Origin of the sequence: Pseudoalteromonas sp. 2CM37A, assembly GCF_023161885.1 — a bacterium.
Taxonomy (GTDB): domain Bacteria; phylum Pseudomonadota; class Gammaproteobacteria; order Enterobacterales; family Alteromonadaceae; genus Pseudoalteromonas; species Pseudoalteromonas atlantica.
The window spans coordinates 57,672-114,259 of the sequence record NZ_JALNTJ010000010.1; the positions used below are offsets into that span (position 1 = coordinate 57,672).

The 56,588-nt window shown below is 41.9% G+C and carries 62 protein-coding genes (2 of these 62 cut by a window edge); 25 read left to right on the plus strand and 37 right to left on the minus strand.

The window, feature by feature from the left end:
* Window positions 1-808 carry the 5' end (the start) of a M14 metallopeptidase family protein gene (locus tag MTF68_RS17060; protein WP_248463158.1) on the minus strand. The gene continues 1,748 nt to the left of window position 1, outside the view, so only the first 808 of its 2,556 coding nucleotides appear in the window; the start codon lies at window positions 806-808; its stop codon lies off the left edge, out of view.
* A gap of 146 nt (window positions 809-954) precedes the next feature.
* Here MTF68_RS17060 and nfuA point away from each other — a divergent pair, with 146 nt between their 5' ends.
* Both nfuA and MTF68_RS17070 read left to right on the plus strand, forming a co-directional pair.
* Window positions 955-1,530 carry a Fe-S biogenesis protein NfuA gene (gene nfuA / locus MTF68_RS17065; RefSeq protein ID WP_096042447.1) on the plus strand — a complete coding sequence of 192 codons (576 nt, stop codon included), beginning with the start codon at window positions 955-957 and terminating at the stop codon, window positions 1,528-1,530.
* A 6-nt stretch (window positions 1,531-1,536) separates the two neighbouring features.
* Window positions 1,537-1,806, plus strand: a complete 270-nt coding sequence (locus MTF68_RS17070; protein WP_029774191.1) for a hypothetical protein — start codon at window positions 1,537-1,539, stop codon at window positions 1,804-1,806.
* Between the two features lie 9 nt (window positions 1,807-1,815).
* Here the strand turns inward: MTF68_RS17070 and MTF68_RS17075 are convergent, their stop codons facing one another.
* Entirely contained in the window at window positions 1,816-3,087 is a 1,272-nt protein-coding gene (locus MTF68_RS17075) for an MATE family efflux transporter (RefSeq protein ID WP_054983329.1), read from the minus strand.
* Window positions 3,088-3,129: 42 nt separating this feature from the next.
* Between MTF68_RS17075 and MTF68_RS17080 the strand changes: the two genes are divergently transcribed.
* Window positions 3,130-4,155, plus strand: a complete 1,026-nt coding sequence (locus tag MTF68_RS17080) for a polysaccharide deacetylase family protein (RefSeq protein ID WP_248463140.1) — start codon at window positions 3,130-3,132, stop codon at window positions 4,153-4,155.
* Window positions 4,156-4,158: 3 nt separating this feature from the next.
* On the opposite strand, the gene MTF68_RS17085 is transcribed toward MTF68_RS17080, so the two are convergent.
* The 13 genes from MTF68_RS17085 to MTF68_RS17145 all read right to left on the minus strand — a co-directional run bounded on the left by MTF68_RS17085 (window position 4,159) and on the right by MTF68_RS17145 (window position 16,642).
* The gene (locus MTF68_RS17085; RefSeq protein WP_055255281.1) at window positions 4,159-5,190 is read right to left on the minus strand and encodes a chemotaxis response regulator protein-glutamate methylesterase; all 1,032 of its coding nucleotides are present in this window, start codon (window positions 5,188-5,190) and stop codon (window positions 4,159-4,161) included.
* 8 nt (window positions 5,191-5,198) lie between these two features.
* Window positions 5,199-5,822 (minus strand): chemoreceptor glutamine deamidase CheD, encoded by a 624-nt coding sequence (gene cheD / locus MTF68_RS17090; RefSeq protein ID WP_029774194.1) that lies wholly within the window; start codon window positions 5,820-5,822, stop codon window positions 5,199-5,201.
* Window positions 5,806-6,636, minus strand: coding sequence for a protein-glutamate O-methyltransferase CheR (locus MTF68_RS17095; protein WP_248463142.1), 831 nt, complete (start codon window positions 6,634-6,636; stop codon window positions 5,806-5,808). The genes cheD and MTF68_RS17095 overlap by 17 nt, the downstream gene beginning before the upstream one ends.
* Before the next feature lie 60 nt (window positions 6,637-6,696).
* On the minus strand, window positions 6,697-9,402 hold the full coding sequence (locus tag MTF68_RS17100) for a methyl-accepting chemotaxis protein (protein WP_248463143.1): 2,706 nt from the start codon (window positions 9,400-9,402) through the stop codon (window positions 6,697-6,699).
* 48 nt (window positions 9,403-9,450) lie between these two features.
* Window positions 9,451-9,936, minus strand: coding sequence for a chemotaxis protein CheW (locus MTF68_RS17105; protein ID WP_248463144.1), 486 nt, complete (start codon window positions 9,934-9,936; stop codon window positions 9,451-9,453).
* On the minus strand, window positions 9,933-12,020 hold the full coding sequence (locus MTF68_RS17110) for a chemotaxis protein CheA (RefSeq protein ID WP_248463145.1): 2,088 nt from the start codon (window positions 12,018-12,020) through the stop codon (window positions 9,933-9,935). Before MTF68_RS17110 ends, MTF68_RS17105 begins: the two co-directional genes overlap by 4 nt.
* 14 nt (window positions 12,021-12,034) lie before the next feature.
* On the minus strand, window positions 12,035-12,397 hold the full coding sequence (locus MTF68_RS17115; protein ID WP_248463146.1) for a response regulator: 363 nt from the start codon (window positions 12,395-12,397) through the stop codon (window positions 12,035-12,037).
* 8 nt (window positions 12,398-12,405) lie between these two features.
* Window positions 12,406-12,678 (minus strand): STAS domain-containing protein, encoded by a 273-nt coding sequence (locus tag MTF68_RS17120; RefSeq protein ID WP_004588224.1) that lies wholly within the window; start codon window positions 12,676-12,678, stop codon window positions 12,406-12,408.
* Between the two features lie 163 nt (window positions 12,679-12,841).
* A complete protein-coding gene (locus tag MTF68_RS17125; RefSeq protein ID WP_248443682.1) occupies window positions 12,842-13,459 on the minus strand; it encodes an SCO family protein in 618 nt (205 codons plus the stop codon).
* The gene (cyoE, locus tag MTF68_RS17130; protein ID WP_024033912.1) at window positions 13,456-14,385 is read right to left on the minus strand and encodes a heme o synthase; all 930 of its coding nucleotides are present in this window, start codon (window positions 14,383-14,385) and stop codon (window positions 13,456-13,458) included. Before cyoE ends, MTF68_RS17125 begins: the two co-directional genes overlap by 4 nt.
* Window positions 14,386-14,397: 12 nt before the next feature.
* Window positions 14,398-15,387, minus strand: a complete 990-nt coding sequence (locus MTF68_RS17135) for a COX15/CtaA family protein (protein ID WP_121638114.1) — start codon at window positions 15,385-15,387, stop codon at window positions 14,398-14,400.
* Window positions 15,388-15,417: 30 nt separating this feature from the next.
* The gene (locus tag MTF68_RS17140) at window positions 15,418-15,912 is read right to left on the minus strand and encodes a transmembrane cytochrome oxidase associated protein (protein ID WP_248463147.1); all 495 of its coding nucleotides are present in this window, start codon (window positions 15,910-15,912) and stop codon (window positions 15,418-15,420) included.
* Window positions 15,902-16,642 carry an SURF1 family protein gene (locus tag MTF68_RS17145; protein ID WP_248463148.1) on the minus strand — a complete coding sequence of 247 codons (741 nt, stop codon included), beginning with the start codon at window positions 16,640-16,642 and terminating at the stop codon, window positions 15,902-15,904. The genes MTF68_RS17140 and MTF68_RS17145 overlap by 11 nt, the downstream gene beginning before the upstream one ends.
* A gap of 14 nt (window positions 16,643-16,656) precedes the next feature.
* On the opposite strand from MTF68_RS17145, the gene MTF68_RS19775 reads away from it, so the two are divergent.
* Complete coding sequence (locus tag MTF68_RS19775) at window positions 16,657-16,968, plus strand: DUF2909 domain-containing protein (protein ID WP_085065488.1); 312 nt, start codon at window positions 16,657-16,659, stop codon at window positions 16,966-16,968.
* Here the strand turns inward: MTF68_RS19775 and MTF68_RS17155 are convergent.
* The 5 genes from MTF68_RS17155 to lexA form a co-directional block, all read right to left on the minus strand.
* Window positions 16,868-17,743: a cytochrome c oxidase subunit 3 gene (locus MTF68_RS17155; protein WP_004588217.1), complete on the minus strand. Its 876-nt coding sequence runs from the start codon at window positions 17,741-17,743 to the stop codon at window positions 16,868-16,870. The two genes, MTF68_RS19775 and MTF68_RS17155, sit on opposite strands and share 101 nt — an antisense overlap.
* A 35-nt stretch (window positions 17,744-17,778) precedes the next feature.
* Window positions 17,779-18,309, minus strand: coding sequence for a cytochrome c oxidase assembly protein (locus tag MTF68_RS17160; RefSeq protein ID WP_004588216.1), 531 nt, complete (start codon window positions 18,307-18,309; stop codon window positions 17,779-17,781).
* Entirely contained in the window at window positions 18,309-19,901 is a 1,593-nt protein-coding gene (gene ctaD, locus MTF68_RS17165) for a cytochrome c oxidase subunit I (RefSeq protein ID WP_248463149.1), read from the minus strand. Before ctaD ends, MTF68_RS17160 begins: the two co-directional genes overlap by 1 nt.
* Complete coding sequence (coxB, locus tag MTF68_RS17170; protein WP_004588214.1) at window positions 19,901-21,037, minus strand: cytochrome c oxidase subunit II; 1,137 nt, start codon at window positions 21,035-21,037, stop codon at window positions 19,901-19,903. Before coxB ends, ctaD begins: the two co-directional genes overlap by 1 nt.
* A gap of 462 nt (window positions 21,038-21,499) precedes the next feature.
* Window positions 21,500-22,117, minus strand: a complete 618-nt coding sequence (gene lexA / locus MTF68_RS17175; protein WP_004588213.1) for a transcriptional repressor LexA — start codon at window positions 22,115-22,117, stop codon at window positions 21,500-21,502.
* Window positions 22,118-22,294: 177 nt separating this feature from the next.
* Here lexA and MTF68_RS17180 point away from each other — a divergent pair, with 177 nt between their 5' ends.
* A complete protein-coding gene (locus MTF68_RS17180; RefSeq protein WP_248463150.1) occupies window positions 22,295-22,735 on the plus strand; it encodes a hotdog fold thioesterase in 441 nt (146 codons plus the stop codon).
* 10 nt (window positions 22,736-22,745) lie between these two features.
* Here MTF68_RS17180 and MTF68_RS17185 read toward each other — a convergent pair whose 3' ends face one another.
* Complete coding sequence (locus tag MTF68_RS17185) at window positions 22,746-23,126, minus strand: hypothetical protein (protein WP_004589368.1); 381 nt, start codon at window positions 23,124-23,126, stop codon at window positions 22,746-22,748.
* A gap of 226 nt (window positions 23,127-23,352) precedes the next feature.
* Here MTF68_RS17185 and MTF68_RS17190 point away from each other — a divergent pair, with 226 nt between their 5' ends.
* Both MTF68_RS17190 and MTF68_RS17195 read left to right on the plus strand, forming a co-directional pair.
* Complete coding sequence (locus MTF68_RS17190; RefSeq protein WP_024033916.1) at window positions 23,353-23,607, plus strand: Rho termination factor N-terminal domain-containing protein; 255 nt, start codon at window positions 23,353-23,355, stop codon at window positions 23,605-23,607.
* 148 nt (window positions 23,608-23,755) lie between these two features.
* Complete coding sequence (locus tag MTF68_RS17195) at window positions 23,756-24,472, plus strand: hypothetical protein (protein ID WP_248463151.1); 717 nt, start codon at window positions 23,756-23,758, stop codon at window positions 24,470-24,472.
* On the opposite strand, the gene MTF68_RS17200 is transcribed toward MTF68_RS17195, so the two are convergent.
* Entirely contained in the window at window positions 24,447-24,797 is a 351-nt protein-coding gene (locus MTF68_RS17200) for a VOC family protein (RefSeq protein ID WP_029773327.1), read from the minus strand. The genes MTF68_RS17195 and MTF68_RS17200 overlap by 26 nt on opposite strands.
* A 126-nt stretch (window positions 24,798-24,923) precedes the next feature.
* Between MTF68_RS17200 and MTF68_RS17205 the strand changes: the two genes are divergently transcribed.
* The 3 genes from MTF68_RS17205 to MTF68_RS17215 all read left to right on the plus strand — a co-directional run bounded on the left by MTF68_RS17205 (window position 24,924) and on the right by MTF68_RS17215 (window position 27,679).
* Window positions 24,924-25,583, plus strand: a complete 660-nt coding sequence (locus MTF68_RS17205) for an endonuclease (RefSeq protein WP_121638120.1) — start codon at window positions 24,924-24,926, stop codon at window positions 25,581-25,583.
* Window positions 25,584-25,691: 108 nt separating this feature from the next.
* Entirely contained in the window at window positions 25,692-27,311 is a 1,620-nt protein-coding gene (locus MTF68_RS17210; protein WP_121638121.1) for a S41 family peptidase, read from the plus strand.
* On the plus strand, window positions 27,311-27,679 hold the full coding sequence (locus tag MTF68_RS17215; protein WP_004589374.1) for a hypothetical protein: 369 nt from the start codon (window positions 27,311-27,313) through the stop codon (window positions 27,677-27,679). The genes MTF68_RS17210 and MTF68_RS17215 overlap by 1 nt, the downstream gene beginning before the upstream one ends.
* Window positions 27,680-27,739: 60 nt before the next feature.
* Here the strand turns inward: MTF68_RS17215 and hmpA are convergent, their stop codons facing one another.
* From hmpA to MTF68_RS17230, 3 genes are read right to left on the minus strand one after another with little or no spacing between them, the layout of a single operon-like run.
* Complete coding sequence (hmpA, locus tag MTF68_RS17220) at window positions 27,740-28,921, minus strand: NO-inducible flavohemoprotein (protein WP_121638122.1); 1,182 nt, start codon at window positions 28,919-28,921, stop codon at window positions 27,740-27,742.
* Window positions 28,922-28,941: 20 nt separating this feature from the next.
* Window positions 28,942-30,174: an NnrS family protein gene (locus MTF68_RS17225; RefSeq protein ID WP_121638123.1), complete on the minus strand. Its 1,233-nt coding sequence runs from the start codon at window positions 30,172-30,174 to the stop codon at window positions 28,942-28,944.
* Complete coding sequence (locus tag MTF68_RS17230) at window positions 30,174-30,443, minus strand: hypothetical protein (protein ID WP_024033924.1); 270 nt, start codon at window positions 30,441-30,443, stop codon at window positions 30,174-30,176. Before MTF68_RS17230 ends, MTF68_RS17225 begins: the two co-directional genes overlap by 1 nt.
* 160 nt (window positions 30,444-30,603) lie before the next feature.
* Here MTF68_RS17230 and norR point away from each other — a divergent pair, with 160 nt between their 5' ends.
* Entirely contained in the window at window positions 30,604-32,160 is a 1,557-nt protein-coding gene (gene norR / locus MTF68_RS17235) for a nitric oxide reductase transcriptional regulator NorR (RefSeq protein ID WP_248463153.1), read from the plus strand.
* Here norR and MTF68_RS17240 read toward each other — a convergent pair.
* The gene (locus MTF68_RS17240; protein WP_121638125.1) at window positions 32,153-33,052 is read right to left on the minus strand and encodes a LysR family transcriptional regulator; all 900 of its coding nucleotides are present in this window, start codon (window positions 33,050-33,052) and stop codon (window positions 32,153-32,155) included. The genes norR and MTF68_RS17240 overlap by 8 nt on opposite strands.
* 118 nt (window positions 33,053-33,170) lie before the next feature.
* On the opposite strand from MTF68_RS17240, the gene MTF68_RS17245 reads away from it, so the two are divergent.
* Window positions 33,171-33,737 (plus strand): NAD(P)H-dependent oxidoreductase, encoded by a 567-nt coding sequence (locus MTF68_RS17245; RefSeq protein WP_029773331.1) that lies wholly within the window; start codon window positions 33,171-33,173, stop codon window positions 33,735-33,737.
* A 3-nt stretch (window positions 33,738-33,740) separates the two neighbouring features.
* Here MTF68_RS17245 and MTF68_RS17250 read toward each other — a convergent pair whose 3' ends face one another.
* Entirely contained in the window at window positions 33,741-34,184 is a 444-nt protein-coding gene (locus tag MTF68_RS17250) for a TerB family tellurite resistance protein (protein ID WP_121638126.1), read from the minus strand.
* A gap of 98 nt (window positions 34,185-34,282) precedes the next feature.
* On the opposite strand from MTF68_RS17250, the gene MTF68_RS17255 reads away from it, so the two are divergent.
* Window positions 34,283-34,657, plus strand: coding sequence for a hypothetical protein (locus MTF68_RS17255; RefSeq protein ID WP_004589382.1), 375 nt, complete (start codon window positions 34,283-34,285; stop codon window positions 34,655-34,657).
* A 1-nt stretch (window position 34,658) separates the two neighbouring features.
* Here MTF68_RS17255 and MTF68_RS17260 read toward each other — a convergent pair whose 3' ends face one another.
* Complete coding sequence (locus MTF68_RS17260; protein WP_054983311.1) at window positions 34,659-35,252, minus strand: hypothetical protein; 594 nt, start codon at window positions 35,250-35,252, stop codon at window positions 34,659-34,661.
* A gap of 43 nt (window positions 35,253-35,295) precedes the next feature.
* Window positions 35,296-36,282: a hypothetical protein gene (locus tag MTF68_RS17265; RefSeq protein WP_096740301.1), complete on the minus strand. Its 987-nt coding sequence runs from the start codon at window positions 36,280-36,282 to the stop codon at window positions 35,296-35,298.
* A gap of 340 nt (window positions 36,283-36,622) precedes the next feature.
* On the opposite strand from MTF68_RS17265, the gene MTF68_RS17270 reads away from it, so the two are divergent.
* On the plus strand, window positions 36,623-38,134 hold the full coding sequence (locus MTF68_RS17270) for a DUF3360 family protein (RefSeq protein WP_096740302.1): 1,512 nt from the start codon (window positions 36,623-36,625) through the stop codon (window positions 38,132-38,134).
* An 83-nt stretch (window positions 38,135-38,217) separates the two neighbouring features.
* Here the strand turns inward: MTF68_RS17270 and leuD are convergent, their stop codons facing one another.
* The 5 genes from leuD to fabR form a co-directional block, all read right to left on the minus strand.
* The gene (leuD, locus tag MTF68_RS17275) at window positions 38,218-38,817 is read right to left on the minus strand and encodes a 3-isopropylmalate dehydratase small subunit (protein ID WP_004589386.1); all 600 of its coding nucleotides are present in this window, start codon (window positions 38,815-38,817) and stop codon (window positions 38,218-38,220) included.
* Window positions 38,817-40,217 carry a 3-isopropylmalate dehydratase large subunit gene (gene leuC, locus MTF68_RS17280; RefSeq protein ID WP_024033932.1) on the minus strand — a complete coding sequence of 467 codons (1,401 nt, stop codon included), beginning with the start codon at window positions 40,215-40,217 and terminating at the stop codon, window positions 38,817-38,819. Before leuC ends, leuD begins: the two co-directional genes overlap by 1 nt.
* 54 nt (window positions 40,218-40,271) lie before the next feature.
* On the minus strand, window positions 40,272-41,348 hold the full coding sequence (gene leuB, locus MTF68_RS17285) for a 3-isopropylmalate dehydrogenase (RefSeq protein WP_004589388.1): 1,077 nt from the start codon (window positions 41,346-41,348) through the stop codon (window positions 40,272-40,274).
* Window positions 41,345-42,898, minus strand: coding sequence for a 2-isopropylmalate synthase (gene leuA, locus MTF68_RS17290; RefSeq protein ID WP_004589389.1), 1,554 nt, complete (start codon window positions 42,896-42,898; stop codon window positions 41,345-41,347). Before leuA ends, leuB begins: the two co-directional genes overlap by 4 nt.
* Before the next feature lie 405 nt (window positions 42,899-43,303).
* On the minus strand, window positions 43,304-43,924 hold the full coding sequence (gene fabR / locus MTF68_RS17295) for an HTH-type transcriptional repressor FabR (RefSeq protein ID WP_004589390.1): 621 nt from the start codon (window positions 43,922-43,924) through the stop codon (window positions 43,304-43,306).
* Window positions 43,925-44,051: 127 nt separating this feature from the next.
* On the opposite strand from fabR, the gene MTF68_RS17300 reads away from it, so the two are divergent.
* Complete coding sequence (locus tag MTF68_RS17300) at window positions 44,052-45,185, plus strand: fatty acid desaturase (RefSeq protein WP_054983308.1); 1,134 nt, start codon at window positions 44,052-44,054, stop codon at window positions 45,183-45,185.
* Between the two features lie 13 nt (window positions 45,186-45,198).
* Window positions 45,199-46,629, plus strand: a complete 1,431-nt coding sequence (sthA, locus tag MTF68_RS17305; RefSeq protein WP_055255264.1) for a Si-specific NAD(P)(+) transhydrogenase — start codon at window positions 45,199-45,201, stop codon at window positions 46,627-46,629.
* Between the two features lie 68 nt (window positions 46,630-46,697).
* Here the strand turns inward: sthA and hemE are convergent, their stop codons facing one another.
* Window positions 46,698-47,762 carry a uroporphyrinogen decarboxylase gene (gene hemE, locus MTF68_RS17310; protein ID WP_024033935.1) on the minus strand — a complete coding sequence of 355 codons (1,065 nt, stop codon included), beginning with the start codon at window positions 47,760-47,762 and terminating at the stop codon, window positions 46,698-46,700.
* A gap of 524 nt (window positions 47,763-48,286) precedes the next feature.
* On the opposite strand from hemE, the gene MTF68_RS17315 reads away from it, so the two are divergent.
* Window positions 48,287-48,757 carry an Rsd/AlgQ family anti-sigma factor gene (locus MTF68_RS17315; protein ID WP_004589394.1) on the plus strand — a complete coding sequence of 157 codons (471 nt, stop codon included), beginning with the start codon at window positions 48,287-48,289 and terminating at the stop codon, window positions 48,755-48,757.
* Window positions 48,758-48,815: 58 nt separating this feature from the next.
* Here the strand turns inward: MTF68_RS17315 and fkpA are convergent, their stop codons facing one another.
* Complete coding sequence (gene fkpA / locus MTF68_RS17320) at window positions 48,816-49,568, minus strand: FKBP-type peptidyl-prolyl cis-trans isomerase (protein ID WP_248463155.1); 753 nt, start codon at window positions 49,566-49,568, stop codon at window positions 48,816-48,818.
* A gap of 204 nt (window positions 49,569-49,772) precedes the next feature.
* Here fkpA and MTF68_RS17325 point away from each other — a divergent pair, with 204 nt between their 5' ends.
* Complete coding sequence (locus tag MTF68_RS17325; RefSeq protein ID WP_024033936.1) at window positions 49,773-50,771, plus strand: hypothetical protein; 999 nt, start codon at window positions 49,773-49,775, stop codon at window positions 50,769-50,771.
* Window positions 50,758-50,970: a SlyX family protein gene (locus MTF68_RS17330; RefSeq protein WP_004589619.1), complete on the plus strand. Its 213-nt coding sequence runs from the start codon at window positions 50,758-50,760 to the stop codon at window positions 50,968-50,970. The genes MTF68_RS17325 and MTF68_RS17330 overlap by 14 nt, the downstream gene beginning before the upstream one ends.
* A 209-nt stretch (window positions 50,971-51,179) precedes the next feature.
* On the opposite strand, the gene MTF68_RS17335 is transcribed toward MTF68_RS17330, so the two are convergent.
* Entirely contained in the window at window positions 51,180-51,383 is a 204-nt protein-coding gene (locus tag MTF68_RS17335; protein ID WP_004589620.1) for a YheV family putative zinc ribbon protein, read from the minus strand.
* 132 nt (window positions 51,384-51,515) lie between these two features.
* Here MTF68_RS17335 and MTF68_RS17340 point away from each other — a divergent pair, with 132 nt between their 5' ends.
* The 6 genes from MTF68_RS17340 to MTF68_RS17365 all read left to right on the plus strand — a co-directional run.
* The gene (locus tag MTF68_RS17340) at window positions 51,516-53,438 is read left to right on the plus strand and encodes an ATP-binding cassette domain-containing protein (RefSeq protein ID WP_064384660.1); all 1,923 of its coding nucleotides are present in this window, start codon (window positions 51,516-51,518) and stop codon (window positions 53,436-53,438) included.
* Entirely contained in the window at window positions 53,422-53,844 is a 423-nt protein-coding gene (locus MTF68_RS17345; protein WP_248463156.1) for a TIGR02444 family protein, read from the plus strand. The genes MTF68_RS17340 and MTF68_RS17345 overlap by 17 nt, the downstream gene beginning before the upstream one ends.
* 883 nt (window positions 53,845-54,727) lie before the next feature.
* Window positions 54,728-54,874, plus strand: a complete 147-nt coding sequence (locus MTF68_RS17350; protein ID WP_004589623.1) for a hypothetical protein — start codon at window positions 54,728-54,730, stop codon at window positions 54,872-54,874.
* Window positions 54,875-54,985: 111 nt separating this feature from the next.
* Entirely contained in the window at window positions 54,986-55,978 is a 993-nt protein-coding gene (locus tag MTF68_RS17355; protein ID WP_024033940.1) for a hydrolase, read from the plus strand.
* A complete protein-coding gene (locus tag MTF68_RS17360) occupies window positions 55,975-56,229 on the plus strand; it encodes a YheU family protein (RefSeq protein ID WP_004589625.1) in 255 nt (84 codons plus the stop codon). The genes MTF68_RS17355 and MTF68_RS17360 overlap by 4 nt, the downstream gene beginning before the upstream one ends.
* 64 nt (window positions 56,230-56,293) lie before the next feature.
* A protein-coding gene (locus MTF68_RS17365; protein ID WP_029773025.1) for a dipeptidase crosses the window boundary here: on the plus strand, window positions 56,294-56,588 show its start. 902 nt of this gene lie beyond the right edge of the window; the window shows 295 of its 1,197 coding nt (coding positions 1-295); its start codon is at window positions 56,294-56,296; its stop codon lies beyond the right edge, outside the window.

Sequence of the window (56,588 nt, forward strand, 5' to 3'; positions counted from 1 at the left end):
TAATTGGGTGCTTGCGACTGGCAATGCCAGGTTGAAAAAAGTAGCTGCTGTTTGGGCCCATTTCATGAAAATCGGTAAGAATATTTGGCTTCCATTGATGAAACTTAGCAATGCGTGCACGCGACTCTGGGTGTTGTAGTAACAACCAATCGCGGTTTAAATCAAACCAATAGTGATTTGTACGGCTACTTGGCCAGCTTTCTACGTGTTCACGCGTTTTAGGGTCGCTTGATAAGTTCATCCCCCGATTACTATTAGCCCAATTAGCAAAGCGAGCCAAGCCATCAGGGTTAAGTGAAGGGTCGAGCAAAATAACGGTATTATTTAATAGTTTTTCTATTTCTGGGCCTTGCGCTGCAGCAAGGTAGTACGCAACCAATAAAGCGGCATTGCTGCCTGATGACTCATTGCCATGCACACTGTATCCCATCCAAACTACAGCAGGCTCATTTTGTGTGTTTTTAACTTGCTCACTGTTTGTTAAACGGGCTAAGTGCGCTTGGCGAATTTGCTCTAAGTTAGCTAGTTTTTCAGCGCTGCTAATACTTAGCATCACAAGCGGACGTTGCTCGTGTGTGCGCCCTATTACTTCAAAATTTATACGATTACTTTTTTGCGCTAGAATTTCCATATAACGCACCAGTTGATCGTGCCTTACATGCCACTCACCTACTTCGTAACCAAGTACGTCTTGTGGGGTGGGTATTGTTTTATCAAACTCTACACCTTGTTCAAAATAATACGAAAGTGGTTTTGCCATACTTGAAAAGCTAAGTATTGCCACCATTATAGTTACTATCCAGCGCATATAAATCACTCTAAAAATGTTTGTTATTTGCACGCTAGCATTGCTTAAAATAGATGCCAACTTTTTACGCTCAACACTAGCCGCAACACGATGAGCGGAGTATGATATGCAGTATCCGAGTAATTTAGTCAAGTATAGACGGTTTTATGATTTCTATTTCCGAAACAGCACAAGCGCATTTTGCTAAACTTTTAGCAGATCAAGCACAACAAACTAATATTCGTGTGTTTGTTGTAAACCCTGGTACATCACAAGCGGAATGTGGTGTTTCTTATTGCCCAGAAGACGCCGTAGAAGACAGCGATATTCGTCTTAACTTTAATGGTTTTGATGCAGTAGTAGATACAGAAAGCGCTCCTTTTTTAGAAGAAGCTGAAATTGATTTTGTTACCGACAAAATGGGCACTCAGTTAACTTTAAAAGCGCCTAATGCAAAGGCACGTAAACTAGGCGATAACGCATCGCTAAATGAGCGTGTTCAACACATGCTAGAAACCGAAGTAAACCCGCAGCTAGCTAACCACGGTGGCCAAGTAAGCCTAGTTGAAGTAACCGCTGAAGGTATTGCAGTACTTCAATTTGGTGGTGGCTGTAATGGCTGTTCTATGATCGATGTAACGCTTAAAGAAGGCATCGAGAAAGAAATGATTGCAAAGTTTGATGAAATCACCGGTGTTGCCGACATTACCGAGCACCAAGCGGGCGATCACTCTTATTACTAAGCAATAATGTTAAAGCCGCTTATTTATCGCTTAGGGAGTAACCCTAAGTTGAGTTTAACGCGCTTTTTTCGCGGCTTAGCACTGTTTGTGCTAGCCGTGATATTTATTGCCCTAGGCTACTACACCCACTTTAGCTTACAAATTATAGGTGTGGTTATTTTAATCCCGGCATTATTTTTTGCTGCATGGGGTTATAGCGGTATTTTTGCCAATCGTTTCTCGCAAGTTTTAAAAGATATGGGGCCAAAAGATCACGACCCCGACCTATGGAAATGACACGTTCGCTTAATCTAGCAGCTGATTAGTTGCTTTTAACTGCAAATACTTAATAATTAACGTAACGCCGCGCATAAGCATAAAGCAACTCATAGCCAGCCATAACGCATTATTTTGCCACTCTATAAACACCCAAAACACCCCAAAAAAGCCAACAGCAGCAGAAAGAATCATACTGTTACGCATATTTTTTGCCCGTGTAAGCCCTACAAATACGCCATCAAACAAAAAGCAGCTCATTGCTAACATAGGCAATACTATTACCCACGGTAAGTAATTTGTCGCAGCTTCTATTACCTCGGGTACATTGGTTAAAAGCTTAATAATAGCGCTGCCAAACACAGCAAAAAATACGCTGTATAACACGCCAAAAAGCATCCCCCAAAACACACTTATTTTTACCCACAATCTAATGTTATTAACGCTTCGCTGGCCTTTAGCTTGACCAACTTTGGCTTCGCTTGCATAGGCTATTCCATCAAGCGCAAAGCTTACTAACATTAAAAAGTTAAGTAACACGGCATTCGCTGCAAGCGTTGTTTCACCTATGCGGGCGCCATAAAAGGTCATGAAGCTAAAGCATAATTGCAAAATTAAAGAGCGAATAAATATATCTCTATTTAAACTAAGTAGCTCTGCCATTTTGCTAACACTGAGCCAGTTGGGCACGCTTAGCTCCACGCCTTGCTTTTTAGCGAGCTTAATCACTAGTAGCAACGCAAAAGCCAACGCGCTGTAATCTGCAATTAACGACGCCCACGCTGCTCCCGCTACTGCCCAGTCTAAATACACCACAAAATATATATCGAGCACTATGTTGGTAATATTGGTCACTAACAGCAAGTAAAAAGGCCCACGCCCATAATGTACGCCAAGCATCCAGCCAAGCAGCACTAAATTACAAAGTGCGGCAGGGGCACTAAATATACGAATACTAAAATACTGATATGCTTGAGCAAGAACCTCACTATTTGCGCCTGATAAAAATGCAATGGCTTGTTTTATCAAAGGCGATAAAGCTATAAGCGCTAACGCCACACACACGGCAAGCAATAAGCTGCGTTTTAAAAGCGCTGCCAACTGTGTTAAGTTATTTTGCCCGTATGCTTGGGCCACTAACCCTGTGGTGCTCATACGTAAAAAACCGGCGAGCCAAAATAAAATAGAAATAACAGCTGAGCCAAGTGCGATGCCCGCTAAGTAATGTGCGCTACCTAAGTGGCCAATAACAGCGGTATCAACAATTCCTAACAGTGGGACAGTAATATTTGATAATATCATTGGACCCGCTAGCAACAGCAAGCTTTTATGGTGTGCCTTATTATGTTTAAGAAATTGTTTCATTTAGTTTTAATTACTCTCATTTGTTTATCAGTACGTGCTCATGCGGCGGTTATTTTACAGTATCACCATGTAAGCGAAACCCTTCCGGCTGTGACCAGTGTAAGCGCAAATACGTTTACCAAGCATTTGAGCTACTTAAAAGAGCATAATTTTAATGTTATTGCACTAAATGAGCTAATAAGCGCTATACAACAAGGCAAAACCTTACCTGAGAAAACAGTCGCTATCACCTTTGACGATGGTTACAACAATAACTACGAACAAGCAGCGCCTATTTTAGAAAAATTTGGTTACCCCTATACTATTTTTGTAAACCCTACCCTTATTGATGAAGGTAAAGGCTACGTAATGGGGTGGGATAAATTAAAAGAGCTCGCAGGCAAAGGGGCGTTAATTGCCAATCACACTACCCAGCATGACTACCTGCATATTAAGCTAAAAAATGAGAGCGATGCACAGTGGCAAGCACGTATTAAACAAGATATTTTGCATTCTCAACAGCGTATTAAAGAAGAAATAGGCCACGATTATAAATACCTAGCGTACCCGTATGGTGAGTTTAATAACAAACTACAAGCGCTTGTAAAAGAGCTTGGCTTTGTTGGCATTGGTCAGCACTCAGGCGCTGTAAATAAAAACGCTAACTTTACCCGCTTACCGCGTTTTCCAGCCTCTGGCTTTTACAGTAAATTAGATACGTTAATTACAAAATTAAACTCTCGGGCGTTTAGTATTAAAAACCTAGATTACCAAGACAGTGTAACCTCACAAAACCCACCAACGCTCAGCATTGAGTTTGAAATGGGTGATTTTCATAAAAGTCAGTTTGCGTGTTATGTATCAAGTGTAGGGCAGGCTAAGTTAACTTGGATAAACGACACAACTGTAAAAATTGACTCGCCAAAGGCGCTAAATAAAGGCCGTTCACGCTTTAATTGTACCGCCCCTTCTATTGAGCACCCTGGTAGTTACTATTGGTTTTCGCAGCCGTGGGTTATTCAGTAGCAATTACACCTTTATAGCCTGATGCAATAAGCGTTGGGTTACTTTATCAAGCGCAACAATTTCGTGAGCGGCGCCTAAATCAACCGCCGCTTTGGGCATTCCCCACACCACAGAAGAAAACTCATCCTGTGCAATGGTGTAACCACCCGCTTGTTTAATGCTAAGTAAGCCCTTTGCTCCATCGCTCCCCATACCGGTTAGTAACGCTGCCACAATGTTTTTTGCGCCGCACTCAAGTAACGAGTTAAATAATACATCTACTGCCGGTTTATGGCGGTTAACAGGCTCAGAATCATCAAGCTCGCAATATAAACTTGCCCCTCTTTTTTTTATGCTTAAGTGCAAACCACCTGGGGCTATATAAGCCCATCCCGCAGTGAGCTTGTCGCCGTGCTGCGCTTCTTTTACGTTAATTGCACAGGTGCGGTCCATACGCTGGGCAAACGAGGTACTAAATACCGGAGGAATATGCTGGGTAATCACAATCGCAGGGCAATTGGTCGGCATTTTTATAAGCACTTCTTTTATTGCTTCTGTGCCCCCTGTTGAAGCCCCTATCGCTATTACCTTGTTTAATAAAAATTGTGCATTGCTAGGTAAAGGCTCGCTCACTGTGCTTACCTTTTTAAAACTTCTTACCCTTGCACCTGCCGCCACACGCACTTTTTGCTGCACAACATATGCATATTGACTCATTTGCTGCTTAACATTCACCGTTGGCTTGGCAATAAAATCCACGGCACCAAGCTCAAGTGCTTCTAAGGTGATAGGCGAGCCTTGCTGGGTTAGTGTAGAAATCATCACAACGGGCATAGGTCTTAAGCGCATTAGGTTTCTTAAAAAGCTAATGCCGTCCATTTTTGGCATTTCTACATCGAGGGTAAGCACATCCGGATTGAGCAATTTAATCATTTCTCGTGCTTGATAAGGGTCTTCAGCACAGCCAACAACCTCGATATCGCTAGCCTGAGATAATATTTCGCTCAGCAAACGCCTTATCAGTGGTGAATCATCTATTATCAGAACTTTAACCATTACGGCTCCTAAAACAGCTCTATGTTAGTCTCGGTGGCTTTATCTTGTTGCTTAAGGTTTTGCAGGTAGCGCACTTCGCGTTTTTCAATTGTATTGTTGTGCAAATTCTTCAGCTTTTTTACGTGGACTTTGCCCGTATGCGGATGAAAAAAAATTTTTCGAGGCCACGGCCCCCCCATATCTTGTGCGACAAGATTGAGCGACTCTTCCTGAATATACGCATTGGCAAAGCTAATATTACCTATCCCTATGTCGGTCATTGCGCTAATTATTTTGCCGCCACCAAAGAGTTTTATTTTTAAATTTTTTCGCGCAGCACCACCTTTGAGTACTTCGTTGATCAGGTATTCCATTGCCCAATTTCCGTAGCGGCAGCTCAAACTATGGGCACTGTTTAATTCTAGGCCTTTTTTTACCGGCAACATAAAATGATTTACGCCACCTATACCGGCTTTTTCATCGTAAACACACGCGGCTATGCACGACCCAAGCACTGTAGAAATAAGCTCATCATTTTTTGAGACATAAAATTCGCCAGGTAATATTTTTGCCACCACGCTTGTGCGCCCTGCATCCCAGTAACGTTTTATATGTTCAAACCCTGGGAGCACAGGCCTAAACTGTGCGTGCATTGTGTTGCTTTTGATACATGGTTTTCCCTAAATTTTTAAACTCAGAATGCTCTTTTCCCATACTCTCTGAGTGCCCCAAAAACAAATAACCGTCACGATTAAGTGCATTTGCATAACGTTTAAACAAGGTGTCTTTTGTTTCTTTATCAAAATAAATAACCACGTTACGACATAAAATTAAGTCAAACTGCCCTTTCATAGGCCATTCTTGTAAAAGGTTAAGGCGTTTAAAAAAAATGTGCTTATTTAACTGTGGTTTTACTTTATATGTTTGCCCATCTTTGCTTTTTAAAAACCACTTTTTAAGTACATTGTTTTCTAAGCCATTTACATTTGCCGCGGTATAAATACCCGCTTGTGCTTTGGCTAATACATTAGAATCTAAATCGGTTGCTAAAATTTTTACATCCCAAGAACTTGGGAATAAATCGGCAAGGGTTATTGCTAAGCTGTAAGGCTCTTCGCCTGTAGAGCAACCCGCTGACCATACGCGTACTCGTTTTGTTACTTTGTTACTGCTAAGTAACTGCGGCACTATGGTGTTTTTTAAAAACTCAAAGTGGTGGGGCTCTCTAAAAAAAGAGGTTAAGTTAGTGGTAATAGCATTAATAAATGCGTCAAACTCAGCCTCTTTATTATTGTGTAAGTACTCTAAGTATTGAGAAAAGTTTTTAAGTTTATGCTCTCTTACCCTTCTTGCTAAGCGGGAATACACCATTTCGCGTTTATGATCGCCAAGCACAATTCCGCACGCGTTATAAACTAAAGTGGCAATGTATTTAAAATCTTTATCGGTACATAAAAATTCTTTCATTGTCATACCATCCCTTGTAAAGCAGGCTTGCTAGGGTATTAACTAGCAAGCCAGTAATGACTAAAACTCTTCCCATTCATCTGCTGAGTCTATAAAGTTTTCGCCTTTGGGTTGGGTATTTTTTAAATAGCCACTAGGTTGGCGCGCAGGGGGCGCTGAGCGTTCAAAGTGTGTATTTGGCAATGTGTTCATGCCTTGCTGCCCGAGTGAAAAAAAGTGCAATAACTGACGCATCTCGTTTGCTTGCTCAGCCATTGACTCGCCCGCCGCAGACGCTTCTTCTACAAGGGCCGCATTTTGCTGGGTCATTTCATCCATCTGGGCAACCGCTTTATTAACTTGCTCAATACCTGCGCTTTGCTCTTCAGAGGCTTCGGTTATATCCGAAATCATTTGCGTAACACGTTGTACGCTTGAAACAATTTCTCTGAGTGTTTCGCCCGACTCATTTACAAGCACAGAGCCATCGGTAACTTTTGCAACGCTGTCTCTAATAAGCTCTTTAATTTCTTTGGCTGCTCCAGCTGAGCGCTGCGCTAAATTGCGCACCTCACCAGCAACAACGGCAAAGCCACGGCCTTGCTCACCCGCTCTAGCTGCTTCAACGGCGGCGTTAAGTGCCAGTAAATTAGTTTGAAAGGCAATTTCATCAATCACGCCAATAATGTCTGCAATTTTTTTACTCGACTCGTTAATGGCCGACATACTCGTTACAGCTCTATTAACTACTTCACCACCTTGAATTGCTTTCTCGCAGGTTTCTTCGGCTAAATCGTTAGCGACTTTTGCGTTATCTGCATTTTGTCTTACGGTACTGGTCATTTCTTCCATACTTGAGGCGGTTTCTTCAAGTGATGAAGCTTGTTCTTCGGTACGCTGGCTTAAATCGGCGTTGCCTTGCGAAATTTCCTCTGCGCCACTGGCTACTAACGTGGCCGATGAGTTAATTCGGTTAATCACATCAGTCAATTTATCTGCTGTGGTATTAGCATCTTGCTTGAGCTTATCGAACGAGCCTTGATACTCTTTTTCTATGCGTTTTGATAAGTCGCCATTGGCCATTGCATCAAGCATTTGCGCGGTATCACTAACGGCATCATCCACAATTTCAACTAAGCTGTTTAAGCCCTGCGCTAAGCGTAAGAAAAAGCCTTCTTTACCTTTTTCCTCTACTCGGGTTTCTAAATCGCCATTACCTGCATCGCTGACTAATTGTGCAATTTCTTTTTCTATTGCAACTTCGCCTGTTCTATCTTCCCACTCAACTACGGTGCCTATGCGTTCTTGTTCTGGTGTAAAAATAGGGTTTGCAACTAAACCAAAGGTGCGCCCGCCTACTTTTATTTCGGCTCGGTAAGTTGTTGTAAGCTTAGCTAGTAGGTTTTGTTGATGAGCCGGATTTTTATGGAATATATCAATGTTTTGCTGCATTAAATTGGTGCTATCAAAGTTTGGCAGCTCCTTTTTCAAATCATCTTCAGCAATACTCATCATCGATTTAACCGCGTTGTTCATGTATACAATTACATTTGAAGCATCGGCTATCATGGTGTTTGTTGCTACGGTATCAAGCGCTTGTTTTACTCGTAAGTTTTCTTGTGCTTCAGCACGTTCTTGCTCTGCTTTTGCTACGCTATCGGTAATATCTTCCCACTCAACAATGGTGCCTAAATGCTTACCTTCATGATTTATCCACGGTGTAGCAATTAAACTAAAAATAAGCCCCGCTAAACGTAACTCAGTTTTATAAGGTTGTTTTAAGTTTTTTAATAGTTCGCGTTGATGAGCTGGGTGCTTATGAAAATCATCAACACACGTGCCTATTAAATTATCAACAGAAAAACTAGGTAGCACACCTTGCAACTCAGTTTCTCGCGCTTTGAGCATTAACTTAACCTGATCGTTTACAAATACAATATTTAGGTCTTTATCGGCAATCATTACATTGGCTTGGCAAACAGTTAACGCACTTGCTAAGTCGGCAGCCTTTTTAGACTCGCGCTCTAGCTGTTTTTGCGCGGTGATATCACTGGCGTATTTAATAACCTTATAAGGCTTGCCGTTTAAATCGAAAATAGGGTTATAAGAGGCTTGAATCCATATTTCTTGCCCTTGTTTGCCTATTCGCATGTACTCGCCCGAGTCGTACTCGCCTCGTCCTAACTTATCCCAAAATTGTTTATACTCGTTTGTTTTAGCGTATTCTGGGTCGACAAATAATTTATGATGCTGGCCTTTTATTTCGCTAAGTTGATAGCCTAAACCATTTAAAAAATTGTCATTGGCAGTAATAATTGTGCCATCAAGATTAAACTCAATCACCGCCTGAGATTTACTAATTGCCTCAAGTTGGCCTTGCGCTTCAGCGGCCTGTTTCTTTTGTTCGGTAATGTCGGTAGCAAATTTAATTACTTTTAGTACTTGCCCTTGGCTATCAATAATTGGGTTATAGGTAGCTTGGATCCATACTTCTCGCCCTCCATTAGCAAGACGCTTAAACTCATTAGAAATAAACTCACCACCGCGCAAGCGTTGCCAAAAATTTTTATACTCGCTGCTTTGTGCTTCATCTGGTTCAACAAACATAGAGTGGTGCTGCCCTTGCACTTCCTCTAAACGGTATCCCATTGCATTTAAAAAGTTTGAATTAGCCGTAATTATTCTGCCACTGGGTTCAAACTCAATAACCGCTAATGATTTATTTAATGCATTAACGATTAAGTCATTACTTGATTCTGACTGCTTCGGATTACTAAACCATCCCATGCCCATCACCACCTTTATGTTTGTTTTTGTTGCTACATAGCGCTGTGGCTATATATCCATTGTTCTTTGTAAATCTATCAACGAGACCATTTTTTCGCCCACGTTCACCAACCCTGCGACATATTCACAATTACTCGAATCAGACAGGCTAGGGACGGGCTTGGCGTCTTGCTCTGCAATGCTGTAAACATCTGAAACCGCATCTACTGCGATGCCCATTATTTTTGAATCGTTTTCAAAAATAACTTTTACAACAATAACAACCGTTAATGACCCATATTCAGTGCTTGGCAAGCCAAAACGTAAGCGTAAATCTATTATTGGCACTATGGTGCCGCGAAGGTTTATCACTCCTTTAACAAAATCCGGCGCGTTGGGTAGTACGGTAATTTCTTCCCAGCTCCTGATCTCTTGCACGGTTAATATATCTACGCCGTATTCTTCGCCGGCCATAATAAAGGTTAAAAACTGCTTAACGCCTTGCTGTTGCCCTAAATCAATTTTGTTGTTTAGCTCGCTTTGCTCACTAATCATGAAGCCTCCAGAGGTGTTTTAGGTTCTATGATTAGCTCTTGGCTACCTGGTTTTTTAAGCCCTGATAATTTTATTAAGCCGCTAATATCAACAATTAACGATACACGCCCGTCGCCTAAAATAGTTGCTCCAGACACCCCATCTACTTTTTGGTAATTGGCCTCTAAACTTTTTATGACTACCTGCTGCTGCGAAAGTAAGTCATCTACCAGCAAACCCACTTTTTGGTTGTCGGTTTCAACAACCACCAGCAAGGTTTTGTCTAATGACTCTATGGCGTTTTGATGATTAAAAATTTGATATAAGCGTAAAATAGGAATGTATTCGTCACGCAGCCTTAGTACATCTAAGTCTTTACCCACTCGGCTTACTTTAGTGATATCAATCTGTAGCGATTCAACAATAGAAATAAGCGGAATAATATAAGTATGCTGGGCAACTTTAACTAATTGCCCATCTAAAATGGCAAGCGTAAGGGGCAGCCTAATTGTAAAGGTAGAACCAACGCCAGGCGCTGATGAAACTTCAACCGAGCCATTTAAAGATTGAATATTGCGCTTAACAACATCCATTCCTACACCACGCCCAGATAAGTCGCTAACCGCATCGGCGGTAGAAAAGCCAGGCATAAAAATAAGCTCGTTAATTTCATCATCTGTTAAATTACAATCAGCGGTGATCAGCTCATTAGCAATGGCTTTTTCTTTAATTTTTTGCGTATTTAAGCCTTGCCCATCGTCCATTATTTCTATCACGATATTGCCACCTTGATGAAAGGCATTTAAGGTCACAGTGCCCACTGGGTCTTTACCTGCGGCAACCCGCTGTTCAATTGTTTCAAGGCCATGGTCGAGCGAATTTCTGACTAGGTGCACCATGGGGTCAGATATTTTTTCCATTACCGTTTTATCTAGCTCGGTTTGCTCGCCTAATAATTTTAACTCCACCTGTTTATTTAGTTTTTGCGCTATATCGCGCACTAAGCGCGGAAACCGGCTAAATACAAAGTTAATCGGTAACATACGAATACGCATAACATTTTCTTGCAGGTCTCGGGTATTGTGCGCCAGTTGTGCCAAACCTTCTTGTAATGACGTAATGGTTGATTCGCTAATTTCTTGCTCGCTCAACTGATTTAACATGGCTTGTGTTATCACCAGCTCACCGACCATATTTATTAACGAGTCTACTTTGTCTATTCCTACTCTTATGGAGGTAGACTCTGGTGCTGATGTTGGCTTTTTATCGGCTGTGGGTTTGCTTTTAGGTTTGTCGGGTGCTTTTTGAGCATCGCTAATAGGCGGTGTTTGAGCTGTGCTATCGCTGCTCTTTTCATCAGCGTTTGCGGTGTGAGAAGTGTCTTCATCAAATAACCCGCCACAGAGCTCTATTTTTATATCGGCATCATCTTCTACCCATTCAAATACCTCTTTAATGGCGGCTTCTTTTTCGCTGGTATTTAAAAAAAAGCGCCAATGTAAGTAGCACTCGTCACTGCTTAAATCTTTAATATCTGGGATATCGTCTAAAAAGGCCTGTGTTTCAAGCTCACCGAGTTCAGCTAATTCGCTGATCATAAATAAAGGCTCGTTGCCTGTTTTAAAAAGGTGATGATGCGGTTTAAAATCAATTTGAAAGGTATTTACCTCAGCAGCAGCCGTTACTTCGCTTGCCTCGCTTGGGGCTGAATCGGCTTGCATTTCCAGTACAATTTCAAACTGTTTTTTTAAGGTTGTTGCGTGTGATAAATCAGGCTCTTGCTCTGCTTGCAGCTCACCGAGTAACCCACGCAAGCAATCAACAGCTTTAAGCAATAAATTAACGTGCTCGGTGGTGAGTTCGCGCTCACCTTGTCGTATTTGATCCAGTAGGGTTTCTAGCACATGGGTAAACTCAGCCACAGAGTTAAAGCCAAAGGTGCCACTGCCCCCTTTAATTGAGTGCGCAGCTCTAAAAATAGTATTTATTGTTTCTAAGTCTTCTTCGCCGGGCTCTAAATTTAATAGCTCGGCCTCCATTGTATCTAGGCCTTCAAAACTTTCTTCAAAGAACACTTCAAAAAATTGACTTAAATCTATACTCACGCCGCACTCCTCAGTTAACGAATTACTTTTTTAAGTACCGCTAGTAACTGATCCGGGTTGAAAGGCTTTACAATCCAGCCTGTTGCGCCAGCTGCTTTACCTTCTACTTTTTTATCTAATCCTGACTCTGTGGTTAGCATAAGTAGCGGCGTAAATTTGTAATCAGGAAGGCCTCTGAGCTCTCTGATAAGCGTAATGCCATCCATAATGGGCATATTTACATCTGAAATTACCGCATCAAAAATTTGCTGCTTGGCAATCGCGAGGGCTTCGCTGCCATCTTTTGCTTCGGTAACATCAAAACCTGCGGTTTTAAGCGTAAAGCTCACCATTTGACGCATTGACGCAGAATCATCAACCGCTAAAATTTTCTTCATATAAACCTCTAACCTTTACTTTCAAGTGTTAAATATTGACTTAAGCCAAGTTGATTAATGGCGTTTTGAAGTGCATCACTGCTGCCTACCCATACAATTTTATGGTGTATGGTAAGTAGGTGTTTTTGTAAGGCACACAAAAGTTGAATTGACGCGGTATCGGCTGAAACAACCTCACTGACATCTAAACAAATATCGTTGTTGCTATTGAGTTCTTGTAATAAATCTTGGTGAAGAGTCTCTACTTGCATAATCGCAAGTTCGCTTGGAAGTTTTAGCATTTTTTCAGGACTTTCCCTGTCAATTCAATTCATAACAAAAGCTTAGCCTTAGTTATTAAAATTGCCATAAAAGGCTCAAAAAAATTAATAAAACTTTTAAAAGTGGCGCTAAAAAGCAAAAAAGGAGCCTAAGCTCCTTTTAAAATGCGTGAAAAGTTTAAAACTAGTTTTTATAGTAATCCGCTATTTGTTTAAATTCGCTAATAAGTTGAGTGGTATTAATAAGGGGCACATTTCCTTGTTGGAATTCAGGCTTAAATATGGCTCTTACCGCTCCATTTGCATCAACTAAAGCCACCGAAGCACTATGATCGACCGCATATTCTGATTCTTGCGAGTCACTAATGGCATAAATTAGACCAAGCTCTCTAACCACCGGGAATAGGTTTTTGTGCTCACCCGAAACAGCTAAAAAGTCAGGGTTAAAATAATCAATATACGCTTTGCGTTTTTCCGGCGTATCGCGTTGAGGGTCTACCGACATAAACCAAATTTGCAGTGGGTATTCGTTATGTAACTTTTTATACACGCTGTTTAGTTTAGCAAGCGTTAATGGGCAAATATCTGGACAACTGGTATAGCCTAAAAACACTAAGTTCCACTGCCCCAAAAATTGCGCTTTGGTGACTAACTCACCGTTTTGGTCGTTAAGTGTAAAATCAGAAAGAGGCTTTGCTTGCTCATACACTAAGGCTTGCACATCGGGTGCACTATTTTGCTCTGAGCAAGCGACTAATAAAAACGAAAAAATTACAACTAAGCTAATCCGTAACTGCTTCATAAAGGGAGCCATTTATCTATAAATAAGATCACGAAGAGTACCATTAAATGCACAATTGAAAAGCGAAATAAGTCCATTGCGGTGTCATCGCTAGGGGCTAATTTAAGCTTAACCGCTTTATACAAAAAGAGTGCATTGAGCACACATGCGCCGACTAAATAAATGCCGCCCGACATACCAATTAAATAAGGTAATACACATACAAGCGCCAGTAATATGGTGTAAGCCACAACACACGTTTTACAAAAGTCGATACCGTGAGTTACTGGCAACATAGGAATTTTAGCGCGTTCGTAATCGCTTTTGCGTGCTATTGCCAGTGCCCAAAAATGCGGTGGGGTCCACGTAAATATAATCATTACGAGTAACCATGGCGCGGCTGCCATTTGGTTGGTTTCAGAAACCCAGCCCAATAAAGGCGGCATTGCCCCAGCTAAGCCACCAATTACAATATTTTGCGGTGTGGCACGCTTTAAAAAAGAGGTATAAATAAAAGCATACCCAACTAATGCAAACAAAGTAAGTACGGCTGTTAGTGTGTTTGCCCAAAGCATTAGCATTATAAAACCAGCAACCCCTATCACACCTGCAAAGCTTAACGCATGGGTTTTACTAAGCCGGCCTTTAGCTACAGGGCGGTGGCGTGTACGCGCCATTTTTGTATCTATTTCGCTATCAACAACATGATTTATTACTGCCGCAGCGCCAGAGAGCAAACCAATGCCTAATAAACTAATAAATTGTACTGCAATGCCTCGCCCTACATCAGGCGCCAGTGCCAAGCCAACCCAAGCAGTAAGTACCAACATAGCCACTACTTTAAACTTGCTAATAGCTAAGTAATCTTGCAGTAAATTATAAGCACGTTGAATAAAAGGGTGTGCGCTAATAACCTGTAGTTCTTTTTTATCGAGTGTGAGTGCCATAATTATTCCCCTTTAAGTGCGTGCTTTTAGGTAGTAACACAACCTAACCATAGTCAATAACAAGATAGCTGCCATTAAATTGTGCGCCAGCGCCACTCCAAGCGGAAAGTGCCAATGCACCACCGCAAGCCCCAAACTAATTTGGCAAAGTAGCGCAACAAGCACGCTGACAGTACAGTGTTTTATTTTTGCAGATTGCGCCTGACTGTATATACGCCACATAATTAGCGCCAACACAATACATGTAACTAGCGCCCAAATTCTGTGTAGTAAATGAATAGACATACGCGCCTGTTGCGATAGCACTCCGTACTCATAATTACTGTGCTCAAGCGGCAGCTGAAACACACTACTGAGTGAAAATGGCTGCGCATAACTACACAGCGGTAGGCCATTACAGTGTGGCGCCGCATAATTTGCTGCAAGCCACCCACCTAATGCAATTTGAATAACCAACACAGCCAATGCAACTAAGCTCAATGAAAAATAGCGTTTAGCGCTACTATCTCCGCCCTCTATGGTTTTACTGGTTAAACGTAAGTATAAAAGAGTGATTAGCGATAAAATACTAAATCCCCCCAGCAAATGCCCCATTACAATGAGCGGTTGTAAGTTCATAGTAACGGTCCACATACCCAGCGCAGCCTGAAATATAACTAACAACAATAAGGCTAGCGGTAATTTAACCGGCGTGTTTGAGTAATGGCGCTTTACAAAAGCCAACACAAATAGCGCTAAAATAAGCAATCCCAGCGCGCCTGCAAAGTAACGGTGGATCATTTCTTTCCACGCTTTGGCGGTTTCAAACATCATATCTGGGTAACTTTGGGTAGCCAGTGCGATATCGGCTTCATGCTTTGGTACAGTTAAAAACCCATAGCAACCGGGCCAATCAGGACAACCAAGCCCTGCGTCACTTAAACGTGTATAAGCACCTAGCCCTACCACCAACAGCGCAAGTAACCCCGTTGCAAGTACCCAGTTTTTATAATTTTTATACATAGGAATCTCCCATTAACAATGCGCTATTAATTAGCTTGAACGAGAATAATTAAGCAGTTTTTTTAAATCTTTTAATAAACCTTTTTGCACTAAACGGTTTTCTTGTGGCTGCTCTTTAAACGGATATTCAAGCACCACTAACCCCATATGATCGATTAAATATAGGCTAGCGGGCTGCAAATTTTGTTGCGCGTTAAAGGTTTTCCAAGGAATGTTTTTAACTTTAGGCGCTCCCATTACAGCCATATCAACCTTGCCCTGATTTTTTCCTAAGGCGATATATAAGTTATCAAGCGCATTGAGCTGCTCATCGCACGAAGCATTACATTTATTGGAGTAATTAAGCGCAATTGTCCATTGCTTAGGGTTGTGTTGCTGCCAGTTTTCAAGCTTTACTTCGCGCTGTAAAAACTCGCCATTATTGGTAATGGCGCTCGGCAACCAGTCTAGTTTTAGCGCACCGTATGCAAGTACTAGCGGTACAGCGCAACATACAACAAACAAAACTAAGGGGTTATTTTTCATTGTTAGTCCTCTTTTTACTGGCAAAAATGGCCACCACTACACAGGCTAAGGCTATTAAAAACCATTGCACTGCATACGCTTGGTGCTTTTGCGGACTCATCACCACCGCTTTATAATGCGGTATAGCTAGCGCATCTCCTGCACCTTGACGATAAGCCATAAAATTAAATAACGATTGATTACTCTGCTCACTTAGCTTTTGTAAATCTATTGATTGAATTCGTTTTTGAAGGTCATGTTTTGTCGCATTGGTTTGTAAGTTAAAGCTCGTTAAATTTCGCTCTTTTATCTGCGCTTTAAACGTAATATTACGTTTAGGAAGTTGGATGTTAGGTAATTCGCTGCGTGAAATAGGCGCTTTTACCCACCCTAAATTAACGAGTAAAGCGTCACTTGCTTGGCTTGGCTTAAATAAAACCAATAAATCGTAACCGACTTGCCCTTGGTAAACTTGGTTATCTAAAAGCCAGTATTGCTGATTTATTATTTTTCCGACAAGCTCAACCACTACACCTGTTTTATTCCACTTTGTAGGCATTGCCTGTAATTGCTGCCAGCTCATTACGCCTTGGGTTTGCATGTTAGCTATAGCTGTTAGCTGTTGCTGCTTTTGCTCAGCCCTTGCTAATTGCCAATACCCTAAACGTACACATACCAGCACCACAGCTACCACAACGCAAAGTGCGATAAATGAGCTAAGCTTTTGTTTACGCCTTAAAATTAACTGCATAAAGGGTCAACCCAGTGATTATTAAAATTATTATTGTGCTGCTGTTACTATTTATACTTTTCAACTTGTTTAGAGCGCTATTTATTATGGTGACCGATAAATCTGGCGGTCGGCCTATGTCGCATTTTTTAGGCCGTCGCGTGCTGTTTTCTGTGGTGGTTTTGGTGATGGTGATAGCCGCTGTAAAACTTGGTTTTATAAAGGCTAATCACTCACCATTAGCCGTTACAACACATACACAAAAACAAATAAACACAGCCACACCACATCAACAAAATGCCAGTACCAAGCCGCTGCTTGAAACGCAAAATGTTTATCTTTCGTAAAGTGGCCTTTTAAAATACGCACAAATACAACAAACAAAATGATGGCGCCAAGGGTCACATGCATGCCATGAAAACCTGTCAGCAAAAAGAATGTATTCCCGTAAATGCCTGCATCTAGTGTTAAGTTTAAGTCGTTGTAGGCATAAATATATTCTTCTACCTGCAATGCTAAAAAGCACACACCCAATAAAATGGTTGCCCCTAGCATCACCTTTAGCGGTTTACGTTTATTGTTTTCAATGGCTACGTGAGCAAAGTGCAAAGTAACCGAAGACGCTAATAAAATAAGCGTATTAATAAGGGGTAAGCCTTGCCACCCCATAGCTTGCGTGGTTTCACCTGCTGGTGTGGTTAGTAGTGGCCATACGGCCTCAAAGGTCGGCCAAAGCACCTCGTTGGTCATCGCATTATTCCCAGCGCCGCCAAGCCAAGGCACCGACAGTATGCGGGCGTAAAATAATGCGCCAAAAAAGGCCATAAAAAACATAACTTCAGAGAATATAAACCAGCTCATTCCTTGTCGAAATGAGCGGTCCATTTGCGCTGAATATAAGCCCTGATCAGACTCGCTAATTACATTTTTAAACCAGCTAAAAATCATATACAGCAGCACTGCAATGCCTGCATATAGCAAGTACACACCGCTGCCCCCTTCACTTTCTAAGTTCATGACTGTTAAAGCCGCACCCACTGCAATAAAAAATAACGCCACCGCGCCCACTATGGGCCAAGGACTTTGCTCGGGTACGTAGTAGTTTTCATAATCTTGATTCATGTTACTTGCTCCTAGTTTTACACTAGACATGCAGGCTAGTTATTACTTGCTACTAGCTGCTCACTAATATCAAATACGGTGTACGATAAAGTTAGCTCTTCTACATCGCTCGGCAGTGCGGTATCAACATAAAAAAGCAGCTTAAACTCAAGCTCTTCACCCGCTTTTAGGGGTTGTTGATCAAAGCAAAAGCACGCTATTTTATGTAAGTACTTGGCTGCCTTTCCGGGCGATACAGAAGGTACCGCTTGCATTACTTTATCAATATCACTGGTGTTTTTTGCGCTAAACATTACCTCACGCATGGCACCTGGTTTCACATCAACACTGTATTCTTTAGATTTAACAATAAACGGCGCACCACTTTGCGCATGGGTTGTAAAGCTCACACCTATTTCTCGATTTTGTGCAACCTGTGTACTTTGTTTAGCTTGCTCAAGCGACGGCTTGCCATTAAGCCCAGTTATGTCGCAAAACACGTCATATAAGGGCACTAAGGCAAATGCAAAAGCAAACATACCTATACAAATAAGAATTAGGCGCTTTAATAGCGGTGCATGTGTCATTATTTAATTTCCGGCGGCGTAGAAAAAGTATGATACGGCGCAGGAGAGTCCACTTCCCACTCTAAACCTTCAGCACCACCCCATACTTTTGCAGGGACTTTATCGCCCCCTCGGGCACATTTAATTACCACCGCCACAAAGAGTAACTGCGATAACCCAAAGGCAAACCCACCTATGCTTATGATTGCGTTAAAATCAGCAAACTGCAGGGCGTAATCGGGAATACGGCGCGGCATACCTGCCAGCCCTACAAAATGCATAGGGAAAAACAATACATTTACGCTTACCAGCGACAACCAAAAGTGCCACTTAGCCAAGGCAATGTTGTACATGTTGCCCGTCCACTTAGGCAGCCAATAATAAGCCCCCGCCATAATCGAAAATATTGCCCCCGTAACTAACACGTAATGAAAGTGCGCCACCACAAAGTAAGTATCGTGATACTGAAAATCAGCAGGGGTTATAGCCAACATCAGCCCCGAAAAGCCCCCTAAGGTAAACAGCACAATAAAGGCAATACTAAATAGCATGGGCACTTCAAAACTTATTGACCCTCGCCACATAGTGGCTACCCAGTTAAATACTTTTACCCCTGTAGGCACCGATATCAGCATGGTCGCGTACATAAAAAATAGCTCGCCAGCAACGGGCATACCGGTCGTAAACATATGATGCGCCCACACTATAAAGCTCAGTAATGCAATAGATGAGGTTGCGTAAACCATTGAGGCATAACCAAATAGTTTTTTACGTGAGAATGTAGGCACTATGGTCGAAATAATACCAAAGGCGGGTAAAATCATGATGTACACTTCGGGATGGCCAAAAAACCAAAATATGTGCTGAAACATCACCGGATCGCCGCCACCTGCCGCATCAAAAAAGCTGGTTCCAAAGTATTTATCGGTGAGCACCATAGTGACCGCTCCCGCCAGTACGGGCATAACAGCAATTAATAAAAATGCGGTTATTAGCCATGTCCAAACAAATAATGGTAGTTTCATCCATGTCATGCCTGGGGCACGCAAATTAACAATGGTCACAATAACGTTTATTGCGCCCATAATTGAGCTAATCCCCATAATGTGCACTGCAAACACAAACATTGCGGTGTTGTCGTTACTGTACGTTGTTGAAAGCGGCGCATAGAACGTCCAGCCAAATGCGGGGCCGCCTCCAGGCATTAATAACGAGGCCAATAAAATTAAAAAAGCGAAGGGTAAAATCCAAAAGCTCCAGTTGTTCATTCTGGGCAGCGCCATATCTGGCGCACCAATCATGAGCGGTACCATCCAGTTAGCAAGCCCCGTAAAGGCTGGCATAACAGCACCAAACACCATAATTAAACCGTGTACTGTGGTCATTTGGTTAAAAAAGTGTGGGTCTACCAATTGTAATCCTGGCTGAAATAACTCAGCCCGAATAACCATGGCCATTGCACCACCAATTAAAAACATAGTCAGCGAAAAAATTAAGTACATGCTGCCAATATCTTTATGGTTTGTTGTGTATAACCAACGTTTAAAACCTTTGGCTGGGTGATGGCCGTGGTGAGCGTTATTGGCGTTAGGTTGTTCTACTATGCTACTCATTAGTTCGCCTCCGCATCAAGTGCTGCCTGAATTTCACTAGGTTGGATGACATCACCCGTTTCATTACCCCACGCATTACGTTTATAGGTAATTACCGCTGCAAGTTGTTTAATTGAGAGCTGCTTTGCAAATGCCTGCATTGCAGTTCCTGGGCGACCATGAATCACTACATCAATGTGATCTTTTATATCACCCAAAACAATGGGGCTGCCTTTTAACGCAGGAAATACACCCGGTAAACCCATACCTGTAGGCTGATGACACGCAGCGCAACTTGCCATATACACTTGCTCACCTAGTGTCATTAGCTCTTCTTTAGGAATTGTTGTCTCAAGCAATGCTGCATCAGCAAGTGCGGCTTTTTGCTTAGCTTGCTTAGCATCTGCAAGCCATGCGTTAAAGTCCTCTTGCGATTTAGCTTCAACCACCACGGGCATAAAACCATGATCTTTACCGCACAGCTCTGCACACTGTCCTCGGTAAATACCTTCTTCGTTAATGTTGGTCCACGTTTCGTTGATAAACCCCGGGTTGGCATCTTTTTTAACGGCAAAATCGGGTACCCACCAAGAGTGAATAACATCATCAGAGGTCATTAAAAAACGCACCTTTTGATTAATTGGCAGTACTAAAGGTTTATCAACCTCAAGTAAGTAATTGGGGTTTTTATTAGCAAGGTTGGCTATTTCGTCTTGAGGGGTAGATAAAATAGAGTAAAACTCTACGTCTTCGCCCATGTATTCATAATGCCATTTCCACTGTGACCCTGTAATTTTAATGGTTAAGTCGGCCTTACTGGCATCTTCCATCGCAATGAGGGTTTTAGTGGCAGGGATTGCCATGGCAATTAAAATAACAAACGGAATGGCAGTCCAAAGAATTTCTACTTTGGTACTTTCATGAAATTGGGCAGGAACTGCCCCTTTAGATTTACGGTGATGAATCAGTGCCCAAAACATTATTGCGAACACTATCACCCCAATCACACAACATATTAAAAATATGGTCATGTGTAGCTGATATACATTATTACTTATATCGGTTACGCCCTTGCGCATATTGTATTGGCTATTAGCCAGCACTTGCTGCGGGAACATAATCAACACAAGCCACAAGGTAGAGGTCAGTTTACCCATGTGACGGCTCCTTTGATGCTATTGCGAATGCAAAGCGAAGAGGCATACGGCTTAAACGCCAATTCGTTATTTTTATTTTTTAACCAATCTTATTTTTGATCGGTATCGCTAGGACAACAAAAGGTTTGTGTATATTGTGTGTTCTCATAACTAAAAAGCTGTGAGTTATTGTTAGTCCAGCACATTAATGATTAGCTAAAAAACGTACAACAAGCAAGTTTTAGTATAAAAAACAATCAAGTGATATTTTAAATTTGACTAAATGACGGCGTATTAAATTGTTATTTAACAGCCAAGACACGAGCAAAATTAAGGGATGTAACACGCTTAGGAAGATAAAAGTATGAGTGAAAAAAAGTTTACAGCCTAAATAATTTTAGGGCGCTTTGAGATGGTGGAAGGTTTGTTTTTAAAACAAAAATGCACACTAAAAAGTGCGCATTTATAGATATTAGTTAAAAATTACATCCAGTCGGCATTTCTTATTACGCCAACGGCTAACCCTTCAATATTAAACGACTCGTTTTCAAGGTCTACTTCAATTGGCGTAAACTCTTCGTTTTCGGCGTGTAATAATACTTTTCGGCCTGCTTTTTCTAGGCGTTTTACGGTTACGTCTTCATCTACTCGTGCAACCACAACTTGGCCGTTTTCAGCTGTTTGAGTACGGTGTACGGCAAGTAAGTCGCCATCCATAATACCTATATCTTTCATACTCATACCGTTAACACGCAATAAAAAGTCGGCGGCTGGTTTAAACATAAGTGGGTCTATTTTACAGTGACTCTCAACATGTTCTTGCGCCAAAATAGGCGAACCCGCTGCAACTCTACCTATTAATGGTAGACCTAGTTGCTCAGGCTCTTCTTCTTCAACCAATTGAATACCACGGCTTGCGCCTGGTTTCATTTTAATAACACCTTTTTTGGCAAGCGCTTTTAAGTGCTCTTCTGCGGCATTGGCACTTTTAAAACCGAGTGTTTGCGCAATTTCGGCACGTGTAGGAGGCATACCAGTGTCTTTAATAAAAACTTTTATTAGTTCGAGTATTTGAGCTTGGCGTTTAGTTAATGGTCGCATACAACTGGCTTTCCATACAGTACATTTAACTGTGAGTATATACAGTTAAATAAAAATCGCAAATTTAAATTGTGCTTTAAAATAGCTAAATACACCGCACCTGGATAAATTTTAGGTAATTGCAGACGTTCAGTATTTAAAATGCTATAAATTTGCTTTCAATATAAAGGAGTAATTATGAGTATTTGGCATCAACCCATCACATTAGAGCTTTGCAAACAGTTAGATGAGGGAATAAACTGCCAAGGCACGCTAATGAAAACCATGGGCATAGAAATAACTGAAATAGGAGATGATTACCTGGTGGCTACCATGCCTGCTATTCCTGAGCATCATAATCCTATTGGTATGGTACATGGTGGCGCAAATGTGGTACTTGCCGAAACCGTAGCAAGCTACGCCGCTAACTTTGTAGTGGACTTTACAAAATTTTATTGTGTTGGACAGGAAATTAGCGCCAGCCACTTAAAGGCCTCTCGAAATGGCACTTTAACCGCCGTCACTCGTGCATTTCATATTGGTAAGCGCAGTTCTGTATGGGAAATAAAAATAACCAATAGCCGCGGCGAGCTTTGCTGCGTATCAAAAATGACCGCAGCGGTTGTCGAGCGCAAATAATTAACTATGGCTACTTTTCGATAGGGTAAATCGTTATTTCCATCCCAGCGCCAATGGCAGATATACGTAGCAGTGTATCTGCATGTAGAGCTTGGTTAAAACACTTAGGTGACGTGCCCGACTCAAAGCCTATATCAAACGTTCTGCGCGAACAGCTTAGCCACTGCTTAAGCGCATTACGTGAACACGACTCTATTAATTCACATAAGTGGTTGATTGCTTTGTCTGGCGTGGTTATATCACCTGAGGCTTCAATACGCGCCAATTGACGATATTCGTCTTTGTCATAATGCAAAACCATCGCGTTTTTCTTTAAGTCTGCCACTAGGGCGCTAATATCTTGTTTAGACTCAAGCTCTAGATCTACATTTAAAAATTGAATTTCCGACATTGTCTGCTTTTTACCCTCTTATAGTTTCATCGCAAACTTTAACGCAGTTTTACTTTTATACCAAATCAACAAAGCGCTAAACATGGCTTTATTAATAGAAAATACCTGTTTAAACGCCATTGGCACCTAATTTGCCTTATAAAACGGGTTAGGCTAGTTACGCTTAATTTTACCGTTTATGTATGAAAGTTATACACACTGTGTAATTAAACGCTTCAGGAGGACAATTATGGTAGATCATGGCCCGCAAATTAAAAACGACGATCAGTACGATGCGCTTCGAGATGAAGGCATGAGCAAACAAAAAGCCGCGCGCATTGCTAATAGCAATACTCATAAAACCGCTGTCAAAGGCGGCAAAGCCTCAAAGTATGAGCAGCGCACTAAAAAGCAGCTGTACAATAAAGCTAAAGAGCTCGGCATTAGCGGCCGCTCAAAAATGAGCAAACAAGGGCTAATAAATGCTTTACGTGAGCATTAAACACAGCCTCACTGATTTTTTACCGCTCCTTTTTATTATTTTTATAAAGTTAGAGTAAGCTTAGCTTATGAATAACTGCGACAAAATGCCGCAGTAAAAGCATGGGCTGCTGTAATACACTAACGCTAAAAATAATAAGAAGCACAAAATGAGAAAACAACTATTTAAGCGCGCTCGAAAACTACATAAGTGGCTAGGCTATTTACTTGCCTTACAAATTTTAGCTTGGCTTTTAGGCGGCTTAGTAATGAGCGCGATACCACTTGAATACGTACACGGTAAGCACCTTGCTAAGCGCACACTTACAAACCCATTTACTCAAGCAGACTACCCCACATCACTCTATAATATTACTGCGCAAGTGCCTAACCCCACGCAAATAGTGTTTGAGCACTTTTTAACGACCCCGCTTATTACTGTTATTAATACTGACGAGCAGCAAAGCTTTAATGGTTTAACGGGCCGCCCTTTTCAGCCACCCACTAAAATACAAATTACCGCTAATGCACAAGCGCATTTACTCATCGACGCTAAGCCAATTAGCACAACGCTTTTAAAACAAGGCACTCGAGAGGTGGGATATAAAACAAATGTGTGGCAAGTACAATTTAACGACACCTTTAATACCACGCTGTATTTAAATGCAATTAACGGCAAAGTTATCACCGTTCGCAGCACACTATGGCGCATATTCGACTTTTTTTGGATGCTACACATAATGGATTACGATGAGCGAGAAGATTTTAACAACCCGCTTCTCATCAGTTTTGCAGCCACCAGCGTACTATTTTGTTTATGCGGTATTATTTTATTAATACAAAACGTTAGGCTAAAAAAACTTACACGTGTTGGTCAATCAAAATAGGGTTGCCGTCTGGGTCAGTAATAATAAAACTTTTATCACCCACAGGTTCAACCTGAATATGAGCGCTTTGAAAATATTCGCTAAGCGCATCAACATCCTTAAACTCTGTAACGGTTTGTGCGTTTTGATCCCAGCCAGGATTGAAGGTCAGCATGTTTTTATCAAACATACCCGAGAACAAGCCAATTAAATGCTCACCGTTTTTCATCACTAGCCAATTTTGCTCTATCTCACCTGCAAACTCGCTAAAGCCCAACTTTTCGTAAAACGCTTTTGAGGCTCTAATGTCTTTAACCGTTAAACTTATTGAAAAAGCACCTAGCATAGTCATCTCCTCGCTATTTTTTATATCAGTATAGAGTGTACTAAGCAACGCGGATTAAAATTTGTTCAGGCTTTATCTTTTAGCAGCAAAACTTTAGACTAGCGCCTCCTGTAGTTCACGTATGTGATGGATATGCTTAAATTTATTTTGGCCTTTGTGGCTTGTTGTATTTGTTTTTCTGCATCGAGTGAAGAATTTACCCGTTTTTCAACGGCTAAAAGGCACTTAATTAAAACCCTACCCGAAAACGCCAAAAGCCTTTACTGCGGCTGCGACATTAAAAAACAAGGTAAAAAGCTAATCCCCGACCCTAGCAACTGTGGTTATATTCCGCGTAATACGTTAACTTCCTCTGGCAAGGTTAATGTACGTGCACTGCGTATAGAGTGGGAGCATATAGTGCCGGCGTGGGAATTTGGTCACCAGCTACAATGCTGGCAAAACGGTGGTCGTAAAAACTGTCGCAAGGTCAGTGCTAAATTTAGAAAAATGGAAGCCGATATAAACAATTTAGCCCCTGCTATTGGCGAAATTAACGCAGATCGCTCTAACTATCGCTTTGGTATGCTTAGCGAAAACGCCACCCAATATGGCCGCTGCCAAGTAAAGGTTAACTTTAAACAACGCGTTGTAGAGCCTCCTTTTTATGCCCGTAAGCGCATTGCCGACACCTACGCCTATATGCAAAAAACATACGGCTTAGAAATATCAGCTAAACAACAAAAACTATTTGATGCCTGGCAAAAACAAGCATTTGCAGATAAAAGCAGCGCAAGTAAGCTGTAGCACACCTAAGTGTATACACTCATTTACATAATTTAGGGGCGAATACGTTGAATAAATGAGCGGGTGTTGTAGTATTTTAAACAACTTATTTACAAAAAGTAGTTTTGTATGTTTAAAAATAATAAAGCAACACTCGCTATTATTGCTGCACTTTCAAGCCTAACGCTTGTGGGCTGTGGCGGTGGTAGCAGCATGAATGAAACGCCCGACCCAGTCGTCACCCCCCCTGCTAGTTCAGCCCCAACTTGGACGGCAGGTGTATTTGAGCCATCGGAGGAGTTAAAAAACTTTTGCGAAAACCCACGCACAGGTAACGATCCGTTTAATAATAATGAGCCTTACCCAGACCAAGCCGGTTCGGCCCTTTACGAAAAGCTTTGGCTTCGCTCGTGGAGCGACGAAACCTACCTTTGGTATGATGAAATAGCCGATAACGACCCTGAAAACTTTGCTACAGTGGCCGATTATTTTGCCCAACTAAAAACCGAAGAACTAACCGACTCTGGTGCTAAAAAAGATAATTTTCATTTTTCAGAGCCTTCTGAGGACTACTTTCAAGAAGCGCAATCAGGTGTAACCTCAGGCTATGGTATAAATTGGGCATTTATTGGCGACCCAGCTGATAGAATTTTACGTGTTGCCTACCTAGAAGACGACTCACCAGCAAGCCAAATTGGTTTTCAACGTGGCGATACTGTACTTGAAGTTGATGGCGTAAGCATTAATACCAGCACACAAGCAGGCGTAGATACCTTAAACGAAGGATTATTTAGCCCCACTAATGGCGACTCGCACACCATCGTTGTGCGCAGTAACGATGGCGCTGAAAAAACCTTTAACGTAACTGCCGGCAACATAGAGCAAACACCTGTACAAAACGTAAAAACCATTACCACTGCAAATGGCACTAGCGTAGGGTACATGCAGTTTAATAGCCATATAGGTATTGCCCAAGAAGGCTTAATTGCTGCAGTTAATAAATTTAAAACCGATAACGTAGAAGAGCTTGTTATCGACTTTAGATATAACGGAGGCGGTTTATTAGCGCTTTCTTCGCAGCTGGCTTACATGGTGGCGGGCAGCGCCAACATTCAAAACCGTATTTATTACCAAACTCAGCAAAACGATAAACAACCGGTAGAGTCGCCTTTTCCGTTTATAGATGAAGAAATTGATTACTCAACTTTTTTTAGCACTGGCGAAAGCCTCCCCGATTTAAACCTATCTAAGGTGTATGTGCTTAGTACATCGGGTACGTGTTCAGCCTCAGAAGCCTTTATTAATGGCTTAAAAGGCATTGACGCCGAGGTAGTGCTCATTGGCGACACAACCTGCGGTAAACCATACGGTTTTACCCCAACACATAACTGTGGCACCACCTATTACACCATTCAATTTAGCGGTATTAACAGTAAAGGGTTTGGTGAATATGCAGCAGGCTTTACGCCAACGCCTACACCACAGTTTGATGCTGATGTAAAAGGCTGTGTAGTCAGTGACGACTTTGATAATCAACTAGGCGATCCAAACGAAGGGATACTCTCTACTGCGCTTTATCATATTGATAATAACGGCACGTGCCCTGTTAGCACCGCCTCTGCAAGTATTAAAACGCAAGTACAAAGCGCTGCTGGCGATAGCAAGCAGCTATTACCTTTAAACGCACCTAATAACGTTAACCGTGGCAATATGGATTTAACCTGGCCTACGTTAAATAAGGATAAGTAATGGCTAAACTACTGGCAATATTAACCTTATTATTTATTGGAGGCTGTAACAGTATGAGTAATGCCACTGCTAAGCCTGCACTACTAACCGAGGTAAACCCAGGCGTTATAGCCACGCTCCAGCAAGCGATTATAAAAGCAAAGGGCGGCACACTAGTTACACTGGCCGACACCGTTTTTACTAAACGCAGCGAGTTATTACTAAGCCATGGAAATAGTAAAGACTCAAATGGTATGCCCATAATGGGCGCGCATAATATCAAGCCAGAAAAGTTTGTTTTACAAATAATCGGCAAGCAGTGCGTGCTTTATTATCCTAAAAAAGATATGTCTATTGAGCTTAAAAACGTAAGCTGTAAAGCACAATAAAATACTATTAAAAAGGCACACAGCATTTATGCTGTGTGCCTTTATCATTTTTCTCTTGGTTTATAAGTCTTGATGCGGACCAAACACTTCGTAATGAATATGCTCGTTTTTAACACCGAGTGCCATTAACTGGCTTTTCACAAACGCCATAAACCCAGCGGGGCCGCATAAGTAAAAATCGCCATTTTTAAGAGGTAACTGTGTTTTTATGGCAGTTAAGTCCATTAACCCTGTAAAATCAGCCCTATCACTACTTTGATTAAACCACGTAATAGTTTGCAAGCTGTTATAAGCCGTACTTAATTCATTTAAATAGTGTGCAAACGAATGCTGCTGCGTATTTTCGCACGCATGTAAATACATAATATTTTGCTTAGGGTTATCGCTTAATAGCGTTTCGAGCATCGCAAGCATTGGGGTTTGCCCTACACCTGCTGAAATCAGTACCGCTGGGTTTTTACTATTTCGTAAAAAGAAATCACCTGCAGGCGGGTATAGTTCAACTATGTCACCTTGAGCTAGTGAGTGTAAATAATTAGACACCATGCCAGGCTTTGGCTGTAGCTCTTTTTTAACGCTAATACGGTAGTTTTTACCATTGGCTTTTTGTGAAATAGAATACTGGCGAATTTCTTCATATTCAGCGCCCGCTGGTTTAACTTTAATACCTAAATATTGGCCAGGTTTATGGGTAATCACCGCTTTGCCATCAACCGGCGTAAGTGTAAAACTTGTTACGAGTGCTGATTCAACCTGTTTGTTGGTTATTTCAAATTGGCGCGTGCCCGCCCAACCACCGCGTGTATTTTTACTGTGCTCATATAAAGCCGCTTCTTCGGTAATACACATATCAGCAAGCAGTGCATATGCTTCACGCCAAGCGTATTCTACATCTGGTGTAAACTGCTCTGGTATTAGCTCTTTTAAGGTGCCAATTAAGTGATCACCAACAATCGGGTAGTGCTCTGGTAAAATATTTAAACTGGTGTGTTTATGGTTAATGCACGCTAATGCCTCTTTTAACACCGCTAAGTTATCAATGTTTTGAGCGTATGCCGCTAAGGCGTTAAACAAAGCAAATTGCTGGCGCCCGGTGTTTTGGTTGGTCATATTAAAAATATTTTTAAGCTCTGGGTTATGGCTAAATAGTCGCTTATAAAAATGATCGGTCACAACCGTGCCGGCTTGCGCTAATAACGGAACAGTGCTTTTAACAATCTCAATGGTTTTATCAGATAACATAATGTAGTCCTGTAGGTAAACTAACCACGGCGCCCATCAACACGACGCCGCGTTAATATAGGTGTGCAGTAAATTAAAAATAACAAAAAAGCCACTAACCACAGCAAGGCACTGAGCTGCCAAGTAAAGTGTGGCCCAATAATTAAGGGGAGTATGGAGCGAGTAATAGCTGCCACCAGCACAAGCGCAAAAGCAACAGATATATATTTAGGTATATTAAGCCTACGCCCTGTATGCCCTAGTGATACACGGGTCATCATGGCTAAAATCATCATCCCTATTGTGCCAATAGTGATAAGGTGGAGCGCATCTTTAAAATGTATTTCGCTTGTGTAAAAGCTCAATGCAATCATCATTAAGCCAACACCTAAAGCAAAATAAGAAAAATGCAAAGACCATAATAAAGGCACTTTTAGCACGTTTGCATGCCACCAAAGTTTTGCGCGAATTAAGTGAAGCACAGCCACTATTGCAACAATGAATGCAGGGCTAATTGAGCTTAAAAATAATTTACTGATAAAAAATAAAGTAATTGCCAATATTGATAAATACAGCAGCGCTTTATCAATTTTAGGAGTGCGTACTTGCTCGCTAAGCGCTAAGCCTTTAGCTGTAAAAAAAGGAATAACCCGCCCTGCTACAATGCCGACCAGTAAGCTGACAACCAATACCGCAGTGTCAACTACAGCTAATGCAAGCTGCATGTTGTTATTTAAAACAAGTAGTAAATAAAGAGTATTAAGGGCGCACAACACGCTTAAAATAACTAAAAACGGGTAATTATTTTTACTGCGTGCTGTTATTAGCATATTAGCCAGTGCCGTAATTGCCCCTAGCCACCATGCTAGCTGTAGCACAGTAACAAGCCATAAATTAGCATTAGCAAAATCAGCCAGCTTTATAAAAAACGCTAAACGAGCACTTATCCATACAAAAGTAAGCAGCATAAGTGCTTTGCCACTTATACTTTCAACGCCCGTCCAAGTTTGTGCCGCCGTAAGTAAAAAACCGACTGCTACCACTCCTGCAAAGCCAAATAGCATTTCGTGCGCGTGCCAAAGTGTGGCTGGCATGGTTAAGTGCCAACTAGCATAGCCCGTTAAAATAAGTAGCCAATACCCTATCGATAAAAATGCCAGCAAACCGCCTGCTAAAAAGTAGGGTCTAAATGCAAGCATCCATAACGGCCATTGTGTTACGTGATGAATAGCCACGCGTGCAGGCATTGGCTCTGTTAAATTTAGTGGGCGCATTAGCGTACTTCCTGCCCTAAACCATGTTGAGCAACACAACGCAGCACATAACTAACTTTTAAAATAGCTGCCACTACAATCGTACTAATATGCGCTGATATTTGTACCTGCATCGAAAAGTGCTCTGCGTACGGGTAACTAATTAAAATGCTCACAACCATACAAATAGCGCTAAGCCCTAATACTGCATTAGCAGTAAATAATAGCGATTTAAAAAATACGCCTAACTCAACCTGGTTGTTTACATTATTTAGTGTAAGTGTGTTCATAACTACCTCAGTAACCATTAACGTTACTTAGCTATTACACATAGTGTGCCAATAAAATAAAACATTAATATTCAGTAAGTTAAATATAAACACTTTACAAATTGAGTCTTTATGACACACTCTAATTTAAATCATAAAAACACGAATAGGTCATTTTGACATGAACCAGCAATTCAACCTTACCCAAGTGGCTTTAGAGCTTGCCCAAAGCACGCTGCACGAGCACAGCTTTGATCAATTATTGGCAACGGTTGAACGTGTAATACCTAGTGATGCCAGTGCATTACTTGTCGTGCAGGGCGAGCAACTTAAGCCCTTAGCCATCAAAGGTCTGATGTCCGACAGCCTTGGCAGGCGCTTTAAAATAGCAGAGCACCCACGATTAGCGGCCATTTGTAGTGCAAGCCACGCATTACAGTTTGCACACGACTGCCCCCTGCCCGACCCATACGACGGCCTACTGCTGGCCAAAACGGGCGATATTCCTGTGCATGCCTGCTTAGGCTTACCCCTTTACGATAAAAACACTTTGCTAGGCGTGCTTACATTCGATAGCTTAAACGCAAATGCCTTTAGTAGTATTAGCGCAGATACACTCAGCACCTTACAAACACTGTGCAGTGCGCATTTTAAAACAGCCCTAGAACTTGCCCATTACAAACACCATGCACAGCATTCAAACGCCCTTGTGCAAGAGTTAACGCGTGATGCGCTTACTCGCGATGGCGGCGAAATTATTGGCCAAAGCCCTGTAATGCAAACGCTAAAAAATGAAATAAAACTCGTTGCGGCCTCTAATTTTAGTGTATTGGTGTTAGGAGAAACGGGCGTAGGAAAAGAGCTAGTAGCGCGTAATATTCACTTAAATTCTGCCCGAAAAGATCAACCGCTGATTCACTTAAATTGTGCCTCACTCCCCGAAAATCTTGCAGAGAGTGAGTTTTTTGGCCACGCCAAAGGCTCATTTACTGGCGCACAAAATGCCCGCCAAGGTAAGTTTCAGTTAGCTGATGGTGGCACGTTATTTTTAGACGAAATTGGCGAGCTACCATTGGCTATGCAAAGCAAATTATTGCGTGTGTTGCAAAGTGGTGAAATACAAACAGTGGGAGAAGACACGCCAAAATATGTGGATGTAAGGGTAATAGCAGCCACTAATCGTGATTTAAAACATGAGGTAGCGCAAGGCCGCTTTAGAGCCGATTTATATCACCGGCTAAGTGTTTACCCTATTAGCGTGCCGCCACTTAATAAACGCGAGCACGACATAACTTTATTGGCTGGTTATTTTATTGAACAAACTGCCCGTAAATTAGGTATTAAACAATTAAAGCTAAGCACTGAAGCGCAAGTATTGCTCAACCAATACAGTTGGCCTGGTAATGTACGCGAGCTTGAGCATGTTATTAGCCGCAGCGCATTAAAAGCTAAACAAAGCCAGTGGCAAAACCCAATAATAACAATTACAAGCGAGCACTGCGATTTAGCCCAACAACCAAACAACAACGCGCACGTTAGCACGCCAATTACCGCCCACACTGCCCATCATCAGCCCTTAAAACAAGCCGTTGAATCTTTGCAATTTACGGTTATTACCGAGCAATTAAAACAGCATAATTATAATTGGGCAGCTACTGCACGAACCCTTGAACTCGACAGAGCCAACCTAGTTAGGCTTGCCAAACGCTTAGGCATTAAAGTTAAAAAAACTATTTAACGTGTGGCATGTTACTAAAGTAGGTTTTTAATAAGCCTGCAAAAGCTTGTACTTTCGCGGTGCGGTGTACTAAATGGTGAGTAACCAACCAAGAGTCAAACTCCCAATGTAATTTGTCGTGCAATATAGGCACTACGTCGGGGTTATTTTCTATCGCGCTTTGGTGCAACCCCCCTATGCCTAAGCCTTTAATAACCGCGCGCGCCGCTTCTGAGGTTTCTGATACTCTTAATTTAATTTGCGACTGAGGAATAAACTCATCAACCCAGCTAAAGTACGGTACACGCGCATTAAATCCCGCAATACCAGATATAAAATTATGCTGCTTTAAGTCTTCTAAGGTTTTTGGCATGCCGTGTTTAGCAATATAACGTTTGTGGGCATAGAGGCCGGCCGATAGCTTAGCTAAGTGCTGCGCTATATAGTCGCCTTCATCTGGTTTGGGGCCTACTCGTATTGCTATATGAGCTTGTCCGTGGTCAAGCCTTAGGCGCTTTTGCTCTAAAATCACTTCTAGCTGCACTTGCGGATGCAATGTTTGAAATTGCTCACACACGTTGCTTAGCATATCCATAAAACCACTCACGGTAGTCAGTAACAAGCTCCCTCTGAGCTCACTATCGGCTGCGGCAATGGCGTTATGTAAACCTTCAAGTGAGTTATCTATCGCTTGAGCGGTTTCAAATAATTTTGCCCCGCTTTCGGTTACTTTATATCCGCGCGCATGGCGATGAAATAACCGTACATTTAAGTTTTTCTCTAAGTTATTTATTCGCCTCAACACTGTGCTATGGTGCACACTTAATGCCTCTGCTGCGGCGGTCAAAGTACCTAGCCTTGCCACTTCAAAGGCAACTTTTACGTCTTGCCAGTCGTCAAATTTTATTGCCACGCTACCCGCCTTCTACTTATGTGCATATACGCACATAAGTGTTGCGTTTATTCGGGTTTTCTACAAGCAAAAATTTGCTACATTAGTGTCATACCCAACCAATAAAAAGGTCTAAATTATGTCAGCACCAAAAATTATCGCGCTCGCGGGTAGCCTGCGTAAAGATAGCTTTAACCAAAAACTCATTAACGAAGCAGCTCGTTTTGCTCTGCAAACCGGTGCTGAAGTGGAAGTAATTACACTCGCTGAGTTAAATTTGCCATTATTTAGCGAAGACATTGAAGCGCAAGGCACACCCACCGATGCCCAACTATTGAAAGATAAACTGCGTAATGCTGATGGTATTTTACTGGCAAGCCCTGAGTACAACGGCTCAATTACTGCTGCACTTAAAAATGCAATTGATTGGGCATCGCGAACTGAGCAAGGCGCAGTACCCGCATTTCGCAACAAGGTAGTGGCGTTATTTGCTACATCACCGGGCGGTTTGGGTGGGCTGCGCGGCTTAAACCATGTACGCGATATTTTAAGCGGGATTGGCTCGTTAGTACTTGCCGATCAGCTCGCTATCCCATCAGCATTTACTGTATTTGACGAAGACGGAAAAATTAGCGACCCAACCACTGCAGAAAAAGTTAGCGTATTAACGCAGCAGCTCGTTTCTGTTGCTAGTAAATTAAGCTAATTTTTACGATTGTGTCGCTGCTAATTTAGCAGCGATAAAATCGGTGTGCGCTACATATAAAAGCCCAGCCACTTTGCGTATTACATACTCTTCTTGAGGATCTATCTCTCCATCGGCATACGCCAATCGCCATAATAGCTCAATTATTTCAATGCGCTGCGCCGCACTGCAGTGATCGTTAATCTGCTTAGAAAATTGAAAGTAATCAATAGCCCCATCTAAGCTACCAGCGGCATTCGTGGTGAGCTCATCAACTTCCGATTCTGTTAAATTAAAGTATTTTTTTAAGGTTACAGTCAGGGTGTGTTGTTCATTATGGTCGAGCTTAGAATCAGCACGCATTACTTCAATAAGCAGCGCAGCAACCGCTGTTTTTAGATCATGCTGCTCTATGCTTGGCTGTTGCTCGTCAAAAGCGGCAAACAGTTGTTTTATTTGTTTGAACATCACATATTCTCTTTTTGGGTGTTAGACTTAACTTAAATACATCGCACTTAATGCTTTATTAATGGGTATTAAGTTCGCAAATTAAAGGATACATTTTTATGAAAGGCTTATACACACCGCATTTAGTTGTTGGCGCTGCATTGCTAGCCTTTTCTGGTATAGGGAGCGCCTTTGCAGAAGTGGGCGAAAAAGAAAAGTCATACGACTTTGATAACAAAGTACATTACTACCAAACCAAAATTGGTGAAGACAACTATAAAATAGAAATACAATCAGACGACTACAAACACTTTGCTAATCAAAGTATGTTTTTACTGCGCCACGCAGACAGACTATGCCGCGGCAGAACCTTTATGTTAAAAGTGCTTGAAGGCGTGCAAGAGTACGAACGTTTTCCTACTAAACCACGCGCTTATCAACCACCATTAAACGTTTTACTACAATGTGACGCACCCGAGAAAAAAGAAAAATAGTTTATTTTTCGTAGCCCCACGGCGCTGCTGGTGGAGTAATTGGTTTAGTTAAATCAAAGTCCACCTTAAACTCGCGCCCTTGGCGAATTAACCGATACGTAAATACCTCAGGATAAATATACATTTGCCATGTATTACCTGCCGACTGTGCAATACCTTGTGCTACAAATAACTCTTTAGAGTATTGATCGGCCGGGAAAGACTGCATTTGTGCAAAACCCGCATCAAGGGTATGACCGCCATACATAGTTGAAGCATCGTCGCTGCCATTTTCATGGCGATGATCATGCTTTAAGCTCAAACCACTGCCCGTTTTAGTAATGATCCATGTACGCGATGCATCATCTCCCACATGAAATGGTACTTGTAGCTCGCTATCTGTGCATTTACGAACATGCATAATTAGTTTTTTATTCTCAAATGAGCTTGGGCCTTTTGCGTTATCTACGCTTACTTTGCCCTCAAACGCTTTACCACAATGCGCAGCTATATTATTAAAAAACGCATCGTGTGTAGGTATAGATACTAAAGGCGCAGGACGCGCGATAGCCGCTGATGAGGCAAGTAATAACGTTGCTGCCGTTAATAATTTCATAAAGTACTCTTATAATAGTTTTTTAATACCATAGCGGTTTAAGTTAATAATGGGAAATAGCTGCGACAAGTGGCTTTTCTGCTCTGTTTTTCATTAATGTTAAAAGTGAATAATGGAAGTCTTGAAAAATCACCTCACCCCATATTCGCGAATAAACACCAAAATTTGTATTATCTTGCACAGTCGTTTTTAAAGTTAAAATCGTATTGCCGCTTTTATCTTCACTTAACGCATACCCACCATACAGAGGTGAAAAGTATTCGCCGCCTAGTTTTACGTGTTTATCGAGTGCATCATCGGGAATAGCATCAGGGTCTATCTCAAATCTATAAAGCATCTGTTTATTTGGCTGCCAATCCGTAATCACTTCTTTAAATGTAACTCCTTTTTGCCATTTACTGGTTCTAACAGCCCCAACCCCCGTAGCATTCATATTTGCCTCTAAAGGTTTAGGTACACCTATTAATTGGGTAAGCGAAAATGGCAATTCTTGTGGCTCTATGGTGCTTACATTAGCAAGCTGCTGCCACACACGGTTTATAGGCGCTTCAATAACTATAGAGTTGGTGACTTCATACGTTTTTGATAAGTGTAAATAATTTACCTCAATAGGTGAGAGCAATACAGGAAGCAAAACTATTGAAAGTAAAGGCTTGTTAGCGTTTTTTGTTTGACGGTTTTTAATAAAGCCTGCCAGTAAGCCACCCATACTTGCAAAGAGCATAAAGGCAGGCAAAGCCATTGCCACACAAATACTGCCTTCCAGTAGTGTAATAACGCTTACAAGTAAAAAAACAAAAATTGGCTGCCAAGCAATTGTCACCATTTGCCTTTTAGTTAATGTATTTGAGCTTTTAAATTCAAAATGAATACGAATATAGCCAATTGCAACGGGCACTAAAAACATAAATGAAATAGATACAAGGCTACTTAAATTATAAGTATCAAGCAGCTCCACAAACAGCCGCATAAATATGCCGTAAAGCGTACCAAGTAGAATACCAATTGATTTAGGGGATTGAATTTGCATTGTATTTCTTATTATTTGAGTAACCATTGAACCTAGCAGATGTGCTATTTCAGTTCAATTAAAATACATAAACCACTACTTAGACTAAAGGATAACAGCCTTGTTTTTACAATGTTTCACCAAATTAGAACACATAAAAAACAAATCAACACACTGATTTTAAACAAAATATACTTTACATTTAAGAATAAAAACACAATGATTTAGCATAAAATAAAGCCATACACGACCTTTTGCCTATACATTCCTAAGTAAAAGCTGATCTACTCTGCTCCTTCACTATTCATTTGCTTTAACAAAAGCCGTATTAATAAATAAGCAACGAGTAACAGGAGGGACTATGTCAGTAACCCCAAAGGGTAACGAGCCAAAAAAAACAAGCGCATCGCACGTAGATGATGCCAACAGCTATCAAAATAAGCATAAAGCTAGTTCAGAGTTTAGTACCCGCGACGAATACCTAGAGCACGAGCTGCAAATTATGCAGCCTAAACGCTGGCGGCCTAATTTACCCTTTAGAGACTACCGCTTTGAATTTGAAGACACGATTCCTGCCATGGCGGGCACCATTGGTAAAGTCGTTATGGTGGGTGCTATTGCCGCTACTTTTGCAGCGCCACTGGGTTTAAGCGATGCGTTTGTGTTAGAAAACGTACGCTATGAATTACTGATTGTTTCTATTTTTATTATTTTGTTTTCGGGCTTTATTTTACCCACGGCTAATTTAGCCGGTACTCATGGCCCACTTATTCCTCTTATTCCTATTGTGGTTGCCGCTGGCGGCCACCCTATGGCATTTGGCTTACTGATTGGTGCCTTTGGCTTTATTTTAGCCATAACCAAAGGAGGGAGCTTGCTGGCACGCTTAACCAGTAAAGGTGTGTGCGGGGGCTTACTTATATATTTAGGCTTTATTGGCACAATTTCGCAGGTTAAAAAGCTGTTTGCATGGGCTGAGGCCATTGATATGGCGCACATTGCATTTATTGTTATTTTGGCGACCATTTTATTGTATGCGTTACTTGAGCACTTTAAAAAGCGCTGGTTAGCTGTGCCGCTTAGCTGCCTTATTGGCGGTGTGGTTGCATTTGCACTCGGTGCGCCGTTTGAATTTAATACTGCGCCGGGCTTACCAAATATGAACCCTGCTTATTGGTGGGGCGAAAACACAGGCTGGATGCTTGGCTTACCTACGCTTGAAAGCTTTGTGGTTGTGCTGCCGTTTGCGGTATTGGCTGTGGCTATGTGGTCACCGGATTTTTTAGGGCATCAAGTATTTCAAAAAATTAGTTACCCGCAACGCACTGAAAAAGTTCAAATGAACATAGACGACACCATGCTAAGCGCATCGGTTAGACAAACCTTTGGCTCGCTGGCCGGTGGTGCTAACTTTACCTCATCGTGGGGGACTTACATTGTCCCTGCCGCTATTGCTAAACGCCCTATCCCGGCGGGCGCCATTTTAACAGCCGTATTTTGTATTATTGCGGGTTTATGGGGCTACCCAATGGATTTAGCCATTTGGCAACCCGTGCTGTGTGTTGCGCTTATTGTAGGTGTGTTTATTCCGCTGCTTGAGGCGGGTATGGAAATGACACGCGAAGGTAAAACAACACAATCGGCCGCTATTGTTGTGTTTGCCTCAAGCTTGGTAAACCCTGCTTTTGGTTGGTCTCTAACTATGCTGCTTGATAACTTAGGCTTAATTGGCTGTAAAGAGCGCAGTGCTAATTTAACTAAAATGAGCCGCTGGGTTATTCCGCTAATTATGTTTGTTATTTTAACTACCGTTATGGCTATTGTTGGTATGCTGCCAGGCATACCTGCGCTAATGGCAGATTTTAGACATTAATAATTAGAAGACTTAAACATAAAAAAAGCGCGGCTTATATACTCAGCCGCGCTTTGTTTTCATATGTAATTAATTGCTTTTCGTTACTGCCAAGGGCGCTCAGCAGCAAGTTGTTTTTCAAACGCATCAATTTGTGGATTTAGCGTTTCGGTCACACCAATAAAATCTAAGCCACTTAATAAACGCTCTTTTACGTCTTTACGAATATCAAAACTAATTGGCGCAAACTTATCGCTTGTTAGTGTTTGGTTTTCAAGATCGATTTGAATGTTTATATCGTCGTGTTGCTCACTAAGTACAAACAATTGCTCAAGCGTATCAGCGGGTAGCGCAATGGCTAGCATTTGGTTGTTGCCACAGTTATTAAAGAAAATATCAGCAAAGCTTTCCGCTAAAATTACTTCAAAACCATATTGCTTAAGCGCCCACGGCGCATGCTCGCGTGATGAGCCACAACCAAAGTTGTCGCGGGTTAATAATATTTGCGCGCCTTGGTAGCATGGGCGGTTTAAAATAAAATCAGGATTTGGTTCGCCGTTTTCTAGGTAACGCCAATCGTAAAACAGTGCTGCATCAAAACCATCACGGCTGGTTGATGTTAAAAACTGCTTTGGAATAATTTGGTCTGTATCTACATTGTTTTTATCAAGTGGGGCCATTAAGCCACTAAAAAATACGCTCATTAGGCTTCTCCTCTTATATCAACAAAGTGACCATGTATTGCAGCAGCCGCTGCCATTGCTGGGCTCACTAAGTGCGTACGCCCGCCACGGCCTTGGCGGCCTTCAAAGTTACGGTTAGACGTAGATGCACAGCGTTTGCCCGCTTCTAAGCGGTCATCGTTCATTGCTAAACACATTGAACAGCCCGGCTCGCGCCACTCAAAACCTGCCGCTTTAAAAATATCGGCTAAGCCTTCGTCTTCGGCTTGCTTTTTAACAAGGCCAGAGCCCGGTACGATAAGTGCTTCAATGCCTGCGACTACTTGCTTGCCTTCAACAATTTTTGCCGCGGCACGTAAATCTTCGATACGACTATTTGTACATGATCCAATAAAGACTGTATCTACTTTCGCGCTTGATAATTTATCGCCGGCTTTTAAGTCCATGTATCTAAGTGCGCTGCGTATAGCATCAGCTTTAATTAAATCTGGTTCTTGGTCAGGATCTGGTATGCATTCATCAACGCCAATTACTTGCTCTGGGCTTGTGCCCCACGTAATTTGCGGCTGAATGTCGTCAGCTTCAAGCTCAACACTCAAGTCAAACTCAGCGCCTTCATCTGATTTTAAGGTTTCCCAGTATTCAACTGCGGCGTCAAAGTCAGCGCCTTTAGGTGCAAATGGGCGACCTTTTAAGTAATCATACGTGATTTGATCTGGTGCTATTAAACCTGCTTTTGCACCCATTTCAATACTCATGTTACATAACGTCATACGGGCTTCCATTGAAAGTGCTTCAATGCCTTCACCACAAAATTCAGCAACATAACCTGTACCGCCAGCTGTGCCTAACTTACCAATAACCGCCATAATTAAATCTTTAGAGGTTACAGTTGGGCGAAGCACACCGTTAATTTGAATTTTTAACGATTTTGCCTTTTTTTGCTGTAGCGTTTGCGTTGCTAATACATGCTCAACCTCAGAAGTACCAATACCGTGCGCTAATGCGCCAAACGCCCCATGCGTAGAGGTATGGCTATCACCACATACAATGGTAGTGCCAGGCAAGGTAATACCTTGTTCTGGCCCCATTACATGCACTATGCCTTGGTTAATTGAGTTTAAATCGTAAAGTACAATGCCAAACTCTTTACAGTTAGCATCAAGTGCCATTAACTGGTTTTTAGAGACTTCGCTTGCGGCATCAAGTGATCGGCTTTTAGTCGATACGTTATGATCCATTGTTGCAAAGGTTTTTTCTGGGCAACGTACCGTACGGTTTTTTTCACGTAGACCTGCAAAAGCCTGTGGTGATGTCACCTCGTGTACTAAATGACGGTCAATATAAAGTAAATCAGTTTGCTCGTTTATGCTGGCAACGGTATGTGCTTGCCAAATTTTGTCGTATAACGTTTGGGCCACTTGCTAATTCCCTACTTTGTTAAGTCGCAGCATAACGGTGCTGCGATTTATATATTAAATACGTGAAACGATGGCAGCTGCCACATCGCTTGTGCTGTATCCACCTTGTGGGTAGATATCTGGCGTGCCAACGCCTGCTTCTACGGCTTCGGCTACGGCTTTTTCAATGGTGCGCGCAGCTTCGTCTTGCCCTAATGAGTAACGTAGCATAAGTGCAGCACTTAAAATTTGCGCAATCGGGTTTGCAACCCCTTTGCCAGCAATATCTGGCGCTGAGCCACCGGCTGGTTCGTACAAACCAAAGCCCGATTGATTCAAGCTGGCCGATGGTAATAAGCCCATTGAGCCTGTGATCATCGCACACTCATCTGACAAAATATCACCAAATAAGTTATCGCAAAGTAGCACGTCAAACTGGCTAGGCTGTTTAACTAATTGCATAGCTGCGTTATCTACGTATATGTAATCTAGGCTGACTTCTGGGTAGTCTTTGCTTACTTCGGTAACTACTTCACGCCATAATACGCTTGATGCAAGCACGTTTGCTTTATCAACCGACGTTACATGGTTGCTACGTAATTTTGCTGCTTCAAAGGCAAAACGGGCAATGCGTTCAATTTCTTTACGCGAGTAAGTTTGTGTATCAAATGCAGCTTCTTCAGCGCCTTCGCCGCTTCGGCCTTTTTCACCAAAGTAAATGCCGCCTGTAAGCTCGCGTACACATAAAATATCAAAGCCTTTTTCGCTAATATCTGCACGTAATGGCGATGCTGCGCTAAGCGCTGGTAAAAGTTGTGCTGGGCGTAAGTTACAAAACAAACCAAAGTGCTTACGAAGCGGTAAAAGCGATGCACGCTCAGGTTGCTCGTTAGGGGGTAGGTTTTCCCATTTTGGGCCACCTACTGAGCCAAATAAAATGGCATCGGCGTTTTCACACGCGCTTAGCGTTTTTGGTGGTAATGCTTCACCAAATTCGTCAATGGCTGCGCCACCAATAGCATGATGCTGACGGTTCAGAGTAAAACCAAACTTATTGCTTACAGCATCAAGTACTTGCTCTGCTGCTGCCATTACTTCTGGGCCAATACCGTCGCCTGCTAATACGGCAACGCTGTAGTTTGTTTTACTCATCCTGCTTTCCTTTGTTGTTTTAAATCAGACACTTTTTGTGCACGATAAATTAAGTTGTAAACACGGATCATGGCGCGTACCGACGCCTCTACCACATCCGCAGCAATACCCGCACCGTGATAAGGGCGGCCATCGTATTTAGCAATAATGTTTACTTGACCAAGCGAGCTTGCGCCTTGACCAGTGGCTTCTAAATTGTATTCAATCATTTCAACGCTCATACCAGTTAAGCGCTCAATAGCCGCAAATGAGGCTTCAACAGGGCCATTACCTGTAGCAGCTTCTTGTTTTGCTTCGCCATCAATTAGCATCCCAATGGTAGAGCTGGCTACCGACTGTGAGTTAGACGCTGAGTTTACAAACTCTAATTGGTATTTTTCGTCTTTGTCGTTAATTTGATTAAAGTAAATCATGGCTTCAAGGTCGTAGTCGTATACGGTACCTTTTTGATCAGCTAACGCTAAAAAGCTTTCGTATAAGCTGTCCATATCGTAGTCAGCTTTTTGATAACCTAACTCTTCTAAGCGGTGCTCAATAACATGACGACCCGAACGCGAGGTCATATTTAATTGGTTATTTGGCACACCGACGCTTTCTGGCGACATAATCTCATAAGTATTTTGCGCTTTTAATACGCCATCTTGGTGAATGCCCGAGCTATGTGCAAAGGCGTTTTCGCCCACAATCGCTTTATTTGGCTGTACCGGCATATTGCATATTTTTGCCACTTGGCGAGATGCGCGATAAATTTCTTCGCTTTTAATATCGGTGTGTACGTTTAAGTGGTCTTTGCGCATTTTCATGATCATCGCCACTTCTTCAAGCGAACAGTTACCCGCACGCTCACCAATACCATTTATTGTACACTCAATTTGGCGAGCACCTGCTTGTACCGCGGCTACCGAGTTAGCTACAGCTAAACCTAAATCGTTATGACAATGTACACTTAAACGCGCTTTATCTATATTCGGCACGTTATTCATTAAATGGCGGATCATTGCGGCGTATTCGTCTGGCGTTACAAAGCCAACGGTATCAGGTAAATTAATAGTAGAGGCACCGGCGTTAATTGCCTGCTCAACAATTTTACATAAATCCCAGTGCGGCGTACGCCCGGCATCTTCACACGAAAACTCAACATCATCAGTGTAGTTACGCGCTAATTTAATTGATTTAACCGCCATGGCCGTTGCATCGTCTAGGCTCATACGTAATTTGTGTTCAAGGTGCAAAGGGCTTGTGGCAATAAAAGTATGAATACGGCTTTGCTGTGCTGTGCGAAGCGCCTCACCACAGGCTTCAATGTCTTTTGCTACTGAACGTGCTAAACCACAAATAATTGGGCCTTTAACCTCGGTTGCAATACGTTGCACCGAGCGAAAATCAGCGGGGCTCGAAACCGGAAAACCCACTTCCATCACATCCACGTTCAAGCGGCTAATAGTATGCGCTAGCTGAATTTTATCGTCTTCTGTAAGGCTTGCTTTAAGTGCCTGCTCGCCATCACGTAAGGTGGTATCAAAAATCCATACTTTATCTTTGTCTTGCATAACTGCCCCTCATTCCTCTGTTACCCAAATTTCAATTTATCCCAGCCGCGAGATAATAAAAAACCCCGCAATTGCGGGGTTTTTAGTGTTTAACTCGATGCAAACACACTAATCCCCGCTCACTGACCATAGCAGTAAGAGGTTAAGTTTTAGTGTAATTAAACGAATATTTTGCATCTTGTTTCTTGTGTGTGTGTTCAGTGAGGCCTATTTTTAACATTACAAAGCAGTTGGTGCAAGCATAAATATTCCAAATAGAGGAATAAAAACCCCACATTGAGGAAATTTATATACCTAAAAACAGCATATTCAGGTTTTATAAGTCACAGAGCTACACTTTTTAGCTTAAATTAATGTGTTGAGTAAACTTGCGTGCTTAGATTAACTTATTGCTAATTTTTTAAGCTAAACCTGATTATTTGTTTCACGAATATAATGACCTGCACCGCGGGTAATATAACGTAGCTGCCAAATAACCCGCTCAATGAGTTCTTCGCGTTGTTGACCTTCTATATCAAGTGCTTCTGCACCGGCATTAAATACCAGTGTTACCATGGCTTCGGCCTGAATATAAGCGTGGATCGAATCGCACTTGGTTTCGCTTTCTAAATAATGCGCAAGCTCTAAAATAAAGTGCTTTACCTCACGAGCTACGGCGGCTCTAAAGGCTTTTGAGGTGCCAGAACGTTCTCGCAGCAGTAATCTAAATTGGTTGCTTGAGTTATCAATAAACTCCATAAAGGTTACAACCGAGGTATTTATTACGCTACCACCACTGGCTATACGTCTGCGAGCTTGGCGCATAAGCTGGCGAAGGGTTAAGCCTGCTTCGTCGACCATGGTTAAACCTAGCTCGTTCATATCTTTAAAGTGGCGATAAAAAGAGGTGGGGGCAATACCGGCTTCGCGGGCAACTTCGCGTAAGCTTAAATTAGAAAAACTATGATCAGCACTAAGCTGATTAAATGCCGCCTCAATTAAGGCTTGTCGTGTTTTTTGTTTCTGTTGTGCTCTAACACCCGACATCCACAGCTCCCTGAGTAATTTTATATGAAGTTTTAATGATAATTAGCCGAATTGTCTAGTCTAATACTTGACGCCAAGAGATTGAAACACTATTTTAGCTTACAGTTGTACGCTGAGAGTAAAAACGATGAATAAACCACCGATTATTTGGACAAACGTCCTATTTTTTAGCCTAACCTTTTTGGCGGCTGTCACACTTGTACCTTGGTACGGCATTAGTTACGGATTTACCAGCGCGCATTGGATTGCATTTGTAGGCTGTATGTTTTACGCAGGCCTCTCTATTACTGCCGGATACCACCGATTATGGGCGCATAAAGCCTATAACGTACACCCTGCAATAGAATTTATTTTTGCCCTTGGTGGCGCATTTGCTTTGCAAAACAGTGCGTTGCACTGGAGTAGCGATCACCGTATACACCACGGCCAAGTAGATGACCCAGTAAAAGACCCTTACGCCGCAACTAACGGCTTTTGGTACAGCCATATTGGCTGGATGCTACGTGATTACCAAGGCGACAGCTATAACGATTACAGTAATTGTCGCGATTTACAGCGCAATAAAATTGTTATGTGGCAGCATAAACACTACTTAAAGCTTGTTATAGCCATGAACGTCGGTTTACCGCTTGTGCTTGGTTTATTAGTAGGCGATGTGTGGGGCATGCTACTACTTGCAGGTTTATTACGCTTAGTATTGAGCCAGCATTTTACCTTTTTCATTAATTCATTGGCTCATATTTGGGGCTCACGCCCATACACTGAAAAAAACACCGCGCGCGATAATGGCTTTTTAGCGTTATTTACTTATGGCGAGGGTTACCATAACTTCCACCATATTTTTGCAAGCGATTACCGTAACGGTATTAAGTGGTTTCATTACGACCCAACTAAATGGATGATTCGCTCTTTAGCAGCGCTCGGTTTAGCCAGTAAATTAAAGCGCACCCCGGTTGAGCGCATAGAAAAAGCCAAAGCCGAAACGCTAATGAGTAAAACGCAAACGCGCCTTTCAAAATTGCCTTTAGCGCAAGATAAGCTTACATTATTACAACAAGAATACGATTTACTGCTGAAAAAGCTGCAAAATTACTGTTCACTACAAAAACAAGTGTTAGAAGCTAAAAAAAATAACATGGCAAAGCAGTGTGAACAATCAGCATTAATGACACAATACCATGAGCTGGAAGCCGCCTGGGAAAATCAAAAACAGGCATGGCTAGCACTTAATGCGAGGTTATTAAAAGCCTCTTTTAATTAATTTAGGAGTGGCTGTGGCCAAACAACCAGAACAGAAAAAAGCACCCGTAAGTTTCCAATATGACGCAATAATTATTGGTACGGGCCCTGGCGGTGAAGGCACCGCCATGAACCTATCTAAAAACGATAAAAAAGTAGCGGTTATTGAGCGCCAACAAGCTGTTGGCGGTGGCTGTGTACATTGGGGAACAATTCCTTCAAAAGCATTACGCCACTCGGTTAGCCGCTATATTGAATACAAAGCAAACCCACTTTTTAATGTTGGCGAGCGCCCTAGCCGCTTAACGTTTCCTGATATTTTAAGTCATGCAAGTTCTGTTATTTCTAAGCAGTCAAACTTACGTAGCAGCTTTTACGACCGTAACCGCATTCATATGTACCAAGGCGATGCGAGCTTTGTAGATAAACACACGGTTGAAATTAAGCGTCTTGATGGCTCAGCAGAGCGTATTACCGCTAAAACCATTGTAATTGCTACTGGCTCACGCCCATACCGCCCACCTGAGGTCGACTTTAGCCATTCACGTATTTACGACAGCGATACTATTTTAGGCCTAGAGCACGACCCACAACGTGTACTTATATACGGTGCGGGTGTTATTGGCTGTGAATACGCTTCAATCTTTAAAGGCTTAGGCGCTAAGGTAGATTTAGTAAACACACGCGACCGCTTATTAGCCTTTATGGATGCAGAAATTTCTGACGCGCTTAGCTACCATTTTTGGAACAGCGGTATTGTTATTCGTCATAACGAAGAGTTTGACCGTATAGAAACGCGCTCAGATTGCGTTGTCATGCATTTAAAATCGGGCAAGCGTGTAAAAGCCGACTGTATTTTATTTGCTAACGGACGCACAGGTAATACCGATACGCTAAACCTTGAAGCTATTGGTTTAAAAGCCGATGGTCGAGGCCAACTTAAAGTCAACGAAATGTACCAAACTGAGGTAGACAACGTTTACGCAGTAGGCGATGTAATTGGCTACCCAAGTTTAGCGAGTGCTGCATTTGATCAAGGCCGTATAGCTGCCGATGCTATTGCCTGCGGTAATTGCGAAGATAAGCTAATTATAGATATACCGGCCGGTATTTATACCATTCCTGAAATGAGTTCGGTAGGTAAAACAGAGCAACAGCTAACCGCTGCAAAAGTACCGTATGAAGTTGGTCGTGCTCAGTTTAAGCACTTAGCTCGTGCGCAAATTGCGGGTACAGAAGTTGGTAGTTTAAAAATATTGTTTCACAGTGAAACAAAAGAAGTACTTGGTGTGCATTGCTTTGGTGAGCGTGCCTCAGAAATTGTTCACATTGGCCAAGCCATTATGGAACAAAAAGGAGCAGGCAACACCGTTGACTACTTTGTAAATACCACATTTAACTACCCAACGATGGCAGAAGCCTACCGTGTTGCGGCGTTAAATGGATTAAATAGGTTATTTACTTAACCCGATTACTACACAGCAAAAAGCCCGCTAATTAGCGGGCTTTTTAATAGCTATTAATACTACGGCTGTTATTTGTGGTATTGCGCGCTTAGCTCATGTACTGCATTAATAAATACACCGGCGTTTTCTGGGTCTACATCTGGTGTAATACCGTGGCCTAAGTTAAATACGTGGCCATCACCTGTGCCAAAGTCTTCTAAAATAGTGCCTACTTCTTGGCGGATACGATCAGGCGTACCGTGAAGCATTGACGGGTCCATATTACCTTGCAATGCAACTTTATCGCCTACACGGCGTTTAGCGTCGCCAATATTAATAGTCCAATCAAGACCTACTGCATCACAGCCTGTTGCTGCAATTGCTTCAATCCACTGGCCACCATTTTTGGTAAATAGCGTTACCGGTACTTTACGGCCGTCGTATTCGCGAATTAAACCATCAACAATTTTATGCATGTATTGCAGTGAGAATTCGTTGTAATCGCGCGGACTTAATACGCCGCCCCACGAGTCAAATACCATTAACGATTGCGCACCGGCTTTTACTTGTGCGTTTAAGTAATCAATGACTGAATCAGCTAGTTTATCTAGTAGTAAATGTAGTGTTTGCGGCTCTGCAAACGCCATTTTTTTAATTTTACCAAATACTTTACTGCTTCCGCCTTCAACCATGTAAGTTGCTAGTGTCCACGGTGAACCCGAGAAGCCAATTAGTGGCACTTCGCCTTTAAGTTCACGGCGAATAGTACTTACTGCGTTCATTACATAGCCAAGCTCGTCAGTTGGGTCTAGCTTAGGAATCTTTTTAACATCAGCAAGTGACGAAATAGGGTTTTCAAATTTAGGGCCTTCACCGGTTTCAAAGTACAAACCTAAACCCATAGCATCGGGTATAGTTAAAATGTCACTAAATAAAATAGCAGCATCTAACGGGTAACGGCGAAGTGGTTGTAGTGTTACTTCACATGCAAGCTCAGCATTACGGCACAGGCTCATAAAATCGCCCGCTTGTGCACGTGTAGCACGGTACTCTGGTAAATAGCGTCCTGCTTGGCGCATCATCCATACCGGTGTTACATCAACGGGTTGTTTTGCAAGTGCACGTAAATAACGGTCGTTTTTTAATTCGCTCATAGCGTAAATAATCCTGAGGCTTATAGAAATTGTTCAAGATTGTACCACCATATTCTCCGGCTCTCTATCGCTAAGCTCGTAAAACATGTGTTACAGCTAACAGAACCTAGTTTGTTGCTTATTTAGTCACACTTGAGTGTTAAATAACCAAAAAGAACTAACAATAAAAACTTTTTGTTAATATGTTTGCAACATAACAAAAACCTTGGTATTGTTTGTCCCGCGTTAACAAGAACAATAATAAAAATCTTAAACAACAATAACAAAAATATTTATAATAAAAATAACAAAAATCTTCTATAACAATAAGAAAGCTTGTATTAACAGGCCAAAACAAGAAATTAAGCCACCTTAACCGGTGGTTTTTTCTTGCCTGCAATAAAATAATAATTTACCTACAATAAATACACTCATGCACCAGCTCATACCTTTTACTTGTTGATATACACTTAAATAAAATATATCTTGATGTATAAGAAAATTTAAATTTAACCATAAAAGTGACCCAGCTTAGGAGAACAGTAATGCTGACGCGCGTAGAGAAAGCTCAACAAAAATGGGGTGGTAGCCATACTGTCATTGATAAATGGTTAAACGAGCGCCAAGAGTTAATTGTACTTTATTGTAAAATGGCTGGGTTTTCGCCATACGACAAAAAAGATCACGCCTTACCAGAGCCAGAACAAATTCAATCATTTTGCCAAATTTTAATGGATTACTTATCTGCCGGCCATTTTGAAGTGTACGATGACATTGCAAAAGCCTGCGAAAGCAAGGGCCTTGAAAGCCAAGAGCTGGCAAATACAATTTACCCGCGCATTTCTAGCACAACAGATATTGCTTTAGATTTTAACGATAAATACGCAGAAGTAGATAAAGAGGACTTATTAGCAGAGTTTGATAACGATTTGTCGGTACTTGGCGAAACGTTAGAAGCGCGTTTTGAACTAGAAGATGAGCTAATAGATAATTTGTTTTCTAACCACACAGATTAATAAAATAGCTTACAAAAAAGGGACCGTTATGGTCCCTTTTTGCGTTATAAGCTACCGCTTATTGCGCAGGTGCTTCGTCATCTTGAATTTCAAGTAGTTCTACTTCAAAAACAAGCGTTGAGTTAGCTGGAATTTTACCTAGGTCACGATCGCCGTAAGCAAGTTCAGAAGGAATAGTGAACTTGTACTTAGACCCTACTGACATAAGCTGTAAACCTTCAGTCCAACCCGCAATTACACGGTTAAGAGGGAAAGTAGTTGGTTCGTTACGCGCATAAGAGCTATCAAACTCAGTGCCGTCTAATAAAGTACCTTTGTAATGTACTTTAACTACGTCTGTTGCTGCTGGCTTTTCGCCTTCGCCTTCGCCTTCGCTAAGTACTTCGTACTGTAGACCTGACTCAGTTACTGTTACGCCTTCTTTTTTAGCATTTTCTTCTAGGTATTTTTTACCTGCTTCTTTGCTTTTTTCAGACTCAACTTTAGCTTTAGCTTCTTGCTTTGCACGCACTGATGTATCTAGCTCAGTTAGCACTTCACGGATTTTTTCTTCATCGATTTTTGCATTACCAGCAAGCGCGTCTTCAAAACCACGAATTAATAGTGCTTGGTCTAGTTCAATACCAATCTCTGATTTATCAGCTAGGTCTTTATTTAAAAAGTTACCTACTGATGCACCAATACCGTATGCTTGTTGCTGCTCTACAGTGTCTAATTTAACTTCAGCTTGTTCTTGTTTTGCTTCTTGATTACAAGCTGTAAGCGCTAAAACCGACGCTGCAATCAATGACAATCTAATCGTCTTTTTCATTTTAAATCTCCGACACACTTTGCAGTTGTCATTTATTGTATTATTACTAGTTAAAGATTAACGGCCTACATGATAGGCTGCTTGTTTAATAACTAACTAAATTAAAACCTAACCTATTATAGTGATTAGACAAACACCCTAGGCCTTCAACGTGACCTAGTCTAACCTCTCAGTCACTAAGAGTTAAGAGGAAATACCTGTAATATGTCGATATTTCGTACTTTTTTAATCGCTTTTAGCTGTTTATTAGCCCTAGCTTGTAGCGATCAAAAACAGCAAGCTGCACAACGCTTTGAACACGCAGCACAGGGTGCGTTTTCCTCGGCAGTATCTAACGATGGTAAATACAGCCTAGTCTCCTCCATTCACCATGGGGTCGCCCTGTGGGATAATCAACAGCAGGTGCTAAAATATCAATGGTTTCAACAGCAATCACAAGAAAGCCTAGTATATGCTGTGGCTATTGCCTTTGATAATAGCGTGGCCGTTACCGCCGAAAAAACCACCTTTGCCGTGTGGGATATTAGCAGCGGCGAAAACCGCGGCTATTATAAAATTCAACAAGCCACTATTCGCGATATTGCGATAAGTAACCAAGGCCGCAGTGTTTTATACGGCAGAAGCGACGGCGTAGTGGTATTTTTAAACCTAGAAACCGGACGCCGCATTGAGTTTTTAGGCCACCAAGACAAAGTAAACACCGTTGATTTATCGCCTAATGGGCGCTATGCCTTAAGCGGCTCAAACGATTACGTTGCTTATTTTTGGGATACACGTACAGGGCAAGTAATTCATCGCTTTAATCACCCGACGCGTGTTACCCAAGTAACCCTAGACCCACAAGGTCGCTACGCATTTACCGCAGATAGTATGAAGCAAGCACATGTATGGAAGCTGACTACAGGTGATCTTGTGAGTAAACTGGCGTATATTGCGCGTCAGAAAATTTTTACTGCGGTACGCTTTAACGAACAAGGTACATTGCTGGCCACAGGCTCGCCCAATAAGCGCGTTGATTTATGGCAGTTACCCAGCGGAGAGAAAATTCAAACTTGGCAAGTCACACCACGTGAAGGCAGTAAGCCTAAATCGGCTGTGGTGCTAGATGTAACGTTTATAGATAACGGCAAGTCGTTGTTAACCGAGAGCTCGAGCGGAATTGCAGAGCACTTTACAATACGAGAAGCAAATGAACACAATTGAAAATCGTTTAATGGAGCTTGAGGCAAAAGTTGCTTTTCAAGACGAAACAATAGAAATATTAAATGACGAGCTAAAAGCACACCAACAGCAGCTTGCAAAAATGAAGCGCCAAACTGAGTTACTAGCAGAAAAACTTAAAGAAGCGCAGCAGCCGTCGTTAATGTCGCAAATGCAAGAGCCGCCTCCTCCACATTACTAGGGCATGTTAACCTTTGCGGATTGAAATTTGTTCAATCTAGGCAGAACCCGAAGGCAGCGCATGTTTGGCATTTATGCTGCGTTATCGCCTATTCATGTGGAACAACCACACTTCATAGGCTCTGCCTTGCCTAAAAAACCAAACATACTGCTACAAATTCAACCATCAAAGATCAACACGCCCTAAACACACGGCAAAATAAAACCGGGTTAATCGCCCGGTTTAAATACACCAATTACTTGTTCAAATTGGCGAGTAGATGCCTGAACAGCGTTATCGGGTTGCGCCATTTTGTGGCCGCACTCTACACACTCTACTTTTTCAACATCATGTTCTCTGTACAGCATCATGGTATCCATGGCTTTACATTCAGGGCACGATGCACCAGCAATAAATCGCTTCTTTTGTCTCACAACATTTTTCCTGTGGTTTGAACTGCACATATTTTATCGTATAACTTCCTATGTTGATACGCTTGATAAGAGCAATACGTTCTATGGTATGATAGCGCCAACTTAACCAGGGCACAGTAAAGTAACGCATTCATGATCCAAATCTCAGAAATAGAACTACTTCGTGGCGGAAAAGCCTTATTAAAAAATGCCTCGGCTACTTTATTTCCACAGCACAAAGTGGGCTTAGTTGGCGCTAATGGCTGTGGTAAATCTACCTTATTTAGTTTATTAAAATCTGAGCTGCAACTCGATGCGGGTGATTGCAATATACCTAAAGATTGGTCTATTGCTTCTGTAAAACAAGAAACCCCAGCCCTTGAAATAAGCGCCATTGATTACGTACTACAAGGTCACCCTGAATACTATGCATTGCGCATTGCCCTGCGTGAAGCTGAGCAAACAAACGATGGTGACACCCAAGCCAAAGTACATATTCAGCTTGAAAATATTAAAGGCTACAGCATAGAGTCAAAAGCGGGCGAATTACTGCACGGCTTAGGCTTTGCTAATCACCAAATAGAAAACCCTGTAAGCGCGTTTTCTGGTGGTTGGCGTATGCGTTTAAACCTTGCACAAGCACTTATTCGCGATGCCGACTTACTATTACTCGATGAGCCTACCAACCACCTTGATTTAGATGCCGTTTACTGGCTTGAGCGCTTTTTACGCGCCTACACAGGCACCTTGGTACTTATATCTCATGACCGCGAGTTTTTAGACGCCGTGGTTGATCAAATTTGGCATGTCGATAAACAGCTTATTAATGTGTACAAAGGTAACTACTCACAGTTTGAACGCCAAAAAGCAGAGCGCTTGTTACAACAACAAGCAATGTTTGAAAAACAACAAGAGCAAATTGCCCATCTTGAGCAGTTTATAACTCGCTTTAAAGCCAAAGCCAGTAAGGCCAAACAGGCACAAAGCCGTGTTAAAGCACTCGAACGTATGGAAAAGCTGGCACCTGCACATGCCGACTCACCGTTTGACTTTGAATTTGCCGAGCCAACAGCCCTGCCTAACCCGCTAATGACCCTAGATAAAGCAAAAGCAGGTTATGGCGATGTCACTATTTTAAATAATATCGCGCTAAACCTAGTTCCTGGCAGCCGTATTGCGTTACTCGGTCGTAACGGCGCGGGTAAATCAACGCTTATAAAGCTATTAGCGGGCGAGCTTGAGCCGCAAGCAGGTAAAGTGGTTCAACACCATGGCTTAAATATAGGTTACTTTGCGCAGCACCAACTTGAATCGCTTGATTTAAAAGCCAGCGCAGTGACCCATATTCAACGCTTAAACCCACAAGCCACTGAGCAATCATTACGTGACTTTTTAGGTGGCTTTGCATTTATTGGCGATAAAGCACTTGAACCCGTGGCGCCGTTTTCGGGCGGTGAAAAAGCCCGCTTAGTGCTAGCCATGTTGGTGTATCAAAAACCCAATTTACTACTACTTGATGAGCCAACTAACCACCTTGATTTAGAAATGCGCCACGCGCTAGTGATGGCACTGCAAGGCTTTGAAGGCGCCATGGTTACCGTATCGCACGATCGTCACATGCTTAAAAACACCGCCGATGAATTTTATTTAGTCGATGATGGCAAAGTCACTCAGTTTGGTTACGACTTAGATGCGTATTACCAATGGTTACTCAATGCCAATAAAGAAGCCGCTAAAAGCCAGCAACCTGACGAGCCAAAAGCAAATCCAAGCGTTAATCGTAAAGAGCAAAAGCGCCTAGAAGCTGAGTTTAGAAAAGCCATTCAACCGCTTAAAAAGCAAATTGAAAAGCTTGAAAAGCAGCTCGATAAATTTACTGCAGAGCTTAGCGAAGTTGAAGTAGCCCTTGGCGACAATACACTCTACAACGACGACAATAAAGCGCAATTAAAAGAGTTAATTGCTAAGCAAGCCACGCTTACCCCTAAAGTAAACGACACTGAAGAAGAGTTACTGATGGCGCTTGAAGAAATGGAAGAAAAAGAACAGGCCTTTGCCGATGAACTTGCTCAATAAAAACGACTTTTGGCAATTTGCCTGCGCTTTGTACGCAAAGCCTGGGCAACAACAAACCTTGCTGGCACTGCAAAACCAGCAAGGTAAAAACGTTAATCTGTGCTTATTTTTGCTGTACTTAGATTCACTTAAGCTAAGTATTAATGCCGAGCAGCTCAGTGCGTTAATAGCGTCGATTAATGAGTTTGATACGCAGGCACTTAAGCCACTGCGTGCAACGCGCAAGTATTTAAAAGCCAATCAAGAAATTATCAGCGACTATGCAAAAATACGCCAAGAGCTATTAAGCGCCGAATTAAAGCTTGAAAAGCAACAACAGCAAATACTGATTGATACAGCGAATAAACTTAGCTTTTTAGAAGCTGTAAAGCCAAACAATATTGAGCTGTATGTGAAAGCGACTTAGGCTGTCAGTTTTTACACCCTCCTCTAAATGTTCATTCTATTTTCTTTGTGCAAAAAATCTTTAAGCCAATTAATCACATAGAGGGTTAGAGACGCTGCGCTTTTAGAGAAAAATAAAAGCCAAGTTATAGTCGCTAAATGTATAAACCTTATTAACTGTTTAGTTCATAGCTTATGACTATCTTTTCTCATTTACTTCTCATTCTTTTCTCTTTGTGCAAAAAATCTTTAAGCCAATTAATCACAAAGAGGATTAGAGACGCTGCGCTTTTAGAGGAAAATAAAAGCCAAGCTAATATCACTAGAAATATAAGCCTAGCCTCTGTTGGCTTGTGGCTATCTTTTCTCATTCACTTCTCATTTCCTTCTCTTTGTGCAAAAGCTCTTTAAGCCAATTAATCACAAAGAGGGTGAGAGGCGCTGCGCTTTTAGAGAAAAATAAAAGCCAAGCTAATATCACTAGAAATATAAGCCTAGCCGCTGATGCCTTGTGGCTATCTTTCTCATTTACTTCTCATTCTTTTCTCTTTGTGCAAAAAATCTTTAAGCCAATTAATCACAAAGAGGATTAGAGACGCTGCGCTTTTAGAGGAAAATAAAAGCCTAGTTATTATTGCTAGAAATATAAGCCTAGGCGCTGCTGCCTTGTGGCTATCTTTCTCATCTGCTTCTCATTCTTTTCTCTTTGTGCAAAAAATCTTTAAGCCGATTGATTCTCAAAGCCTATAGGTGCTGCAGTAGAAACTGAATAACCCCAAAAACATGATCTATATCAACTTTACTTGGTTACTTTTTCCACGCAGGGAAATAGTTTGATCTCGATCACATTATGCTTTGCAAAGTCACTTTATGATGTCTCCAACAACTGAACGAGGAGATTAATCATGAACGTATTCTTTAGAGACTTTTTTAGCGACCCTGTTTTATTTATGTCTTTTGGGATTTTAGGCGTCGTGATTTCTCTTTGCCTATTTTACGCTTTTTACTTTATTAAAAAAATTAGCGAGGCTGAAGTTCCCGAGCATCATTAAGCACGACGCACAAAGCGCCTACTCAGGTTACTGATTAGGCGCTTTTTATTTTATAAAGCGAAAAATTTGGTACACTAACGTTTCGTTTTTTTCATAGTGCGTAGTACAAACATGATCAATAAGTTTAAACCAGCATGGTGGATGACCAATCGTCACGTTCAAACCATAATGCCGCGTTTTTTCCGTCCATTTCACAATACGTCCTACGAACTTGAGCAACTTGATACGCCCGACGGCGATTTTATTGAACTTGCATGGTCGCTGCCTCATAACGAAAACGCTCCCCTTGCTGTGGTTTTACATGGCCTTGAAGGCAACATAAATAGCTTTTATGCCAAAGGCATGATGAAAGCCTTAAAAAAGCAAGGTTATGCCGTAGTACTTATGCACTTTAGAAACTGCTCAAGCGAAGTTAACCGCTTACCGCGTGCTTATCATAGTGGCGATACCGCCGATTTAGCTTTTTTTATAAATCATTTAAGGGAGCAATTTCCCAGCCGCCCTATTATGGCTGTTGGTTTTTCGTTAGGGGGCAATGTACTAGCTAAATACCTAGGCGAAGAGCGAGAAAACTGCCCGTTAAGTGCTGCAGCCGTGGTTTCGGCTCCTTATGATTTATCATCATCAAGCGATGTTATTCGTAAAAGCTTAGGCAAAATTTATCAAAAATATTTGCTCGATAGAATGAAAAAATCAATGCAGCGTAAATTGCCACAAATTAAGCAGCAAATACCTATTACCTCTGAGCAGTTAATGAAAATTGACGATTTGCTAGAGTTTGATAATCAACTAACCGCTCCACTGCATGGCTTTGAAAACGCACACGATTACTATCGCCAAGCCAGCGCAATGCCCTACTTAAAACATATTGCGATTCCTACGTTAATAATTCATGCCAAAGACGACCCAATGTTGTCGATTAAAGCCGTGCCAAGTAGGCAAGATGTGAGTGAGCATGTTACCCTGAGCGTCTCTGAAAAAGGCGGCCACGTAGGGTTTATTAGCGGTAATAATCCGTTTAGGCCGGTATTTTGGCTTGAACAAGCCGTCCCTCATTATTTTGGCCAGCACGTCCCCACTAAAGCGAGCAGTAAGCAGTTATGATTATCCCTTTTGAACAACTTGATAAAGACACCCTCTATAACCTAATTGAAAGCTACGTGCTTCGTGAAGGCACCGATTACGGTGAGCAAGAAGTGAGTATTCAAAGTAAAGTAGCGCAGGTTAATCAGCAGCTTAGAAATGGTGAAGCGATGGTGTTTTTTTCTGAGCTACATGAGTCGGTCACTATTATCTCAAAAAATGAATTTAAAGCACTGCAAAGCGAAGAGCATGAAGCGCAGTCGTTTGATTAGCGCCTAACACTTGTAACTTTTGAGCTGAACGTACACAATGGCTTTTTACCCAAAGAGCCAAAACATGATAAAACTCAGCACTCTAGTGGTAGCCATATCACTAGCTTTAACACCACAAGCCTTTGCAGAGCAAGTAAAAAGCCCGTCAGACAAAGCAGTAAAACTAGCAAAAGACACTATTTTAATCGACACCCATATTGATGTACCTTATCGTATCCACGAAAAATGGGTTGATGTAACTAAAGCCACCGACGGCGGCGACTTTGACTACCCTCGCGCAGTACAGGGGGGTTTAAACGCCCCTTTTATGTCGATTTATATTCCTGCTCACTTAGAATTTGAAGGCAAAGGTAAGAGCT

Excerpts from the sequence above, each read along its gene's own strand:
- nfuA (WP_096042447.1), top strand. The coding sequence starts at position 955 with ATGATTTCTATTTCCGAAACAGCACAAGCGCATTTTGCTAAACTTTTA.
- MTF68_RS17070 (WP_029774191.1), top strand. The coding sequence starts at position 1,537 with ATGTTAAAGCCGCTTATTTATCGCTTAGGGAGTAACCCTAAGTTGAGT.
- MTF68_RS17075 (WP_054983329.1), bottom strand. The coding sequence starts at position 3,087 with ATGATATTATCAAATATTACTGTCCCACTGTTAGGAATTGTTGATACC.
- MTF68_RS17080 (WP_248463140.1), top strand. The coding sequence starts at position 3,130 with ATGTTTAAGAAATTGTTTCATTTAGTTTTAATTACTCTCATTTGTTTA.
- MTF68_RS17085 (WP_055255281.1), bottom strand. The coding sequence starts at position 5,190 with ATGGTTAAAGTTCTGATAATAGATGATTCACCACTGATAAGGCGTTTG.
- cheD (WP_029774194.1), bottom strand. The coding sequence starts at position 5,822 with ATGCACGCACAGTTTAGGCCTGTGCTCCCAGGGTTTGAACATATAAAA.
- MTF68_RS17095 (WP_248463142.1), bottom strand. The coding sequence starts at position 6,636 with ATGAAAGAATTTTTATGTACCGATAAAGATTTTAAATACATTGCCACT.
- MTF68_RS17100 (WP_248463143.1), bottom strand. The coding sequence starts at position 9,402 with ATGGGATGGTTTAGTAATCCGAAGCAGTCAGAATCAAGTAATGACTTA.
- MTF68_RS17105 (WP_248463144.1), bottom strand. The coding sequence starts at position 9,936 with ATGATTAGTGAGCAAAGCGAGCTAAACAACAAAATTGATTTAGGGCAA.
- MTF68_RS17115 (WP_248463146.1), bottom strand. The coding sequence starts at position 12,397 with ATGAAGAAAATTTTAGCGGTTGATGATTCTGCGTCAATGCGTCAAATG.
- MTF68_RS17120 (WP_004588224.1), bottom strand. The coding sequence starts at position 12,678 with ATGCTAAAACTTCCAAGCGAACTTGCGATTATGCAAGTAGAGACTCTT.
- MTF68_RS17125 (WP_248443682.1), bottom strand. The coding sequence starts at position 13,459 with ATGAAGCAGTTACGGATTAGCTTAGTTGTAATTTTTTCGTTTTTATTA.
- cyoE (WP_024033912.1), bottom strand. The coding sequence starts at position 14,385 with ATGGCACTCACACTCGATAAAAAAGAACTACAGGTTATTAGCGCACAC.
- MTF68_RS17135 (WP_121638114.1), bottom strand. The coding sequence starts at position 15,387 with ATGTATAAAAATTATAAAAACTGGGTACTTGCAACGGGGTTACTTGCG.
- MTF68_RS17140 (WP_248463147.1), bottom strand. The coding sequence starts at position 15,912 with ATGAAAAATAACCCCTTAGTTTTGTTTGTTGTATGTTGCGCTGTACCG.
- MTF68_RS17145 (WP_248463148.1), bottom strand. The coding sequence starts at position 16,642 with ATGCAGTTAATTTTAAGGCGTAAACAAAAGCTTAGCTCATTTATCGCA.
- MTF68_RS17155 (WP_004588217.1), bottom strand. The coding sequence starts at position 17,743 with ATGAATCAAGATTATGAAAACTACTACGTACCCGAGCAAAGTCCTTGG.
- MTF68_RS17160 (WP_004588216.1), bottom strand. The coding sequence starts at position 18,309 with ATGACACATGCACCGCTATTAAAGCGCCTAATTCTTATTTGTATAGGT.
- ctaD (WP_248463149.1), bottom strand. The coding sequence starts at position 19,901 with ATGAGTAGCATAGTAGAACAACCTAACGCCAATAACGCTCACCACGGC.
- coxB (WP_004588214.1), bottom strand. The coding sequence starts at position 21,037 with ATGGGTAAACTGACCTCTACCTTGTGGCTTGTGTTGATTATGTTCCCG.
- lexA (WP_004588213.1), bottom strand. The coding sequence starts at position 22,117 with ATGCGACCATTAACTAAACGCCAAGCTCAAATACTCGAACTAATAAAA.
- MTF68_RS17180 (WP_248463150.1), top strand. The coding sequence starts at position 22,295 with ATGAGTATTTGGCATCAACCCATCACATTAGAGCTTTGCAAACAGTTA.
- MTF68_RS17185 (WP_004589368.1), bottom strand. The coding sequence starts at position 23,126 with ATGTCGGAAATTCAATTTTTAAATGTAGATCTAGAGCTTGAGTCTAAA.
- MTF68_RS17195 (WP_248463151.1), top strand. The coding sequence starts at position 23,756 with ATGAGAAAACAACTATTTAAGCGCGCTCGAAAACTACATAAGTGGCTA.
- MTF68_RS17200 (WP_029773327.1), bottom strand. The coding sequence starts at position 24,797 with ATGCTAGGTGCTTTTTCAATAAGTTTAACGGTTAAAGACATTAGAGCC.
- MTF68_RS17205 (WP_121638120.1), top strand. The coding sequence starts at position 24,924 with ATGGATATGCTTAAATTTATTTTGGCCTTTGTGGCTTGTTGTATTTGT.
- MTF68_RS17210 (WP_121638121.1), top strand. The coding sequence starts at position 25,692 with ATGTTTAAAAATAATAAAGCAACACTCGCTATTATTGCTGCACTTTCA.
- MTF68_RS17215 (WP_004589374.1), top strand. The coding sequence starts at position 27,311 with ATGGCTAAACTACTGGCAATATTAACCTTATTATTTATTGGAGGCTGT.
- hmpA (WP_121638122.1), bottom strand. The coding sequence starts at position 28,921 with ATGTTATCTGATAAAACCATTGAGATTGTTAAAAGCACTGTTCCGTTA.
- MTF68_RS17225 (WP_121638123.1), bottom strand. The coding sequence starts at position 30,174 with ATGCGCCCACTAAATTTAACAGAGCCAATGCCTGCACGCGTGGCTATT.
- MTF68_RS17230 (WP_024033924.1), bottom strand. The coding sequence starts at position 30,443 with ATGAACACACTTACACTAAATAATGTAAACAACCAGGTTGAGTTAGGC.
- norR (WP_248463153.1), top strand. The coding sequence starts at position 30,604 with ATGAACCAGCAATTCAACCTTACCCAAGTGGCTTTAGAGCTTGCCCAA.
- MTF68_RS17245 (WP_029773331.1), top strand. The coding sequence starts at position 33,171 with ATGTCAGCACCAAAAATTATCGCGCTCGCGGGTAGCCTGCGTAAAGAT.
- MTF68_RS17250 (WP_121638126.1), bottom strand. The coding sequence starts at position 34,184 with ATGTTCAAACAAATAAAACAACTGTTTGCCGCTTTTGACGAGCAACAG.
- MTF68_RS17255 (WP_004589382.1), top strand. The coding sequence starts at position 34,283 with ATGAAAGGCTTATACACACCGCATTTAGTTGTTGGCGCTGCATTGCTA.
- MTF68_RS17260 (WP_054983311.1), bottom strand. The coding sequence starts at position 35,252 with ATGAAATTATTAACGGCAGCAACGTTATTACTTGCCTCATCAGCGGCT.
- MTF68_RS17265 (WP_096740301.1), bottom strand. The coding sequence starts at position 36,282 with ATGCAAATTCAATCCCCTAAATCAATTGGTATTCTACTTGGTACGCTT.
- MTF68_RS17270 (WP_096740302.1), top strand. The coding sequence starts at position 36,623 with ATGTCAGTAACCCCAAAGGGTAACGAGCCAAAAAAAACAAGCGCATCG.
- leuD (WP_004589386.1), bottom strand. The coding sequence starts at position 38,817 with ATGAGCGTATTTTTTAGTGGCTTAATGGCCCCACTTGATAAAAACAAT.
- leuB (WP_004589388.1), bottom strand. The coding sequence starts at position 41,348 with ATGAGTAAAACAAACTACAGCGTTGCCGTATTAGCAGGCGACGGTATT.
- leuA (WP_004589389.1), bottom strand. The coding sequence starts at position 42,898 with ATGCAAGACAAAGATAAAGTATGGATTTTTGATACCACCTTACGTGAT.
- fabR (WP_004589390.1), bottom strand. The coding sequence starts at position 43,924 with ATGTCGGGTGTTAGAGCACAACAGAAACAAAAAACACGACAAGCCTTA.
- MTF68_RS17300 (WP_054983308.1), top strand. The coding sequence starts at position 44,052 with ATGAATAAACCACCGATTATTTGGACAAACGTCCTATTTTTTAGCCTA.
- hemE (WP_024033935.1), bottom strand. The coding sequence starts at position 47,762 with ATGAGCGAATTAAAAAACGACCGTTATTTACGTGCACTTGCAAAACAA.
- MTF68_RS17315 (WP_004589394.1), top strand. The coding sequence starts at position 48,287 with ATGCTGACGCGCGTAGAGAAAGCTCAACAAAAATGGGGTGGTAGCCAT.
- fkpA (WP_248463155.1), bottom strand. The coding sequence starts at position 49,568 with ATGAAAAAGACGATTAGATTGTCATTGATTGCAGCGTCGGTTTTAGCG.
- MTF68_RS17325 (WP_024033936.1), top strand. The coding sequence starts at position 49,773 with ATGTCGATATTTCGTACTTTTTTAATCGCTTTTAGCTGTTTATTAGCC.
- MTF68_RS17330 (WP_004589619.1), top strand. The coding sequence starts at position 50,758 with ATGAACACAATTGAAAATCGTTTAATGGAGCTTGAGGCAAAAGTTGCT.
- MTF68_RS17340 (WP_064384660.1), top strand. The coding sequence starts at position 51,516 with ATGATCCAAATCTCAGAAATAGAACTACTTCGTGGCGGAAAAGCCTTA.
- MTF68_RS17345 (WP_248463156.1), top strand. The coding sequence starts at position 53,422 with ATGAACTTGCTCAATAAAAACGACTTTTGGCAATTTGCCTGCGCTTTG.
- MTF68_RS17350 (WP_004589623.1), top strand. The coding sequence starts at position 54,728 with ATGAACGTATTCTTTAGAGACTTTTTTAGCGACCCTGTTTTATTTATG.
- MTF68_RS17355 (WP_024033940.1), top strand. The coding sequence starts at position 54,986 with ATGATCAATAAGTTTAAACCAGCATGGTGGATGACCAATCGTCACGTT.
- MTF68_RS17360 (WP_004589625.1), top strand. The coding sequence starts at position 55,975 with ATGATTATCCCTTTTGAACAACTTGATAAAGACACCCTCTATAACCTA.